The sequence below is a fragment of the Pseudomonas sp. MWU12-2020 genome, assembly GCF_023100605.1.
Lineage (GTDB): Bacteria > Pseudomonadota > Gammaproteobacteria > Pseudomonadales > Pseudomonadaceae > Aquipseudomonas > Aquipseudomonas fluorescens_H.
The window spans coordinates 112,960-169,915 of the sequence record NZ_JALMEX010000012.1 but is presented as its reverse complement, the minus strand read 5'-3'; the positions used below and the strand labels follow the sequence as shown (position 1 = coordinate 169,915).

Annotated in this window: 53 protein-coding genes (1 of these 53 cut by a window edge); 34 read left to right on the top strand and 19 right to left on the bottom strand. The window is 60.3% G+C overall.

The window, feature by feature from the left end:
• The 3 genes from M0814_RS23730 to M0814_RS23720 all read left to right on the top strand — a co-directional run.
• A protein-coding gene (locus tag M0814_RS23730) for an Rnf-Nqr domain containing protein (RefSeq protein WP_003227705.1) crosses the window boundary here: on the top strand, positions 1–178 show its 3' end. The gene continues 404 nt to the left of window position 1, outside the view; 178 of the gene's 582 nt are visible here — the last part of the coding sequence; its start codon lies beyond the left edge, outside the window; it ends in the stop codon at positions 176–178.
• A complete protein-coding gene (nth, locus tag M0814_RS23725; RefSeq protein ID WP_103484885.1) occupies positions 175–813 on the top strand; it encodes an endonuclease III in 639 nt (212 codons plus the stop codon). Before M0814_RS23730 ends, nth begins: the two co-directional genes overlap by 4 nt.
• A gap of 107 nt (positions 814–920) precedes the next feature.
• A complete protein-coding gene (locus M0814_RS23720) occupies positions 921–1,100 on the top strand; it encodes a hypothetical protein (protein ID WP_103484886.1) in 180 nt (59 codons plus the stop codon).
• A gap of 86 nt (positions 1,101–1,186) precedes the next feature.
• On the opposite strand, the gene M0814_RS23715 is transcribed toward M0814_RS23720, so the two are convergent.
• Positions 1,187–1,813 (bottom strand): response regulator transcription factor, encoded by a 627-nt coding sequence (locus tag M0814_RS23715; RefSeq protein WP_003227711.1) that lies wholly within the window; start codon positions 1,811–1,813, stop codon positions 1,187–1,189.
• 504 nt (positions 1,814–2,317) lie between these two features.
• On the opposite strand from M0814_RS23715, the gene M0814_RS23710 reads away from it, so the two are divergent.
• Complete coding sequence (locus M0814_RS23710) at positions 2,318–2,971, top strand: hypothetical protein (protein ID WP_103484887.1); 654 nt, start codon at positions 2,318–2,320, stop codon at positions 2,969–2,971.
• A 151-nt stretch (positions 2,972–3,122) separates the two neighbouring features.
• Here the strand turns inward: M0814_RS23710 and M0814_RS23705 are convergent, their stop codons facing one another.
• Complete coding sequence (locus M0814_RS23705) at positions 3,123–4,340, bottom strand: argininosuccinate synthase (protein ID WP_003227714.1); 1,218 nt, start codon at positions 4,338–4,340, stop codon at positions 3,123–3,125.
• 129 nt (positions 4,341–4,469) lie between these two features.
• Entirely contained in the window at positions 4,470–5,378 is a 909-nt protein-coding gene (locus tag M0814_RS23700; RefSeq protein WP_003227717.1) for an OmpA family protein, read from the bottom strand.
• Positions 5,379–5,538: 160 nt separating this feature from the next.
• On the opposite strand from M0814_RS23700, the gene pyrC reads away from it, so the two are divergent.
• Together pyrC and rnt are read left to right on the top strand one after the other, a co-directional pair.
• Positions 5,539–6,585 carry a dihydroorotase gene (gene pyrC / locus M0814_RS23695; protein ID WP_103484888.1) on the top strand — a complete coding sequence of 349 codons (1,047 nt, stop codon included), beginning with the start codon at positions 5,539–5,541 and terminating at the stop codon, positions 6,583–6,585.
• Positions 6,582–7,259 carry a ribonuclease T gene (gene rnt, locus M0814_RS23690; protein WP_003227721.1) on the top strand — a complete coding sequence of 226 codons (678 nt, stop codon included), beginning with the start codon at positions 6,582–6,584 and terminating at the stop codon, positions 7,257–7,259. Before pyrC ends, rnt begins: the two co-directional genes overlap by 4 nt.
• 74 nt (positions 7,260–7,333) lie before the next feature.
• On the opposite strand, the gene M0814_RS23685 is transcribed toward rnt, so the two are convergent.
• Entirely contained in the window at positions 7,334–7,936 is a 603-nt protein-coding gene (locus M0814_RS23685) for a peroxiredoxin (protein ID WP_003227723.1), read from the bottom strand.
• 314 nt (positions 7,937–8,250) lie between these two features.
• On the opposite strand from M0814_RS23685, the gene M0814_RS23680 reads away from it, so the two are divergent.
• Entirely contained in the window at positions 8,251–8,469 is a 219-nt protein-coding gene (locus M0814_RS23680; RefSeq protein ID WP_003227725.1) for a bacterioferritin-associated ferredoxin, read from the top strand.
• Between the two features lie 200 nt (positions 8,470–8,669).
• Positions 8,670–9,143, top strand: coding sequence for a bacterioferritin (gene bfr / locus M0814_RS23675; protein ID WP_003227727.1), 474 nt, complete (start codon positions 8,670–8,672; stop codon positions 9,141–9,143).
• A 131-nt stretch (positions 9,144–9,274) separates the two neighbouring features.
• Here the strand turns inward: bfr and grxD are convergent, their stop codons facing one another.
• The 3 genes from grxD to M0814_RS23660 all read right to left on the bottom strand — a co-directional run bounded on the left by grxD (position 9,275) and on the right by M0814_RS23660 (position 12,249).
• Positions 9,275–9,616 carry a Grx4 family monothiol glutaredoxin gene (gene grxD, locus M0814_RS23670; protein ID WP_003227729.1) on the bottom strand — a complete coding sequence of 114 codons (342 nt, stop codon included), beginning with the start codon at positions 9,614–9,616 and terminating at the stop codon, positions 9,275–9,277.
• Positions 9,617–9,713: 97 nt separating this feature from the next.
• Positions 9,714–11,819, bottom strand: coding sequence for a molybdopterin oxidoreductase family protein (locus M0814_RS23665; RefSeq protein ID WP_103484889.1), 2,106 nt, complete (start codon positions 11,817–11,819; stop codon positions 9,714–9,716).
• Positions 11,820–11,958: 139 nt separating this feature from the next.
• Entirely contained in the window at positions 11,959–12,249 is a 291-nt protein-coding gene (locus M0814_RS23660) for a hypothetical protein (RefSeq protein ID WP_003227733.1), read from the bottom strand.
• 403 nt (positions 12,250–12,652) lie between these two features.
• Here M0814_RS23660 and argF point away from each other — a divergent pair, with 403 nt between their 5' ends.
• A complete protein-coding gene (argF, locus tag M0814_RS23655; protein ID WP_045122614.1) occupies positions 12,653–13,573 on the top strand; it encodes an ornithine carbamoyltransferase in 921 nt (306 codons plus the stop codon).
• Positions 13,570–14,679 carry an ABC transporter ATP-binding protein gene (locus M0814_RS23650; protein WP_103484890.1) on the top strand — a complete coding sequence of 370 codons (1,110 nt, stop codon included), beginning with the start codon at positions 13,570–13,572 and terminating at the stop codon, positions 14,677–14,679. Before argF ends, M0814_RS23650 begins: the two co-directional genes overlap by 4 nt.
• 120 nt (positions 14,680–14,799) lie before the next feature.
• Here the strand turns inward: M0814_RS23650 and M0814_RS23645 are convergent, their stop codons facing one another.
• Positions 14,800–15,582 carry a PhzF family phenazine biosynthesis protein gene (locus tag M0814_RS23645; RefSeq protein ID WP_103486014.1) on the bottom strand — a complete coding sequence of 261 codons (783 nt, stop codon included), beginning with the start codon at positions 15,580–15,582 and terminating at the stop codon, positions 14,800–14,802.
• Between the two features lie 95 nt (positions 15,583–15,677).
• Positions 15,678–16,148 carry a Cys-tRNA(Pro) deacylase gene (gene ybaK, locus M0814_RS23640; protein ID WP_003227741.1) on the bottom strand — a complete coding sequence of 157 codons (471 nt, stop codon included), beginning with the start codon at positions 16,146–16,148 and terminating at the stop codon, positions 15,678–15,680.
• A gap of 361 nt (positions 16,149–16,509) precedes the next feature.
• On the opposite strand from ybaK, the gene M0814_RS23635 reads away from it, so the two are divergent.
• The 14 genes from M0814_RS23635 to M0814_RS23570 all read left to right on the top strand — a co-directional run bounded on the left by M0814_RS23635 (position 16,510) and on the right by M0814_RS23570 (position 31,017).
• Positions 16,510–17,361 carry an MIP/aquaporin family protein gene (locus tag M0814_RS23635; RefSeq protein ID WP_003227742.1) on the top strand — a complete coding sequence of 284 codons (852 nt, stop codon included), beginning with the start codon at positions 16,510–16,512 and terminating at the stop codon, positions 17,359–17,361.
• Between the two features lie 78 nt (positions 17,362–17,439).
• Positions 17,440–18,942, top strand: coding sequence for a glycerol kinase GlpK (glpK, locus tag M0814_RS23630; protein WP_003227744.1), 1,503 nt, complete (start codon positions 17,440–17,442; stop codon positions 18,940–18,942).
• 95 nt (positions 18,943–19,037) lie between these two features.
• On the top strand, positions 19,038–19,793 hold the full coding sequence (locus M0814_RS23625) for a DeoR/GlpR family transcriptional regulator (protein ID WP_007916700.1): 756 nt from the start codon (positions 19,038–19,040) through the stop codon (positions 19,791–19,793).
• A gap of 328 nt (positions 19,794–20,121) precedes the next feature.
• Positions 20,122–21,657 (top strand): glycerol-3-phosphate dehydrogenase, encoded by a 1,536-nt coding sequence (gene glpD, locus M0814_RS23620; RefSeq protein WP_103485800.1) that lies wholly within the window; start codon positions 20,122–20,124, stop codon positions 21,655–21,657.
• 493 nt (positions 21,658–22,150) lie between these two features.
• Entirely contained in the window at positions 22,151–23,077 is a 927-nt protein-coding gene (locus M0814_RS23615) for a glutamate/aspartate ABC transporter substrate-binding protein (RefSeq protein WP_103485802.1), read from the top strand.
• A gap of 191 nt (positions 23,078–23,268) precedes the next feature.
• Positions 23,269–24,015 carry an amino acid ABC transporter permease gene (locus M0814_RS23610; protein ID WP_003227754.1) on the top strand — a complete coding sequence of 249 codons (747 nt, stop codon included), beginning with the start codon at positions 23,269–23,271 and terminating at the stop codon, positions 24,013–24,015.
• Complete coding sequence (locus M0814_RS23605; RefSeq protein ID WP_003227756.1) at positions 24,015–24,686, top strand: ABC transporter permease subunit; 672 nt, start codon at positions 24,015–24,017, stop codon at positions 24,684–24,686. Before M0814_RS23610 ends, M0814_RS23605 begins: the two co-directional genes overlap by 1 nt.
• On the top strand, positions 24,683–25,417 hold the full coding sequence (locus tag M0814_RS23600) for an amino acid ABC transporter ATP-binding protein (RefSeq protein ID WP_003227758.1): 735 nt from the start codon (positions 24,683–24,685) through the stop codon (positions 25,415–25,417). The genes M0814_RS23605 and M0814_RS23600 overlap by 4 nt, the downstream gene beginning before the upstream one ends.
• Positions 25,418–25,635: 218 nt before the next feature.
• A complete protein-coding gene (locus tag M0814_RS23595) occupies positions 25,636–27,537 on the top strand; it encodes a sensor histidine kinase (protein ID WP_003227760.1) in 1,902 nt (633 codons plus the stop codon).
• The gene (locus M0814_RS23590; protein WP_003227762.1) at positions 27,534–28,862 is read left to right on the top strand and encodes a sigma-54 dependent transcriptional regulator; all 1,329 of its coding nucleotides are present in this window, start codon (positions 27,534–27,536) and stop codon (positions 28,860–28,862) included. Before M0814_RS23595 ends, M0814_RS23590 begins: the two co-directional genes overlap by 4 nt.
• Before the next feature lie 8 nt (positions 28,863–28,870).
• Positions 28,871–29,200 carry a GlpM family protein gene (locus M0814_RS23585; protein ID WP_177434768.1) on the top strand — a complete coding sequence of 110 codons (330 nt, stop codon included), beginning with the start codon at positions 28,871–28,873 and terminating at the stop codon, positions 29,198–29,200.
• Between the two features lie 110 nt (positions 29,201–29,310).
• Positions 29,311–30,231 carry an arginase gene (locus M0814_RS23580; RefSeq protein WP_103486467.1) on the top strand — a complete coding sequence of 307 codons (921 nt, stop codon included), beginning with the start codon at positions 29,311–29,313 and terminating at the stop codon, positions 30,229–30,231.
• Positions 30,228–30,602 (top strand): hypothetical protein, encoded by a 375-nt coding sequence (locus M0814_RS23575; RefSeq protein WP_003227768.1) that lies wholly within the window; start codon positions 30,228–30,230, stop codon positions 30,600–30,602. The genes M0814_RS23580 and M0814_RS23575 overlap by 4 nt, the downstream gene beginning before the upstream one ends.
• A gap of 31 nt (positions 30,603–30,633) precedes the next feature.
• A complete protein-coding gene (locus M0814_RS23570; protein WP_103486466.1) occupies positions 30,634–31,017 on the top strand; it encodes an EamA family transporter in 384 nt (127 codons plus the stop codon).
• Positions 31,018–31,120: 103 nt separating this feature from the next.
• On the opposite strand, the gene M0814_RS23565 is transcribed toward M0814_RS23570, so the two are convergent.
• Positions 31,121–31,993 (bottom strand): fatty acid desaturase, encoded by an 873-nt coding sequence (locus tag M0814_RS23565; protein ID WP_103486465.1) that lies wholly within the window; start codon positions 31,991–31,993, stop codon positions 31,121–31,123.
• A 72-nt stretch (positions 31,994–32,065) separates the two neighbouring features.
• Positions 32,066–32,827: a MipA/OmpV family protein gene (locus M0814_RS23560; protein WP_103486464.1), complete on the bottom strand. Its 762-nt coding sequence runs from the start codon at positions 32,825–32,827 to the stop codon at positions 32,066–32,068.
• Positions 32,828–33,057: 230 nt separating this feature from the next.
• Here M0814_RS23560 and M0814_RS23555 point away from each other — a divergent pair, with 230 nt between their 5' ends.
• From M0814_RS23555 to M0814_RS23530, 6 genes are all read left to right on the top strand, one after another.
• Positions 33,058–33,768, top strand: a complete 711-nt coding sequence (locus tag M0814_RS23555; protein ID WP_003227777.1) for an HAD-IB family phosphatase — start codon at positions 33,058–33,060, stop codon at positions 33,766–33,768.
• Positions 33,761–35,155: an aminotransferase class III-fold pyridoxal phosphate-dependent enzyme gene (locus M0814_RS23550; protein ID WP_003227779.1), complete on the top strand. Its 1,395-nt coding sequence runs from the start codon at positions 33,761–33,763 to the stop codon at positions 35,153–35,155. The genes M0814_RS23555 and M0814_RS23550 overlap by 8 nt, the downstream gene beginning before the upstream one ends.
• Entirely contained in the window at positions 35,152–36,027 is an 876-nt protein-coding gene (locus tag M0814_RS23545) for an alpha/beta fold hydrolase (RefSeq protein ID WP_003227781.1), read from the top strand. Before M0814_RS23550 ends, M0814_RS23545 begins: the two co-directional genes overlap by 4 nt.
• Before the next feature lie 66 nt (positions 36,028–36,093).
• Complete coding sequence (locus M0814_RS23540) at positions 36,094–37,221, top strand: GNAT family N-acetyltransferase (protein ID WP_103486463.1); 1,128 nt, start codon at positions 36,094–36,096, stop codon at positions 37,219–37,221.
• Positions 37,218–38,990: an ATP-binding protein gene (locus M0814_RS23535; protein WP_003227784.1), complete on the top strand. Its 1,773-nt coding sequence runs from the start codon at positions 37,218–37,220 to the stop codon at positions 38,988–38,990. Before M0814_RS23540 ends, M0814_RS23535 begins: the two co-directional genes overlap by 4 nt.
• Positions 38,980–40,371: a sigma-54 dependent transcriptional regulator gene (locus M0814_RS23530; protein ID WP_103486462.1), complete on the top strand. Its 1,392-nt coding sequence runs from the start codon at positions 38,980–38,982 to the stop codon at positions 40,369–40,371. The genes M0814_RS23535 and M0814_RS23530 overlap by 11 nt, the downstream gene beginning before the upstream one ends.
• A 10-nt stretch (positions 40,372–40,381) precedes the next feature.
• On the opposite strand, the gene M0814_RS23525 is transcribed toward M0814_RS23530, so the two are convergent.
• Both M0814_RS23525 and M0814_RS23520 read right to left on the bottom strand, forming a co-directional pair.
• Positions 40,382–41,047, bottom strand: coding sequence for a DsbA family oxidoreductase (locus tag M0814_RS23525; protein WP_103486461.1), 666 nt, complete (start codon positions 41,045–41,047; stop codon positions 40,382–40,384).
• A 235-nt stretch (positions 41,048–41,282) separates the two neighbouring features.
• Positions 41,283–42,302, bottom strand: coding sequence for an alpha/beta hydrolase (locus M0814_RS23520; protein WP_103486460.1), 1,020 nt, complete (start codon positions 42,300–42,302; stop codon positions 41,283–41,285).
• Between the two features lie 351 nt (positions 42,303–42,653).
• Here M0814_RS23520 and M0814_RS23515 point away from each other — a divergent pair, with 351 nt between their 5' ends.
• A complete protein-coding gene (locus M0814_RS23515) occupies positions 42,654–47,819 on the top strand; it encodes a DUF6543 domain-containing protein (protein ID WP_103486459.1) in 5,166 nt (1,721 codons plus the stop codon).
• 121 nt (positions 47,820–47,940) lie between these two features.
• Entirely contained in the window at positions 47,941–48,858 is a 918-nt protein-coding gene (metR, locus tag M0814_RS23510) for a transcriptional regulator MetR (protein ID WP_045122615.1), read from the top strand.
• A 650-nt stretch (positions 48,859–49,508) separates the two neighbouring features.
• Here the strand turns inward: metR and M0814_RS23505 are convergent.
• From M0814_RS23505 to M0814_RS23490, 4 genes are all read right to left on the bottom strand, one after another.
• Positions 49,509–50,006: a GNAT family N-acetyltransferase gene (locus M0814_RS23505; RefSeq protein ID WP_103484891.1), complete on the bottom strand. Its 498-nt coding sequence runs from the start codon at positions 50,004–50,006 to the stop codon at positions 49,509–49,511.
• Positions 50,007–50,008: 2 nt separating this feature from the next.
• Entirely contained in the window at positions 50,009–50,647 is a 639-nt protein-coding gene (locus tag M0814_RS23500) for a LysE family translocator (RefSeq protein WP_003227795.1), read from the bottom strand.
• A 24-nt stretch (positions 50,648–50,671) separates the two neighbouring features.
• Complete coding sequence (locus M0814_RS23495) at positions 50,672–51,100, bottom strand: NUDIX domain-containing protein (RefSeq protein WP_103484892.1); 429 nt, start codon at positions 51,098–51,100, stop codon at positions 50,672–50,674.
• Positions 51,101–51,360: 260 nt separating this feature from the next.
• Positions 51,361–52,182: a carbon-nitrogen hydrolase family protein gene (locus M0814_RS23490; RefSeq protein ID WP_103484893.1), complete on the bottom strand. Its 822-nt coding sequence runs from the start codon at positions 52,180–52,182 to the stop codon at positions 51,361–51,363.
• 124 nt (positions 52,183–52,306) lie between these two features.
• Between M0814_RS23490 and M0814_RS23485 the strand changes: the two genes are divergently transcribed.
• Both M0814_RS23485 and M0814_RS23480 read left to right on the top strand, forming a co-directional pair.
• Positions 52,307–53,107, top strand: a complete 801-nt coding sequence (locus M0814_RS23485) for a LuxR C-terminal-related transcriptional regulator (protein WP_003227802.1) — start codon at positions 52,307–52,309, stop codon at positions 53,105–53,107.
• A gap of 241 nt (positions 53,108–53,348) precedes the next feature.
• Entirely contained in the window at positions 53,349–54,968 is a 1,620-nt protein-coding gene (locus M0814_RS23480; RefSeq protein ID WP_103484894.1) for an FMN-binding glutamate synthase family protein, read from the top strand.
• 20 nt (positions 54,969–54,988) lie between these two features.
• Here M0814_RS23480 and M0814_RS23475 read toward each other — a convergent pair whose 3' ends face one another.
• On the bottom strand, positions 54,989–56,548 hold the full coding sequence (locus M0814_RS23475) for a glycosyltransferase family 39 protein (protein ID WP_103484895.1): 1,560 nt from the start codon (positions 56,546–56,548) through the stop codon (positions 54,989–54,991).
• Entirely contained in the window at positions 56,545–56,907 is a 363-nt protein-coding gene (locus M0814_RS23470) for a GtrA family protein (protein ID WP_103484896.1), read from the bottom strand. The genes M0814_RS23475 and M0814_RS23470 overlap by 4 nt, the downstream gene beginning before the upstream one ends.
• Positions 56,908–56,956: the final 49 nt, after the last annotated feature.

The window sequence follows — 56,956 nt, the reverse complement described above, 5'->3', positions numbered from 1 at the left end:
TCAGGGGCACATCGGCCGCGTTCTGTCCGAGCATTGGCAAGGACTGGTTCTGTTCAGCGACGGGCTGCACCTGCTCACCCTGGTTCCCGGCGCCTTCATCCTGCTCGGACTCCTGATCGCTGCCCGCCAGGCCTGGACCCGCTCGAACGCTCTCTCCAAGGAAACACATCATCCATGAATGCCGCAAAACGTCTGGAAATCTTCCGCAGACTTCATGAAGACAACCCCGAGCCGAAGACCGAGCTGGCCTATTCCTCGCCGTTCGAGTTGTTGATTGCGGTAATCCTCTCGGCGCAATCTACCGACGTTGGCGTCAACAAGGCCACGGCCAAACTGTTTCCGGTGGCCAATACCCCTGCGGCGATCCACGCGCTGGGCGTCGAAGGGCTGTCCGAATACATCAAGACCATCGGCCTCTATAACAGCAAAGCGAAAAACGTTATCGAGACCTGTCGCATGCTGGTCGAACGGCACAATGGCGAAGTCCCGCAGACGCGCGAAGAACTGGAAGCGCTGCCCGGCGTTGGCCGCAAAACGGCCAACGTAGTGCTCAATACCGCTTTTCGTCAGTTGACCATGGCGGTCGACACGCACATTTTTCGCGTGAGCAACCGCACCGGCATTGCCCCGGGCAAAAATGTGGTCGAGGTGGAAAAGAAGTTGATGAAGTTTGTGCCGAAAGATTACCTGCTCGACTCTCACCACTGGCTGATTCTGCATGGTCGCTATGTGTGTCTGGCGCGCAAGCCACGCTGTGGCAGCTGCCGGATCGAAGATTTGTGCGAGTACAAACACAAAACCTCGGACGATTGACTGGCTATTGGAATAATTGATTCGTCGATTGAAAAAATCTTTTTTACCCGCAGCAGGAATATCGATATAAGGAGCGCCAAAGGCAGTCTTAGCCTGGAGTTCACCTTATGACTGACACCAAAGAACAACTGGATGTAGATGACGATTTCACAGCCGTGGAAACCGACGACGCCGAACCTGTCGTCGAGGTCGCCAAGACCAATCTGAGCAAACGTCGCACCATCGATAACCTGCTTGAGGAGCGCCGACTGCAAAAGCAATTGGCCGATTACGATTTTGATCTCTGATACTTGAAAGCCTCCCGAACCGGAGGCTTTTTACTTTCCGGGAATCCGACACCGAGCGGTCCATGATCCGTCAGCAAACAGGACCATCAGACCAGCCCGTTGCGTTGCGCCAGCTCAATCAGGTCCACCAGCGACCGAGCATTGAGCTTCAATAACAAACGGGTCTTGTAAGTGCTGACCGTTTTGTTGCTGAGAAACATGCCGTCGGCGATTTCCTTGTTGGTCTTGCCCCGCGCCAATTGCTGCAACACCATCATTTCCCGCCCGGAAAGGCGGTCTACCATATCGGCCTCACTGGCATTACCGAGGCTGGTTCGCACGGTATGCAGGGCCTGGTTTGGAAAATAGCTGTATCCGGACAGTACGGCCTTGATCGCACTGAGCAACTCTGTCAGATCCTGCTGTTTACAGACATACCCCGCCGCCCCCGACTGCATGCAGCGCATCGAAAAATGCCCGGGTGCCTGAGAGGTCAACACCAGAACTTTCAATGGCATCGGTGTCGAGTTCAGACGGGCAATAACTTCCAGACCATCGAGCTTCGGTATTCCAATATCCAGAATAACGATATCCGGCATTTGTTCACGCGCAAGTTGCAATGCATCCACACCATTATCTGTTTCGGCAATAACTTCGTAGCCATGACGTTCCATCAGCATACGCACAGCAAGACGAATGACGGGGTGATCATCCACGATCAGCACTTTATTCATGGGCAAGTCCAGTTTCGCTGTTCGAATTTTTAGAACCCGCACAATAGCCTAGTCACTTCCGACATGGCACAAGAGAGTTCCGTCACACTCACAGCCAAAGACATTCCCTACATCAAAAAAAGACTATTCCTACAAAAAACCGCCACTGGTGATATTGGCAAGCCCCGGCCGTTTCTCTGACCACGCCTTGGACGTGAAAAATACTACGCACTGCAACCCAAGCCGGCTCACTGATCCAGAGCCTCTCGCGCAAGAAGAGACTGCAAGAATTGCTGTTGTCGAATGACAGCGCACTGCTGAGGCCGGACAGCCTCAGGCTGACAATCGATTGTAAAAACAACAGCAAGAACGCCACCACACACTTTAAACAATCAACGTCTGAAACAAGATACTTCTACCCAACGAATTTTATTTAATATAAAAAAGAGCATCAGACGCAAAACTTCACCCACATGAAATCATTCAATAAACACATTGGAAAAACACACTTAATGAGCAAACACCATGATAAAAATCAGAAAAAAAATCACCAACCCCATGACGGTAATTGCAATATTTGCATTTATTTCCGAATCGTCGGCGGCCATCTCCCTGCCTTTTCTTGATAACGATGAAAGAGAAGTCTATATCTGGTTCCTGATCAGCTTCCCGTTTTACTTGCTGTTGCTGTTTTTTTTAACGCTGAACTTCAACTACCGTTCATTGTATGCGCCGTCGGACTTCGACAAGGACGACAGTTTTCTAAAAGTCTTTGATGAGTTGAAGCAGACAGAGAATATCCCCTGTTCGTCCCCGGCACGCGGAGCACCAGGCGGTCAGGAGTGGACGCTGCCTGAACGCGGCGTTGACGTATCCTGCCCGGAGCGAGCGTGGATTGAGCACACCATCCAACTGCCCAAATCCATGGGCACGTTGCGCGCCATCGATGTACGTCCGCTGAACAGCACACAGGCGTTCAATGCACTGGCCGAACATTTTCCTCAGCTTGGCAAGCAATCGGCCAAGGCAGTGGTATTTTTGACCGACTCAGCGTCTGACGCTCTGCTCAAGCAAATTACCCTCAGCCTTGTCAAACAAGCGAAAAAAAACGGAGGCGCCAAACTTTTCGTTGCTTATAACGTGAGCACGCAAAGTACTACGGTGCTGAGGGGGGAATGAGACGCAGAGTAGATGCCTGAAGTGGACATTCAAGAAAATGCTGGAATTGACCTTAACAACACATGTTGCGGGTTAACGTCAGACAACCACAAAAAAAAATGGCGGCTTTGTCACTGGGACAAGCCGCCACTTCTTTACAGGCCCACGACGCTTAGAACAGCTTGCGGCCTTTGTTGGCAGCAATGCGCATGCGCAGCGCGTTGAGCTTGATGAAGCCCGCCGCGTCAGCCTGGTTGTAAGCGCCGCCGTCTTCTTCGAAGGTCGCGATATTAGCGTCGAACAGCGAATCGTCGGACTTGCGACCGGTCACGATCACGTTGCCTTTGTACAGCTTCAGGCGAACCACGCCGTTCACGTTGACTTGGGAAGCGTCGATCATCTGTTGCAGCATCAGACGCTCCGGGCTCCACCAGTAGCCGGTGTAGATCAGGCTGGCGTATTTCGGCATCAGCTCGTCTTTGAGGTGAGCGACTTCGCGGTCCAGGGTGATCGATTCGATGGCGCGGTGAGCGCGCAGCATGATGGTGCCGCCCGGGGTTTCGTAGCAGCCACGGGACTTCATGCCCACGTAACGGTTTTCAACGATGTCCAGACGACCGATACCGTGAGCACCGCCGATCTTGTTCAGCGTTGCCAGTACGGTGGCCGGAGTCATTTCGACGCCGTCCAGGGCAACGATGTCGCCGTTGCGGTAGGTCAGTTCCAGGTATTGCGGGGTGTCAGGCGCGTTCTCCGGGGAGACGGTCCAGCGCCACATGTCTTCTTCGTGCTCGGTCCAGGTGTCTTCCAGCACGCCGCCTTCATAGGAGATGTGCAGCAGGTTGGCGTCCATCGAGTACGGAGATTTCTTCTTGCCGTGACGCTCGATCGGAATCGCGTGCTTCTCGGCGTAGTCCATCAGCTTCTCGCGGGACAGCAGGTCCCACTCACGCCATGGAGCAATGACTTTCACGCCTGGCTTGAGCGCGTAGGCACCCAGTTCGAAACGCACCTGGTCGTTGCCCTTGCCGGTAGCGCCATGGGAAATGGCGTCGGCGCCGGTTTCGTTGGCGATTTCGATCAGACGTTTGGCGATCAGCGGACGTGCGATGGAGGTACCCAGCAGGTACTCGCCTTCGTAAACGGTGTTGGCGCGGAACATCGGGAACACGAAGTCACGCACGAATTCTTCGCGCAGGTCGTCGATGTAGATTTCTTTGACGCCCATGGCCTGAGCCTTGGCGCGAGCCGGCTCGACCTCTTCGCCCTGACCCAGGTCAGCAGTGAAGGTCACCACTTCACAGTTATAAGTATCCTGCAGCCACTTGAGGATCACCGAAGTGTCCAGGCCGCCGGAATACGCCAGAACGACCTTGTTTACGTCCGCCATGCCATCACTCCACGGGGTTCTACGGAAAGCCGAGGAGTCTACCGCTCAAATACGATAATTTACAGAGGCGCGACAGCTTAAGACGACAAAGCGACAGAATCTGTCGAGAGCGCGACGATGACCGGCGAGTCAGGAAGTCGCCGCGGCGTTGGCAGGCGCGCTGGCTTGTGGCGCTGGTGCGGTGGTCGGTGCTACCCGTGCCAGCTTCACGCTGACCCGGCGGTTCTTCGCCCGGTTGGTGGCATTGGTGTTCGGCACCAAAGGATATTGCTCACCATGGAAACGCACGGTGATCTGCGATTCGGCGATGCCGTTGGCCTTGAAGAAATCGACCACCGCCAGCGCGCGACGGCGCGACAGCTCTCGGTTGGTAAGACGGTTGCCGCTGTTGTCCGAGTGGCCGTCGAGTTCGATGTGATTGACCGACGGATCGGCCTTCATGTACTCGAGCATCACTTGCAGCTTGGCCCGAGCGGCGGCGTCCAGGTCGGTACCTTCCCCCGGGAAACCGATCTGCGATTGTTTGATCTGGTCGAAATTCTGCGGCAGCAATTTCGCCACACACGTCTGGTAATCGTTGAAGGCCTTGCTGAACTTGACCGGCAGCAGGCGCACTTCCGAAACCCGGCCATCGCCGGACGCACGTCGCACCACCGGGCTGCGACCGTCCAGCAAACCGCTGATCAGCCCGCCGGCCTGGGATTGCGAACTGTTGAACAGCACGTTGCCAGTGCCGATCCTGACGCTGCCCAGGTAGATGTCGTTGCGCCCCGGTTGCCATGGCGCGGCCGCCGCAAGCAACGTCGCTGAACCGCCGCCGAGCATGGCGTTATAGGCATTGAGGCGGAATATCGCCTGTTCGCCTGCCTTGCGCACGAACTGGCCCGAGCCGAAATCGGTGATCGGCTGGGTCAGGCGGCACTCGAACTTGTCGCCCTCGACCGTCCACTCAATGTTCTCCAGACGAGTCTGGTAGGTGAGCGCCATCGCGGGGAGGCTGGCAAACACACTGAGCAAGGCTAAATATCGCTGGCGCACGGGAGGCTCCATTGGCTTCTGTAACACAAAGACCGATTCACACTATGTTTACGGCATACCTACGGGATATCGGAAGGTTCCGGCAAAACTTGATAGCGAGTGCCTGCAAGAGTCTTTTCCGGTAGCATTCCCCTCAGTTTGACCCGCCTGGAATCCCCTCATGTCCGACCGCCTGACCCTGCTGCGTCCCGACGACTGGCACATTCATCTTCGCGATGGTGCCGTGTTGACCAATACCGTTGCCGATGTTGCGCGCACCTTTGGCCGCGCCATCATCATGCCAAACCTGGTACCACCGGTGCGCAACGCCGCTGAAGCCGACGGCTATCGCCAGCGGATTCTCGCTGCCCGCCCGGCCGGCAGTCGTTTCGAACCGCTGATGGTGCTGTACCTCACCGACCGCACCCAGCCCGAAGAAATTCGTCAGGCCAAGGCCAGCGGTTTCGTGCACGCTGCCAAATTGTACCCGGCCGGCGCCACTACCAACTCCGATTCCGGGGTGACCAGCATCGACAAGATCTTCCCGGCGCTGGAAGCCATGGCCGAAGTCGGCATGCCGCTGCTGATCCACGGCGAAGTCACCCGTGGCGATGTCGACGTCTTCGATCGCGAAAAGATTTTCATCGATGAGCACATGCGCCGTGTCGTCGAGCGTTTCCCGACGCTCAAAGTGGTGTTCGAACACATCACCACCGGCGACGCCGTGCAGTTCGTCAACGAGGCTTCGGCCAACGTCGGCGCGACCATCACCGCGCATCACCTGCTGTACAACCGCAACCACATGTTGGTGGGCGGGATTCGGCCGCACTTCTATTGCCTGCCGATCCTCAAGCGTAATACCCATCAGGAAGCCCTGCTCGATGCCGCCACCAGCGGCAGCGCGAAGTTCTTCCTCGGTACCGACTCGGCGCCGCACGCCCAGCACGCCAAGGAAGCCGCCTGCGGCTGCGCCGGCTGCTACACCGCATACGCCGCCATCGAGCTGTATGCCGAAGCTTTCGAACAGCGCAACGCGCTGGACAAGCTTGAAGCGTTCGCCAGCCTCAACGGCCCACGCTTCTACGGTCTGCCGGCCAACACCGATCGCATCACCCTGGTTCGCGAAGAATGGACCGCCCCGACCAGCCTGCCGTTTGGCGAGCTGACCGTTATCCCGCTGCGCGCCGGTGAAAAGCTGCGCTGGCGCCTGCTGGAGGAACACGCGTGAGTGAAGACCATTTCGACGACGAACTGGACGGTCAAGGTGGCGGCGGCGGTTCCCGTCACCCAATGGCAGCACGTTTTCGCGGTTACCTGCCGGTTGTCGTCGACGTAGAGACCGGTGGCTTCAATTCGGCCACCGACGCTCTGCTGGAGATTGCCGCGACCACCATCGCCATGGATGAAAAGGGTTTCGTCTACCCGGATCACACCTACTTCTTCCGCGTCGAGCCGTTCGAAGGCGCCAACATCGAAGCGGCGGCGCTGGAGTTCACCGGGATCAAGCTCGATCACCCGCTGCGCATGGCGGTCAGCGAAGAAACTGCGCTGACCGACATCTTCCGTGGCGTGCGCAAGGCGCTGAAGGCCAATGGCTGCAAGCGCGCGATTCTGGTCGGCCATAACAGCAGCTTCGACCTTGGCTTCCTGAATGCTGCGGTTGCGCGTCTGGACATGAAGCGCAACCCGTTTCACCCGTTCTCCAGCTTCGATACCGCGACGCTGGCCGGTCTGGCTTACGGTCAAACCGTACTGGCCAAGGCCTGTCAGGCAGCCGACATCGACTTCGACGGCCGTGAAGCGCATTCGGCGCGTTACGACACCGAGAAGACCGCCGAGCTGTTCTGCGGCATCGTCAACCGCTGGAAACAGATGGGCGGCTGGGAAGACTTCGACGACTGATCCTCGTCGGACAAATCCCGCACATGAAAAAACCGGCCACGTGGGCCGGTTTTTTTGTACCTCGACGTTGTGCCTTACAGGGCAGCAGCGTTCTCGGTCAGGTAAGCCGCAACGCCTTCTGGCGAAGCGTTCATGCCTTTGTCGCCTTTTTTCCAGTTGGCAGGGCAGACTTCGCCGTGCTCTTCGTGGAATTGCAGAGCGTCGACCAGACGGATCAGCTCTTCCATGTTACGGCCCAGCGGCAGGTCGTTGATGATCTGCGAGCGGACAACGCCCTTGTCGTCGATCAGGAACGCGCCACGGAAAGCCACGCCGCCTTCGGACTCAACGTCGTAGGCCTTGGCGATGTCGTGCTTCATGTCGGCAGCCATGGTGTATTTCACCTGGCCGATGCCGCCATTGTTGACCGGGGTGTTGCGCCAGGCGTTGTGGGTGAAGTGCGAGTCGATCGACACAGCGATCACTTCTACGTTGCGTGCCTTGAAGTCAGCCATGCGGTTGTCCAGAGCGATCAGCTCGGACGGGCAGACGAAGGTGAAGTCCAGTGGGTAGAAGAACACCAGGCCGTATTTGCCTTTGATGGCCGAGGACAGGGTGAAGCTGTCAACGATCTCGCCATTGCCGAGTACGGCCGGTACGGTGAAATCAGGGGCTTGTTTGCCTACGAGTACGCTCATGGATATCTCCTGGTGAATAACTTTGAAGTTCAGGGTCCGGGCCAGCCTGCCACCCTCAGGCGACAGCCCTGTGACACGAACCCTCTTCGCAAGGGCCGACCATCATACACTGCGTTTTTCGCCTGTCCTTAACGGTTTTTTGCCCAAAGCGGATAACCGGGCCGCATTTTCGCGGCCAGGCAAATCGCCATTAAGCACCGTTCGTCAGTCATCGCTGATTCGTTCATAAAGCGTTCAGAAAGCACTTTGACAATCATTCTCGTTAACATTAAGATCCATCGCAATTGAGTCACAACCAGCGACGGTTCTCACTTATGTATGTTTGTCTCTGCACTGGCGTCACCGACGGACAGATCCGCGAAGCGATCTATGAAGGTTGCTGCAGCTATAAAGAAGTCCGCCAGGCCACCGGCGTCGCCAGCCAATGCGGCAAATGTGCCTGCCTGGCCAAGGAAGTGGTCCGCGAAACCCTGACCAAACTGCAAACCGCCCAGGCCGCGATCCCGTATCCGGTAGAATTTACAGCGGCGTAATTACCCCAATTTCGAAGAACCGGACTTATGTCCGGTTTTTTTATGCCCGTAAATCAACTGCTTAGGCGCTAGACGCGGAACACAAACATTCTTATTCAGATTTAATTTCATTTATTATTCAATAACTTAGGTTTGACACTTATAAGTACCAAGCTCAAACTCCGCCTTATATACAGCTATTACAGGGCAGGACTCCCATCATGAAAGGCGACATTACAGTCATCCAGCATCTCAACAAGATCCTTGCCAATGAACTGGTCGCGATCAATCAGTACTTCCTGCATGCGCGCATGTATGAAGATTGGGGCCTGAACAAGCTGGGCAAGCACGAGTACCACGAATCCATCGATGAGATGAAACACGCGGACAAGCTGATCAAGCGCATCCTGTTCCTTGAAGGCCTGCCGAACGTGCAGGATCTGGGCAAGCTGCACATTGGCGAGCACACCCAGGAAATGCTCGAGTGCGACCTGCGCATCGAGAAGACCGGCCACGCCGATCTGAAAGCCGCCATCGCCCATTGCGAATCGGTTGGCGACTTCGGCAGCCGTGAACTGCTCGAAGACATTCTCGAGTCCGAAGAAGAACACATCGACTGGCTGGAAACCCAACTGGGCCTGATCGATAAAGTCGGTCTTGAGAACTATCTGCAATCGCAGATGGGCGAAGAGTAAGTTAGCGCCCGCTGAACTCGCGACACTAAAAAGCCCCGCCCTCTTTCGAGGTGCGGGGCTTTTTATTGGCAAATCCCGGATCAGATGCAGATCCCTGTGGGAGCGAGCAAGCCCGCTCCCACAAAGCCGGATCAGGCTTCGGACTTGGCCGCAGCAGCCTTGGCCGATGCTTCCTTGACCAGAGTCTGCAGCTCACCGTTGGCGAACATTTCAGCCATGATGTCGCTGCCGCCGACCAGTTCACCGCCAACCCACAGTTGCGGGAAAGTCGGCCAGTTGGCGTACTTTGGCAGGTTGGCGCGGATTTCCGGGTTCTGCAGGATGTCGACGTAGGCGAACTTCTCGCCACAGCCCATCACGGCCTGCGCAGCTTTCGCGGAGAAGCCACACTGCGGGGCATTCGGCGAGCCTTTCATGTAAAGCAGAATGGTGTTGTTGGCAATCTGCTCTTTAATCGTTTCGATGATATCCATGGAGCACCTCGGCTGAACTTTCCGACTCATGGGTCGGCACGGTGGCGCATTGTAACGGAATCCCGAGCGCCCTGCTCGGTCTCCCCGACAGACATGCTCAAGCCGCCACCACCGTCACCGGCACGCCGTTGAGCGCCGCGTTGCCCGACAGCTCGTCGAGCTGGCATTCATCGGTCAGGTCGTTGGCGCTCGACCCCGGCTGACCGCTGGCAATCGCCATCTGCACCCCCGGACGCGCGTGACCCCAGCCATGCGGCAGGCTGACCACGCCTTTCATCATATCCAGGCTGCCGAGCACTTCCACTTCGATCTGCCCGACCCGCGAACTGACGCGCACCAACTGCCCGTCGTCGAGCCCGCGACTGGCCAGATCATCCGGGTGCATCAGCAGTTGATGTCGCGGCTTACCCTTCACCAGACGATGGTAATTGTGCATCCACGAGTTATTGCTGCGCACATGGCGCCGGCCGATCATCAGCAGCTCATCCGCCGCCGGCGCCTGCAAGGCGGCAAAGCGTGCGAGATCGGCGAGGATCTCCGGTGGCGCAGCCTGCACCCGTTGATTCGGGGTTTTCAGGCGGGCCGCCAGATTCGGCTTGAGCGCGCCCAGATCGACGCCGTGCGGATGATCGAACAGCGTCGCCAGCGACAGTTTGTGCGCCGAAGCATCGCCATACAGCCCCATGCGCAGGCCCATATCGATCATCTTCGCCGGCGGCATCGTCGGTTTCAGTTCCTTGCCAGTCTTCTCGGCAAACGCCTTGGCCAGGCCGACAAAGATCTCCCAGTCGTGCAAAGCGCCCTCAGGCTTGGCGAGAATCGCCCGATTGAAGCGAGTGACGTTGCGCACCGCGAACAGGTTGAACGTGGTGTCGTAGTGATCGTTCTCCAGCGCCGAAGTCGACGGCAGGATCAGGTCGGCATAACGCGTGGTTTCGTTGATGTACAGGTCGATGCTGAGCATGAACTCCAGACCATCGAGCGCCTGCTCCAGTTGCCGGCCGTTCGGTGTCGACAACACCGGATTGCCGGCCACGGTGATCAGTGCGCGAATCTGCCCTTCGCCTTCGGTGAGCATTTCTTCGGCCAGCGCCGACACCGGCAACTCGCCGCCGTACTCAGGCCGCCCGGACACCCGGCTCTGCCACTTGTTGAAATGCCCACCCGAGGTCGACGCCACCAGATCCACCGCCGGCTCGGTGCACAGCGCGCCGCCGACCCGGTCGAGGTTGCCGGTGACCAGATTGATCAACTGCACCACCCAGTGGCACAAGGTGCCGAACGCCTGAGTCGAAACGCCCATGCGCCCGTAGCACACCGCGCTCGGCGCCGCGGCGAAATCCCGCGCCAGTTGGCGGATCTGCTCGGCCGGCACCGCACACAGCGGGCTCATGGCTTCGGCAGTGAACGTTGCGATGGCTGCACGCACTTCATCGAGACCATCGACGGGCAAGTGACTGTCGCGTGTCAGGCCTTCCTCGAACAAGGTATTGAGCACGCCGAACAGCAACGCCGCGTCGCCACCGGGACGCACGAACAAGTGCTGATCGGCGATGGCCGCCGTTTCGCTGCGCCGGGGATCGACCACCACCACTTTGCCACCGCGCGCCTGAATCGCCTTCAGGCGTTTCTCGACATCGGGCACGGTCATGATGCTGCCGTTGGATGCCAGCGGATTACCGCCGAGGATCAGCATGAAATCGGTGTGATCGATGTCCGGGATCGGCAGCAGCAAGCCGTGGCCGTACATCAGGTAACTGCTCAGGTGATGCGGCAACTGGTCGACCGAGGTCGCGGAGAAGCGATTGCGCGTTTTCAGCAGGCCGAGAAAGTAGTTGCTGTGGGTCATCAGCCCGTAGTTGTGCACGCTCGGATTGCCTTGATAGACCGCCACTGCGTTTTGGCCGTGACGCTCCTGAATCGCCGCCAGACGCTCGGCCACCAGCGCAAAGGCCTCGTCCCACTCGATCGGCAGCCATTCGCTGCCGACCCGGCGCATCGGCTGACGCAGGCGATCCGGATCGTTCTGGATGTCTTGCAGGGCCACAGCCTTGGGACAGATGTGCCCACGGCTGAAGGTGTCGAGGGCATCGCCCTTGATCGAGGTGATCGCGACGTTGCCATCGGTTTCGGTGGTCTCGATGGTCAGGCCGCAAATGGCTTCGCACAGGTGGCAGGCACGGTGATGGAGAGTCTTGGTCATGGCCCCAGTCTCTGTCTTGTTCTGGGCAGGCAACGGGCGTGCCTGCGGGAACAAAACTATGGCCCGTGTGCGGGAGCGACGCCAGCGACGTTCGTCTTGTGAATCGACGGCTATCAGGCGAGCCGATAGCTCGTCAGGCTCAGTTGGACGGCAACTGCGGCGGCGCCTGCAACTGGATTTCCTGAATGGTTTCGATCTGCTCGTGGGCGACGTGCACGCCGGTGAGTTCGCCGATCAGTCGCCAGTGCTCGTCGAGCCCTGCGCTGATAGTCGCCATGCGATCGATCATCTGGCGACTGGCAGCCTTGACCACATCATCTTCGCTGCGCAGCAGTTCGAAGGACATTGACGTCACCGAGGCGGTGAGATGGGTCAGTGAGCGAGCCGTGTGGCCCAGCAATTCCATTAACAATTGTTCTTTCGATTCCATGCGGAGGCTTCCTGCGTCGCTCGAAAGGTAGTTATAACCCAGCACTTTGCATTAGCAAATGTTTCAACCGGCCATCCGACCAAGCGAAGCCATGGCCGGGCAGTCACAAACCGACCCGACCTGCCCCATCCCCGCCACAGCGGATTGCCAAGCCCCGCGGCGCCAGTGTACAAATGAGTCCGTTACACGCCTCAACCCGGCTTCTACTGCGCGACTGCAACACTCTGTCGCCGCTGCAAATTCCGCAAAAACCGTAGCCTATTGGCGTAACGCGACATTTAGTGTCAATATCGCGCCTTCCCCTATTTCGTCGCCCCGTGCGGCTTACGCCGCAGGTCTCGCCCGTTGTTCCGTTAAACAAGGCTTTGAGCATCTGCGGTTTGTAGCAAAAAGGTAGTCAATGATGAGCGCAAGGCACTTTCTCTCCCTGATGGATTGCACGCCCGAAGAGCTGGTCAGCGTGATCCGTCGAGGCGTTGAGCTCAAGGACCTGCGTAACCGCGGCGTACTGTTCGAGCCTCTGAAAAACCGCGTCCTGGGGATGATCTTCGAGAAGTCCTCGACCCGTACCCGGATCTCCTTCGAGGCCGGCATGATCCAGCTCGGTGGCCAGGCAATCTTCCTGTCGCCGCGCGACACCCAGTTGGGCCGTGGCGAGCCGATCGGCGACTGCGCCATCGTCATGTCGAGCATGCTCGATGCGGTGATGATCCGTACCTTTGCCCACAGCACCCTGACCGAATTCGCTGCCAACTCGCGCGTGCCGGTGATCAACGGTCTGTCCGATGACCTGCACCCGTGCCAGTTGCTGGCCGACATGCAGACCTTCCTTGAGCACCGCGGCTCGATCCAGGGCAAGACCGTGGCCTGGATCGGCGACGGCAACAACATGTGCAACAGCTATATAGAAGCGGCGATCCAGTTCGACTTCCAGTTGCGCATCGCCTGCCCGGAAGGCTACGAGCCAAATCCTGAGTTCGTCGCCCGCGCCGGCGATCGTGTGACCATCGTCCGCGATCCGCAGGACGCCGTGCGCGGTGCGCATCTGGTGAGCACCGACGTCTGGACTTCGATGGGTCAGGAAGAGGAAACTGCCAAGCGCCTGAAGCTGTTCGCACCGTTCCAGGTGACCCGCGCCCTGCTCGATCTGGCGGCCGAAGATGTGCTGTTCATGCACTGCCTGCCAGCGCACCGCGGTGAAGAAATCAGCCTCGACCTGCTTGATGACCCGCGCTCCGTCGCCTGGGATCAGGCAGAAAACCGTCTCCACGCACAGAAGGCCCTGCTCGAGTTCCTCGTCGAACCGGCATATCACCACGCATGAGCCATGAATTACTGCTGAACCTGCGCAACCTCGCTTGCGGCTATCAAGATCAACGCGTGGTGCAGAACCTCAATCTGCACCTCAACGCCGGTGACATCGGTTGCCTGCTCGGCTCGTCCGGCTGCGGCAAGACCACCACCCTGCGCGCGATTGCCGGTTTTGAACCGGTGCACGAAGGTGAAATCACCCTGGGAGGTGAAACCATCTCCAGCGCCGGTTTCACTCTGGCACCAGAAAAACGCCGGATCGGCATGGTGTTTCAGGATTACGCGCTGTTCCCGCACCTGAGCGTCGCGGACAACATCGCCTTCGGTATCCGCAAGCACCCGAACAAGGAGCGCGTAACCGAAGAGCTGCTGGAACTGGTCAACCTGAAGAACCTCGGCAAGCGCTTCCCCCACGAGTTATCGGGCGGCCAGCAACAGCGTGTCGCCCTCGCCCGGGCACTGGCGCCGGAGCCGCAATTGCTGCTGCTCGACGAGCCATTCTCCAACCTCGATGGCGAACTGCGGCGCAAGCTCAGCCACGAAGTGCGTGACATCCTCAAGGCCCGTGGCACCAGTGCGATTCTGGTGACCCACGACCAGGAAGAAGCCTTCGCCGTCAGCGATCACGTTGGCGTGTTCAAGGAAGGTCGCCTGGAGCAGTGGGACACGCCCTACAACCTCTACCACGAGCCAGCGACGCCGTTTGTCGCCAGCTTCATCGGTCAGGGTTATTTCATTCGCGGCCAGCTCGGCAGCCCGGAGTCGGTGCAGACCGAACTCGGCGAACTGCGCGGCAACCGGGCCTACACCTGGCCGGTGGGCGGTGCGGTGGATGTGTTGCTGCGTCCGGATGACATTGTTTATGCGCCGGACAGTGGGTTGAAAGCGCGGATCATCGGCAAGACGTTCCTTGGCGCCTCGACCCTATATCGCCTGCAACTGCCGACCGGTGCGCAACTGGAGTCGATCTTCCCGAGTCATGCCGACCATCAGGTCGGTGCGGATGTGGGGATTCGGGTCGCCGCCGAACACCTCGTCCTGTTCCAGGCCAGCGGCAGCACCGCGGCACAAATCCCGGCTGTGGAAAACGGCGTCCGCCGCTACAGCGCTGCACTCTGATCCGCCCCGGATCAGAACTGTGGGAGCGGGCTTGCTCGCGAATGCGCTGTGTCAGTAAACGAAGAGGTCGTCTGACACAGCGCATTCGCGAGCAAGCCCGCTCCCACAATTGGTTTTGGGTCAGCCCAAAATCAGCGTACCGCTGGCCACCAGCGTCGCATTCCCGCCAATTTTCACTCGCTCACCTTCCAGCCGACAGAACAACTCCCCGCCCCGCGCCGAGCGCTGGCACGCGGTCAAACTGGATTTGCCCAGACGTTTCGACCAGTACGGAATCAAGCTGCAATGCGTCGAGCCAGTGACCGGATCTTCATTGATACCAATCGCCGGAGCGAAATAACGCGAGACGAAATCGTGCTGATTGCCGCGCGCCGTCACGATCGCACCGAGCCACGGCAGTTTCGCCAGCGCGACCATGTCCGGCTTGCAGTCGAGCACCGCCTGCTCCGACTCGAGCACCACGAACAACTCGTTGGAACCGAGCACATCCACTGCCTCGACGCCCAGCGCACGCTCGACATCCAGCGTCACGCCAATCTCTGACGGCACAATTGAAGGGAAGTCCAGCCACAGGCGATCGCCTTCACGACTGACACTCAACGGCCCGGACTTGCAGATGAAGTCCAGCCGCTCGGTGGTTTCCTTGTAGACCTCGAACAACACATAGGCGCTGGCCAGCGTCGCATGCCCGCACAATGGCACCTCGGTGGTCGGGGTGAACCAGCGGATATGCCACGCCGCGCCTTCGCGCACCACAAACGCGGTTTCCGCCAGATTGTGCTCGGCGGCGATCTTCTGCATCAGCTCATCCGCAAGCCATGCATCGAGCCGATAAACCATCGCCGGATTGCCACTGAACGGCCGATCGCTGAACGCGTCGACTTGATAAAACTCAAGCTGCATAACCTTCTCCCTAAGTCCGTGGGCAGAGCATGCAACGCGGGCCGGATCAGCGCCAGTGACAGAACCGACCAATTTTCTGCATACAGCGATGAGCGTTACGCACGGCCGATATCGGCAAATTTGGCCTGGGTGTGCTCAGCCAGCACCGCCGGCGCCAGTTCGACTTCGAGGCCGCGTCGGCCGGCGCTGACATAAATAGTCGCAAAGCCCTGAGCCGAGTTATCAATGAAGGTACGCAGGCGTTTTTTCTGCCCCAGCGGACTGATACCACCCAACAGGTAACCGGTGGAACGCTGCGCGGCGGCGGGATCAGCCATTTCGACTTTTTTCACCCCTGCAGCATGCGCCAGGCCCTTGAGGTCAAGGCTTCCGACGACCGGCACCACCGCCACCAACAATTCACCTTTTTCACTGGCGGCCAGCAGCGTCTTGAACACCTGAGCCGGCTCGAGCGCCAGCTTCTCTGCGGCCTCCAGCCCATAGGACGCAGCCTTGGGATCATGTTCGTAACTGTGCACGCGATGTTCGGCACGAACTTTTTTCAACAAGTCCAACGCAGGGGTCATGGCAGCTCCAGGCTCGGCATCAACAGAAAATCCTGCGCCGGATTCTAGGCCATCACCTCGCAAAAGGCTCTAGCGCAAGCCCCGTTTTTCGGGCTTTACAGGCGAATCACCGGGCTATCGCCGCAGTCACCCGCAGGATCATTCAACAGGTTGATAGTTTAATTGTGACCGATGGTTCACTTTCGACCTTTGACAGGTTTGTTTCTTGTCTATATTTTTTCGAATCTGAATAATGTAAGAATTATCATCACCGCAGCACCCAGCAGTAAACCGGGAACAGGATGGGGATCCTGCCTCGGCGAAAATCGCGCCTTGCCCTGACGGCAAATGCGCCAGACAACAACAAAAATCGAGGTTTTCAATGACAACTGCTATTCAGCAACCATCGCTTTCCGGCCAATGCCTGGCCGAGTTTCTGGGGACTGCACTTCTGATCTTTTTCGGCACCGGCTGTGTCGCTGCGCTCAAAGTCGCGGGCGCCAGCTTCGGCCTGTGGGAAATCAGCATCATCTGGGGCGTCGGTGTGAGCATGGCGATCTACTTGACCGCCGGAGTTTCCGGCGCGCACCTGAACCCCGCCGTGAGCATTGCCCTGAGCATTTTCGCCGACTTCGAAAAGCGCAAACTGCCGTTTTACATCCTGTCGCAGATTGCCGGCGCGTTCTGCGGCGCGCTGCTGGTTTACACGCTGTACAGCAACCTGTTCTTCGATTACGAACAAACTCACCAAATGGTTCGTGGTTCGGCTGCCAGCCTTGAGTTGGCGTCGGTATTCTCCACTTTCCCCAATCCTGTGCTGTCGACTGCCCAGGCATTCCTGGTCGAGATGATCATCACCGCGATCCTGATGGGCGTGATCATGGCCCTGACCGATGACAATAACGGTCTGCCGAAAGGCCCGATGGCACCGCTGCTGATCGGTTTGCTGATCGCTGTGATCGGCAGTTCGATGGGCCCGCTGACTGGTTTCGCGATGAACCCGGCCCGTGACTTCGGTCCGAAACTGATGACTTTCTTTGCCGGCTGGGGTGAAATTTCCTTCACTGGCGGCCGCGATATTCCGTACTTCCTGATTCCGATTTTTGCACCGATTGTCGGTGCCTGCCTCGGCGCTGCCGGGTATCGCGGGCTCATCGCCCGTCACCTGACCGGCGCCACACCTGCTACAAAGGATGCAGAACCGGCCATTGACGGCAAACCAAGAACTTCTTGAAACAGTCGGCGCGGGTTCCTGCCCAATTCGAGCCCGCGCCCCGGCCCACTCTCCCTTATTTCGTCCAAGGCAATCGACATGACCGACATTCAGAATAAGAACTACATCATTGCCCTCGATCAGGGTACGACCAGCTCCCGCGCGATCATTTTCGACCGCGATGCGAACGTGGTCTGCACCGCCCAACGCGAATTCGCCCAGCATTACCCGCAAGCTGGATGGGTTGAACACGACCCGATGGAAATCTTCGCCACCCAGAGCGCGGTGATGGTTGAAGCGCTGGCCCAGGCCGGTCTGCATCACGATCAGGTGGCCGCCATCGGTATCACCAACCAGCGTGAAACCACCGTAGTCTGGGACAAGACCACTGGCCGTCCGGTGTACAACGCGATCGTCTGGCAGTGCCGCCGCAGCACCGAGATCTGCCAGCAGCTCAAGCGCGATGGCCACGAAGAATACATTCGCGACAACACCGGCCTGGTCACCGACCCGTACTTCTCCGGCACCAAGCTGAAGTGGATCCTCGACAACGTCGAAGGCAGCCGCGAGCGTGCGCGCAACGGCGAATTGCTGTTCGGCACCATCGATAGCTGGCTGATCTGGAAATTCACTGGTGGCAAGGTGCACGTCACCGACTACACCAACGCCTCGCGCACCATGCTCTTCAACATCCATTCGCTGGAGTGGGATTCGAAGATGCTGGAAATCCTCGACATCCCGCGCGAGATGCTCCCGGAAGTGAAAGCTTCTTCGGAAATCTACGGTCGCACCAAGAGCGGCATCGCCATCGGCGGTATCGCCGGTGACCAGCAAGCCGCACTGTTCGGCCAGATGTGCGTCGAGCCGGGCCAGGCAAAAAACACCTACGGCACCGGCTGCTTCCTGCTGATGAACACCGGCGACAAAGCGGTGAAATCGCAGCACGGCATGCTCACCACCATCGCTTGCGGCCCACGCGGCGAAGTGGCTTACGCACTAGAAGGCGCGGTGTTCAACGGTGGCTCGACCGTGCAGTGGCTGCGCGATGAACTGAAGATCGTCAACGACGCTCACGACACCGAATACTTCGCCAATAAAGTGAAGGACAGCAACGGCGTGTACCTGGTACCGGCCTTCACCGGTCTGGGCGCTCCGTACTGGGACCCGTATGCCCGTGGCGCACTGTTCGGCCTGACGCGCGGCGTGCGCGTGGATCACATCATCCGCGCAGCGCTGGAATCGATCGCCTACCAGACCCGCGACGTGCTCGACGCCATGCAACAGGACTCCGGCGAACGCCTCAAGGCCCTGCGTGTGGACGGCGGTGCGGTCGCGAACAACTTCCTCATGCAGTTCCAGGCCGACATCCTCGGCACCCAGGTCGAGCGCCCGCAAATGCGCGAAACCACCGCGCTGGGCGCAGCCTATCTGGCCGGTCTGGCGTGCGGTTTCTGGGGCAGCCTGGACGAACTGCGCGGCAAGGCTGTCATCGAGCGTGAGTTCGAGCCGAGCCTGGATGAAGTCGAGAAAGAGAAACTGTACAAAGGCTGGAAAAAAGCCGTCAGCCGCACCCGTGACTGGGCGCGTGAAGACGCTGAATAAGCCAACCTTCAGAGACTGATAGGCAACTAACTGGTCGGGAGGAGATTCCTGCGGCATCATGGGCAAATTTTGCACGGCAGCCCAAAGGAAGCCCCATGAATCTGCCTCCCCGTCAGCAGCAAATCCTCGAGCTGGTCCGCGAACGCGGCTATGTGAGCATCGAGGAAATGGCTACGCTGTTCGTTGTTACCCCGCAAACCATCCGCCGCGATATCAATCAGCTCGCGGAAGCCAATCTGTTGCGTCGCTACCATGGCGGCGCGGCCTATGATTCCAGCGTCGAAAACACCGCCTATGCGATGCGCGCCGACCAGATGCGCGACGAAAAACAACGCATTGGCGAAGCCATCGCCGCGCAGATCCCCGATCACGCCTCGCTGTTCATCAACATCGGCACCACCACCGAATCGATTGCCCGCGCCCTGCTCAATCACAACCATCTGAAGATCATCACCAACAACCTGCACGTCGCCTCGATGCTCAGTGCCAAGGATGATTTCGATGTGCTGCTGACCGGCGGCAACGTGCGCCGTGACGGCGGTGTGGTGGGTCAGGCGAGCGTGGATTTCATCAACCAGTTCAAGGTCGATTTTGCGCTGGTGGGCATCAGCGGTATCGACGAAGACGGCAGCCTGCTCGACTTCGACTATCAGGAAGTGCGCGTCTCCCAGGCGATCATCGCCAATGCGCGGCAGGTGATTCTGGCGGCGGACTCCAGCAAGTTCGGGCGCAATGCAATGATTCGCCTCGGCCCGATCAGCCTGATCGACTGCCTGGTGACCGATCAGCAGCCGGTGCCGGCACTGGCGCAACTGCTGAGCCAGCACAAGATTCGTCTGGAAGTCGTTTAAATCCTACTTGGCGCAGCTCCCCTGTGGCGAGGGAGCTTGCTCCCGCTGGGCTGCGAAGCGGCCCCAAAACCATCCAGCCCAACTCATCCAGCCACGCCTTGCGCACCGGATTTACGACGGCTGCGCCGCCGAGCGGGAGCAAGCTCCCTCGCCACAAAAGTGCTTCAGCAAGTCTAAATGTTCGAAAATTTTCTTTTAACCGCCCTTCGATGAGTTTTTTCAATCGAACGTGACTGGCTGTGCGCGTCTTTATGGGCTACCATTTTCGCAAATGAACATTTATGTTCGATTTCCAAGACAGAAAATCAAAAGAGCCCGAGGCCAGCCGATGTCCACCTCTACCTTGCGTACGCCCCCTATCGCCGAGATCTACGATGTTGCCGTTATTGGCGGCGGGATCAATGGCGTGGGGATCGCAGCGGATGCCGCCGGTCGCGGTCTCTCGGTGTTCCTTTGCGAAAAGGATGACCTGGCCAGCCACACCTCGTCGGCCAGCAGCAAGCTGATCCACGGTGGCCTGCGCTACCTCGAACATTACGAATTCCGTCTGGTGCGTGAAGCGCTGGCCGAGCGCGAAGTGCTGCTGGCCAAGGCGCCGCACATCGTCAAGCCGATGCGCTTCGTGCTACCGCACCGTCCGCACCTGCGTCCGGCCTGGATGATTCGCGCCGGCCTGTTCCTCTATGACAACCTCGGCAAGCGCGAAAAGCTGCCAGGTTCGAAGAGCCTGAAATTCGGCGCCGACAGCGCGCTGAAAAGCGAAATCACCAAGGGCTTCGAATATTCCGATTGCTGGGTCGATGACGCCCGCCTCGTCGTTCTCAACGCCATGGCCGCCCGGGAAAAAGGTGCCCACGTACACACCCAGACCCGTTGCGTCAGCGCCCGCCGCGCCAAGGGCCTGTGGCACCTGAATCTGGAACGCGCCGACGGCAGCCTGTTTTCGATCACTGCCAAAGCACTGGTGAATGCGGCCGGCCCGTGGGTCGCCAAGTTCATCCGTGACGACCTGAAGATGGAATCGCCGTACGGCATCCGCCTGATTCAGGGCAGCCACATCATCGTGCCGAAACTGTACGAAGGCGATCACGCGCACATCCTGCAAAACGAAGATCAGCGCATCGTCTTCACCATTCCGTACCTGAACCACTTCACCCTGATCGGCACCACCGACCGCGAATACACCGGCGATCCGGCGAAAGTGGCAATCACCGACGGCGAAACCGATTACCTGCTGAAAGTGGTCAACGCTCACTTCAAGAAGCAGATCAGCCGCGACGACATTCAGCACAGCTACTCGGGCGTGCGTCCGCTGTGCAACGACGAATCCGACAACCCGTCCGCCGTGACCCGCGATTACACCCTGGCGCTGTCTGGCGGCGGCGAAGAAGCGCCGCTGTTGTCGGTGTTTGGCGGCAAGCTGACCACCTACCGCAAACTCGCCGAGTCGGCGATGGCTCAGTTGATGCCGTACTTCACCCAGATGCGTCCGAGCTGGACTGCGACCGCGACCCTGCCCGGTGGCGAAGACATGACCACCCCGCAGGCCTTGAGCGCGCAGATCCGCGACAAGTTCGACTTCGTCCCGACCGAGATCGCCCGCCGCTGGGCCACCACCTACGGCAGCCGCACCTGGCGCATGCTCGAAGGCGTCGAGTCGCTGAATGACATGGGCGAACACCTCGGCGGCGGTCTCTACACCCGCGAGGTCGATTACCTGTGCAGCGAAGAATGGGCCACCACCGCGCACGACATCCTGTGGCGCCGCAGCAAGCTGGGCCTGTTCACCACCCCGGCCGAGCAAGAGAAACTGGCGGCGTACCTGGGCAAGGTCGAGCAGAACCGCAAGATTGAAGCGGCGTGATTTGAACATCGCTTAAACGAAAGCCCCTGAATTGAGAGATTCAGGGGCTTTTTGCTGCGTGACTTACTTTGCCTGCCACTAACCCTGTGGCGAGGGGATTTATCCCCGATGGACTGCGAAGCGGTCCTCGCCTTTGCGCTGAAAGAAGGCCGCTTCGCGACCTATCGGGGATAAATCCCCTCGCCACAAGGGAATGTGGGCTCGAACGATCATCAATATGAGGGCAGCGATTAAAAGATCGTTCGGTTTTCCGAACGCGACCTCCCGGTCGATTCGGATAACCGGATCAGTTTCAGCCAAAAACACCGACACAAAACTTTAATCACCTTAAAAATCAATCAATTAGCTGCCATAGACTGCTCTGGCACGACTCATGCTCTACACTCTCTCGACGAATGCCTGCCGTGCCAACACTTCAGGAGCCGTCAGGCATTCGAAGCACAAAAGGGCCGACGAACTGGCTCCATAAAAAAAACAATTCGAGGAAAATTTGATGCGCATCGTTCCCCATATCCTGGGTGCAGCCATTGCTGCCGCTCTGATCAGCACACCAGTTTTCGCCGCCGAACTCACCGGCACCCTGAAGAAAATCAACGATTCCGGCACCATCACGCTCGCTCACCGCGACAGCTCCATCCCGTTTTCCTACATCGCGGATGCTTCCGGAAAACCCGTGGGCTACTCCCACGACATTCAAGTGGCCATCGTTGAAGCCCTGAAAAAAGACCTGAACAAGCCAGACCTGCAGGTCAAGTACAACCTGGTGACCTCGCAAACCCGTATCCCGCTGATCCAGAACGGCACCGCGGATATCGAGTGCGGCTCCACCACCAACAACGCCGAACGCGCCCAGCAAGTCGACTTCACCGTCAACATCTTCGAAATCGGCACCCGTCTGCTGGTCAAGAAAGACAAGGATGGCAAGCCGTCCTACGCTGACTTTGCCGACCTGAAAGGCAAAAACGTCGTGACCACCGCCGGCACCACGTCCGAGCGCATCATCAAAGCGATGAACGCCGACAAGCAGATGGGCATGAACATCATCTCCGCCAAAGACCACGGCGAATCCTTCAACATGCTGGAAAGCGGCCGCGCCGTTGCCTTCATGATGGACGACGCGCTGCTGGCCGGTGAAGAAGCCAAAGCCAAGAAGCCGACTGACTGGGTCATCACCGGTACTCCACAGTCCTTCGAAGCCTACGCGTGCATGGTTCGCAAGGACGACCCGGCCTTCAAGAAGGCTGTCGATGACGCCATCGTCGCCCTGTACAAGTCCGGCGAGATCAACAAGATCTACAGCAAGTGGTTCGAGAGCCCGATCCCACCGAAAGGCCTGAACCTGAACTTCCCGATGAGCGACAAGGTGAAAGAGCTGATCGCCAATCCAAGCGATAAGCCTGCGCCTGACGTAAAAATCTGATTCCTGACTAACCTGTCGTCTGAGGGAGCAACCTCCCTCAGACGTCTGTTACTACCTGCTGGCTTTACAGTGGAACACTCGACCTGGCGGTTTTCGAGCCGATCGCGTGTGCCCGGCGTTCAACGTCGGACGGGAAAGGATCTTCCCCAAGCGGGTGCTTGTACATCGATCGATTTCGAGGGGAGACCCTAATGAATTACAACTGGGACTGGGGCGTGTTCTTCAAGTCCACCGGCGTTGGCAGCGAGACTTATCTCGACTGGTTCATCTCCGGACTGGGCTGGACCATCGCCATCGCCGTCGTGGCATGGATTATCGCCTTGCTGCTGGGCTCCGTTCTTGGGGTCATGCGCACCGTACCGAGCCGCCTCGTATCGGGTATCGCGACCTGCTACGTCGAACTGTTTCGCAACGTGCCGCTGCTGGTTCAGCTGTTCATCTGGTACTTCCTGGTACCCGACCTGCTGCCGCAGAACCTGCAGGACTGGTACAAACAGGATCTGAACCCGACCACCTCGGCCTACCTGAGCGTCGTCGTGTGCCTGGGCCTGTTCACCGCCGCCCGGGTCTGCGAGCAAGTGCGCACCGGCATCCAGGCGCTGCCACGCGGCCAGGAATCCGCCGCCCGCGCCATGGGTTTCAAGCTGCCGCAGATCTACTGGAACGTGCTGCTGCCCCAGGCCTACCGCATCATCATTCCGCCGCTGACCTCGGAATTCCTCAACGTCTTCAAGAACTCCTCCGTGGCGTCCTTGATCGGCCTGATGGAACTGCTGGCGCAAACCAAGCAGACCGCCGAATTCTCGGCCAACCTGTTTGAAGCCTTCACCCTGGCCACGCTGATCTACTTCACCCTGAACATGAGCCTGATGTTGCTGATGCGCCTGGTCGAGAAGAAAGTCGCAGTGCCCGGCCTGATCTCCGTGGGGGGTAAATAATGGACTTCGATTTCAGCGGCATCATCCCCGCGATCCCGGGCCTGTGGAACGGCATGGTCATGACCTTGCAGTTGATGGTCATGGGCGTGGTCGGCGGCATCGTGCTGGGGACCATCCTCGCGCTGATGCGCCTGTCGTCCAGCAAACTGCTGTCGCGCGTCGCCGGCGCCTACGTGAACTACTTCCGCTCGATCCCGCTGCTGCTGGTGATCACCTGGTTCTACCTGGCGGTGCCGTTCGTGCTGCGCTGGATCACCGGCGAAGACACCCCGATCGGCGCGTTCACCTCCTGCGTCGTGGCTTTCATGATGTTCGAAGCCGCGTACTTCTGTGAGATCGTCCGGGCCGGCGTGCAGTCGATCCCCAAAGGCCAGATGGCCGCGGCCCAGGCGATGGGCATGACCTATGGCCAGACCATGCGTCTGATCATCCTGCCCCAGGCGTTCCGCAAGATGACCCCGTTGCTGCTGCAACAGTCGATCATCCTGTTCCAGGACACCTCGCTGGTCTACACCGTGGGCCTGGTGGACTTCCTCAACTCCGCCCGCTCCAGCGGCGACATCATCGGTCGTTCCAACGAGTTCCTGATCTTTGCCGGTGTCGTCTACTTCATCATCAGCTTTTCCGCCTCGCTGCTGGTCAAGCGTCTGCAAAAAAGGTTTGCCGTATGATCTCCATCAAGAACATCAACAAGTGGTATGGCGACTTCCAGGTGCTGACTGATTGCAGCACCGAGGTCAAGAAAGGCGAAGTGATCGTGGTCTGCGGCCCGTCGGGCTCGGGCAAGTCGACCCTGATCAAGTGCGTCAACGCGCTGGAGCCGTTCCAGAAAGGCGACATCGTCGTCGACGGCACCTCGATTGCCGACTCCAAGACCAACCTGCCGAAACTGCGTTCGCGCGTCGGTATGGTGTTCCAGCACTTCGAGCTGTTCCCGCACCTGACCATCACCGAGAACCTGACCATCGCGCAGATCAAGGTGCTGGGCCGCAGCAAGGAAGAGGCGACCAAGAAAGGTCTGCAACTGCTTGATCGCGTCGGTCTGTCGGCGCACGCCCACAAGCACCCGGGGCAACTGTCCGGCGGCCAGCAACAGCGTGTGGCGATTGCCCGCGCGCTGGCGATGGACCCGATCGTCATGCTGTTCGACGAACCGACCTCGGCGCTCGACCCGGAAATGGTCAACGAAGTGCTCGACGTGATGGTGCAACTGGCGCAGGAAGGCATGACCATGATGTGCGTGACCCACGAGATGGGCTTCGCGCGCAAAGTGGCTGACCGCGTGATCTTCATGGACGCCGGCAAGATCATCGAAGACTGCCCGAAAGAGGAATTCTTCGGCGACATCAGCGCCCGCTCCGAACGCGCGCAGCATTTCCTCGAGAAAATCCTGCAGCACTAAGAGCAATACCGATTTGCCCTTGTGGCGAGGGAGCTTGCTCCCGCTGGGTCGCGCAGCGGCCCCAAAACCTGCCAATGCGATCTGTCTGAAACACCGCATTGAATGGATTTACGACTGCTTCGCAGCCGAGCGGGAGCAAGCTCCCTCGCCACAGGTTCCAGGCTCGACCAAACCAGTGCGTCGTCCGCGGCAGCGCTGGTTGACCCAAGGCAACTGTGATGAAATGCGACCCCAATCTCTATCGCGCAGCGCCGCCATCACTTGCCGTGAAGCCCCGTCTGATTCGCCATCTGTTCCTGCCGCCGCTGATCATCATCCTGATGATCGGACTGGGTTACATCGGCTTCTGGACCAGTGAACATTTCGGCATCCGCAGCCTCAGCGAAAACGGCCAGCGTCAGCTCGAACTGCACGCGCGTACCGTCGAAAGCGAGATCAGCAAATACACCTACCTGCCCAGCCTGCTGGAACTGGAAACCAGTGTCCCGCAACTGCTGGCCGACCCGACCCCGGAACACCGGCAGACGGTCAATGCTTACCTTGAAGGCCTGAACCGGCGCAGCCGCAGTCGAGCCATCTACGTCATGGACACCACCGGCCGCGTGATGGCCACCAGCAACTGGCGCGACGTCGACAGTTACCTCGGTGAAGACCTGTCCTTCCGCGCCTATTTCCAGAAAGCCGTGCGCGGCGAGCCCGGACGTTTCTACGGGATCGGCAGCACCAGCGGCGAGCCCGGTTACTACCTCGCGCATGGCCTGGAAGAACACGGCAAGATCATCGGCGTCGCCGTGGTCAAGGTGCGCCTCGAAGCCCTGGAAGAGCGTTGGCAGCGCGCCCGCCTGGAAGCCTTCGTCAGCGATGAGAACGGCATCATCATTCTTTCCAGTGATCCGGCGCGACGCCTCAAGTCCGTAGTACCGCTGAGTGATGAAACCAAAGAAAAACTCGCTCGCAGCCTGCAGTACTACTGGTTCCCGCTCAACGAACTGCAACCGCTGGCCCGCGAAACCCTGGCCGAAGGTGTAGAGAAACTGACCTTCCCGGCCAACAGCGAACTGAGCGCCGATGACGACAGCATCAGCTATCTGGCGCAGACCCGGCCGCTGAGCGACACACCGTGGAATTTCACCCTGCTCACGCCATTGCAGGACTTGCGCCGTGAAGCGATCAACCAAGGCATTCTGGTGGCCGTGGCCTTCGCCCTGGTGGCGTTCCTGCTGATCGCCTGGAACGAACGGCGCAAGGTCATCGCCACCCGCCTCGCCGCCCGCGAAGCCTTGCAGGAAGCCAACAATCAACTGGAGCGTCGGATTACCGAACGCACCGGCGATCTGCGCGCCAGCAACGAACGGCTGAAGAGCCAGATCCGCGAACGGCGCCAGGCTGAAGAAACCCTGCGCCGCGCTCAGGACGAACTGGTGCAGGCCGGCAAACTCGCGGCCATCGGCCAGATGTCGACCAGCATCGCCCACGAACTGAACCAGCCGCTGGCGGCGATGCGCACTCTGTCCGGCAACACCATTCGCTTTCTGGAACGCGGCCAGCTCGACGTCGCCAGCACCAACCTGAAGACCATCAACGACCTGATCGACCGCATGGGCCGGATCACCGCCAGCCTGCGCTCGTTCGCCCGGCGCGGCGACAACGAAGGCCAGGCCAGTCTCGGCAAAGCCGTGGACGCCGCCCTGCAACTGCTCGGCGCGCGGGTCGAGAGCATGGCGCTGCAACTGCACCGGCAGTTCAGCGACGTGCAGGTGCAGATCGACCAGACCCGCCTCGAACAGATTCTGGTCAACCTGATCGGCAACGCCCTCGACGCCATGCAGGCGCAACCCGCGCCGCAGCTGTGGCTGGAAGGCGAAGAGTTCAACGGCAAATATCGCCTGCGGGTGCGCGACAACGGCCACGGGGTCGACGCCGAAGCGCGCAAGCATCTGTTCGAGCCGTTCTTCACCACCAAACCCGGCGAACAGGGGCTGGGCCTCGGCCTGACCCTTTCCGCCAGCCTCGCTGCCGCCACCGGCGGGCATCTGGGTGTCGAACACCCGGCCAGCGGTGGCACCACCTTCGTCCTCAGTTTACCGTTGGTAAGCCCTACTCCTGCCGAGCCAATATGAACCACGACCTTAGTGTGCTGATCGTCGAAGACGACCCCCATGTGCTGCTCGGTTGCCAGCAGGCGCTGACCCTGGAAGACATTCCCTGCATTGGCGTCGGCAGTGCCGAAGAAGCGCTGGAGCGGGTCGGCGACAACTTTGCCGGGATCGTCATCAGCGACATTCGCCTGCCCGGTATCGATGGCCTGGAACTGCTGACCCGCCTCAAGGCGCGCGACCGCAGTCTGCCGGTGGTGCTGATCACCGGTCATGGCGATATCTCCATGGCAGTCGGCGCGATGCAGAAAGGCGCTTACGATTTCATGGAGAAACCGTTCTCGCCGGAACGTCTGGTGGATGTCGCCCGCCGCGCACTGGAGCAACGCAGTCTGGCCCGCGAAGTCTCCTCGCTGCGTCGGCAACTGGCCGAACGCGACTCCCTCGAAGGCCGGATCATCGGGCGCTCGCCAGCCATGCAGAACCTGCGCGAGCTGATCGCCAACGTCGCCGACACTTCGGCCAACGTATTGATCGAAGGCGAGACCGGCACCGGCAAGGAACTGGTCGCCCGTTGCCTGCACGACTTCAGTCGTCGGCATGCCAAGCAGTTCGTCGCGCTGAACTGCGGCGGCCTGCCGGAAAACCTCTTCGAAAGCGAGATCTTCGGCCACGAGGCCAACGCCTTTACCGGTGCCGGCAAACGGCGCATCGGCAAGATCGAACACGCCGACGGCGGCACGCTGTTCCTCGATGAAGTGGAAAGCATGCCCCTGCCGTTGCAGATCAAATTGCTGCGCGTGTTGCAGGAACGCACCCTCGAACGCCTCGGTTCGAACCAGAGCGTGGCGGTGGATTGCCGGGTGATTGCCGCGACCAAATCCGACCTCGACGAAGCGAGCAAGGCCGGCGAGTTTCGCAGCGACTTGTACTACCGCCTCAACGTGGTGACGCTGGAACTGCCGCCGCTGCGCGAACGCCGTGAAGACATCCTGCAACTGTTCGAACACTTCACCCAGCAGTCGGCGCTGCGTTTCGACCGCGCGTTGCCGGAGCTGGACAACCAGACCCTGTCGAACCTGATGAGCCACGATTGGCCGGGCAACGTGCGCGAACTGCGCAACGTTGCCGAGCGCTTTGCCCTCGGCCTGCCGGCGTTCAAGAAGTCCGGCGCCAGCAGCGGCGGTCAAGGTCTGGCGTTCGCCGAAGCGGTGGAAGCCTTCGAGCGCAACCTGCTCAACGATGCCTTGCAACGCAGCGGCGGCAACCTGACCCAGGCCAGTCTGGAACTGGGCATGGCCAAGACCACGCTGTTCGATAAAGTGAAAAAGTACGGGTTGAGCCACTGATGGATCTGATACTCAAAGCGGCACTTGGCGCGGCAGTGGTGGTGATTCTCGCCGCGCTGTCGAAGACCCGAAACTATTACATCGCCGGACTGGTGCCGCTGTTTCCGACCTTCGCGCTGATCGCCCATTACATCGTCGGCAACAGCCGTTCGATCGACGATCTGAAGGCGACCATCGTGTTCGGCATGTGGTCGATCATTCCGTACTTCATCTATCTGGCGACCCTGTACGTGATGGTTGACCGCATGCGCCTGGAGGCGTCGCTCGCCGTGGCCGTTGTCGCGTGGTTGATCGCCGCCACCGTGCTGGTCTCGGTGTGGGTGCGCCTGCACGCCTGAGGCAATGGCTGGCCCGTCCCTTGCATTTACCCGCAAAAGCCCTGCCCGGCTGGTGCTCATGCTCGATGAGGCCGGTGTCTGGCAGGGTCTGCCAAGGGTAAATAGCGACCTTGAATATTTTAGATCTCGACCACAGCCTGACCGCTCAGGCGCCGATTGCGCGACTGCTCGACAGTGGCCGCGCCAGACGCCTGGACCTGCTCGACCTCGGCCCGAAACTCCGGCTCTGGTCCAGCGAGCGCACCTGGCGACGCTTCGCCGAACGCTTGCAGCAGCGGCCGCGGCACACCGGCCCGGCGCCGGAAATCTTCTTCGTCGGCTCCGGTGACTATCACCACCTGACTCCGGCGTTTCTTACCGATCTGCCAAGCCCCGTCAGCCTGATCCATTTCGACAATCACCCCGACTGGGTGCGGTTTGCGCCGCGTCGGCATTGCGGTTCCTGGGTCAATCAGGCGCTGAAACTGCCGAACATTCGCCGCATCGTGACCCTCGGCCCGTGCAGCGATGATCTGCAAAATCCACAACTGAAGGGCGGCAACCTCGCGGCCTTAAAACGTGGGGTTCTGCAGCTGTTTCCGTGGCAGCACGCGCCCTCCAAAGTCTGGGGGCGGATCGGAGACGGCGCCGGGCATGAACAACAGGAAAACATGCTGCACTGGCACAACCTGTCGCAAGTGGACTGGACCCTGTTCCTCGACAAAATGATCGCCAGCCTGCCGACCGATGCGGTGTGGATCACCATCGACAAGGACGTGCTTGCCAGCGAAGACGCCGCCACCAACTGGGATCAGGGCGGCATGCGCCTGAGCCATATGCTTCAGGCCCTGCGCGCGCTGGCGGCGAGCAAGCGGATCATCGGCATCGACATCTGCGGCGAATACGCCCGTCCGGCCTTCAGCAACGTATTCAAACGCTGGGAGGCGAAGACCGATCAGCCGCCGGCCGAGCGCTGGAGCGAGGCCGATATCCTGCGCAACTCCACCACCAATCAAGCCTTGATCGACCTGTTCGAGGAACTGTTTCCATGACTTTCACCGTGATCGTGCTGGTGGCCCTGTCCATTGTTCTGGATGTGATCGGCCAGCTGTGTTTCAAACTGGGCCTCGATCGATTACCTGAGCTTGAGGGTGGTTTTCGGCTGCAGGTGTTCTGGGGCCAGGTGTTCAACGCGCCGCTGCTGTGGGCCGGGATCGGCGCTTATGCAATCGAGTTTTTCGTCTGGCTCGGCGCCCTGTCGCGGGCGCCGTTGAGTCTGTTGTTTCCGGCAGCCGCGCTGGCCTATTGCGGCGTGGTGCTGGCGGGCAAACTGGTGCTCGGTGAAACCGTCAGTCGGCGGCGCTGGCTGGGCACGCTGGTGATTACGGCGGGCGTGATGCTCGTGTGTGCCGGCCATGTCTGACGCTCACCTGGAACTGCAAAGGAACGACGCAATGCATTGGCTACACGGGCGCGTGGGCACCATCGTGCTCTGGGCGCTGTTGATCATTCTGGAAAGTGGCGGGCAGATCGCGAGCAAGGTCGGTGGCGATCAGTTGGGCCAGATGGACTTCAGCCTGCAATGGCTGCAAGGCATCGTCATGACGCCCGGGGTGTGGGTCGCGGTTGGCTGCTACATCGGCGCGTTTTTTGTCTGGATGCTGATTCTGCGACGCAGCAGTCTGTCGCTGGCGTTTCCCCTGAGTTCGCTGGTATTTGTCGGCGTGCTGCTGGGGTCTTGGCTGGGGCTGGGTGAGCAGATCAGTCTGCTGCACTGGCTCGGTGTGGCGGTGATCATGGGCGGGATAGCCTTGCTCGCCGAGGGCGAAGAGCACTGAAATGCTCCGTGTAGGAGCTGCCGCAGGCTCGGGCCGCGATCGGACGATCTTTGCTTTTCAAGATCAAAAGATCGCAGCCTGCGGCAGCTCCTGCACAAAGCAGTCAGGCGTCAGGCTTTTGGTGGTTCAGCAGGAAGCCCAAACCGTGCGCCAGCGGAATATCCTTCACCCCCGCCTCCTGCTGTTGCCGGGCGATCTGCCGGTGATAGGCCTTGACCTGAGTCCAGTGCATTTTCGGCCGGTAGTGGTGCTCGGCGTGATAGCCGTTGTTCATCCACAACAGGTTGTACAGCGGGCTGTAGGCACTCACGCCCCAGGCAATCGGCAAGTCCGGGTTGCCGCCAAAATGCTCGTAGTAACCGTTGAGCGATGACAGCGCCTGGCCCAGATACCAGAACGGCAACAACACCAGCACCGCCTGCCAGTCATACACCGCGAGCAGCAGATAAAACGCCACCGTCACATAGATCTCGACCTGGACCCAACGCGCATCCTTCGGGCGTTTGCGGCGCATTTCGTTGTAGATCGGCTTGGGGTCGTCGCGGAAAAAACTCAGGAAGGTGTAGGCCCAGGGATTCTCCGGCTGACCGTTCTTGCCGCGCAGATAGATCGACAGCGGATCAATGGTCTTGCCGTCCGGCCCCGGCCGGTCCGAATTACCCCGGTGATGGCGATTGTGGATATCGCGATAGAGGGTTTGCGAAAAACCGATGGTCACCGACAACAGCAGATCGAACGCCCGGTTCAGCCACGCCGGGGTGAAGTAGGCGTTGTGAATCTGGTTGTGGGAAATGCTGTTGATGCTCCACGACAGGCTGATCGCATAGCCCAGCGCCAGCGGCACAAAGGCCCACCAGGACAGGTCGTGGAAGGACGCAACCAACCACAGGACGAAAGCGAAATGGGCCAGGCCCAGAGCGATGGGGATCAAATCCCACAACGAATGAGCCAGCAGACGATAAGCAGGGCGAGCCATGAAGAACATCCTGAAGGAATGGATTCGACAGGGCTGCCTGCAAACCGCAGACCAATTCGCCCGCGCGCCTGATCAGTCGAACTTGTAGGCGATGGCCGCCTGCACTTCGCCCTGATTGGTATCACCCACTGCTTTGACGATGCTGCTGTCCGCCGCCGAGCGGGTCAGGTGTATCCAGCTCGCGCTGGTGACCAGCGACCAATGCTGCGCCAGAGGAAACTCGAAGCTTTGGGTCAGCGCCACGTTCTGCAAACCGCCGCCGGCGTTATACGCGCGGATACCCGAGGCCTGCGCCTCGCTGTCGCTGACACCGAAGAAGGTCTGCGTGCCCTGCGCATCGGCGAAATGCGCGGTCAGGTTGCTGCTGCCGATCACCCCGCCGCCCAGTGGATAACCGATTTCACCGCCCACTTTTCCAAACACGCCGCCCTGCCCGCTGCCACCGCCGACGGCCTGGCCGACGAAGGCGAACACGCGCCAGAAATCGGCCGGGGCGTATTGCACGAAGCCGCCAGCCTCGGCCATGTCGGGCACATCACGCAAGCCGCGCAACTCGCCGTTGGCGGTGCGCCCGGAGAGGTAATTGATGTACGGCCCGGCGCTGAAGCCGTTGCTTTTCAAGGCGCTCCAGGTCAGGCCGTCGTCGGTGCCGAGGCTGACATCGCCCCAGTCCAGATCGAGATACGGTATCGGCCGGGTTTCGTAACGGCTGCCGGTGGGATCATGAGGTTGGTAACTCAGTCCCAGGCCGGCTTCGCCGGTGATGCCATCCGCCAGCGCAGCCCCGGAAAAGCAGGCCAGTGCGGTCATTAACGCCAGTGTATTCCTCTGCATGAGGCCATTCCTTTTCTGAACTTGCGCGCATCAATCCCCGGATAGAGCCCTCGGCGCAAGCACTCATGTTGTTTGTAGCAAGCTACAAAAATTGTAGCTCCACTTCACGAAAACCGTGCGTAGGCCCCGCCATTACGGGGTTTTGCAGATTTGGCACAGTCCCTGCTCCCACCCTTGCCAGGCGCAGACCGCGCACCCTGACAACTGCCTCGACCCAACAGGTACTGCAGATGATTGACTGGCATATCGTGTGTGATTTCGACGGGACGATCACCCGTACCGACGTAATCGACAGCATCCTTGAGCGCTTCGCCGACCCGAGCTGGGAAGCCATCGAAAACGAATGGCTGGAGGGCAAGATCGGTTCCCGTGAATGCCTCAGCCGTCAGTTGGCGCTGATCAAGGCCACGCCTGCGCAACTGCTCGAATTCTTCGACAGCATTGACATCGACCCGGACTTCCCCGACTTCGTCGACCACGTGATTGGCCTCGGCGCTTCGCTGGAAGTGGTCAGCGACGGCATCGAACAAGGCATCGCGCGGATTCTGGCGCGTAACTACGTGACGCTGCTGCCGATCCTCGCCAACCGCCTGCGCCAGATCGATCACGACAAATGGCGCATCGACTTTCCCTACGCCAGTGACGCCTGCCGCGCGGCCTCCGGCAACTGCAAATGCAAATCCACCCCCAGCAGCAAACGCGTGCTGGTGATCGGTGACGGCCAGTCCGACATGTGCGTGGCGTCCACCGCCGATTTCGTCTTCGCCAAGGACCGCCTGGCCGAGCACTGCGAGCGCAACGGCATCGCCTACGCGCGCTTCGACAGCTTCGCCGAACTGCCGCAACTGCTGGCCCGCCTGCCGCTGGCCCCGGCCGCCAACGCCGTCAATTTCAGCACCGAATCCACTTCTGAAGCACAGGAAACCCTGCACCATGTCTGATATCCGCATTGCGACAGCCGAAGACAAAGTCCTTCTGGAAAAAGAAGCCAAATACTGCTCCTACGGCGACACCGTTCACTACATCGAACCGCCGCGCATCTTCAGCCGCTGCGAAGGCTCCTACGTCTGGGACACCGAAGATCAGGCCTACCTTGACCTGCAAATGTGGTACTCGGCGGTCAACTTCGGTTACGCCAACCCGCGGCTGAACAATGCGCTCAAGCAACAGATCGACACCCTGCCGCAGATTGCCAGTCAATACCTGCACAAAGGCAAGATCGAGCTCTCGGAAATGATCGCGGTCGATGCCAAGAACAAGTTCGGCCTCGACGGTCGGGTGCACTTCAACGTCGGCGGTTCGCAGTCGATCGAGGACTCGCTGAAGGTCGTGCGTAACGCCACCAACGGCAAGAGCCTGATGTTCGCCTTCGAGGGCGGTTACCACGGGCGCACCCTCGGTGCTTCGTCGATCACCTCCAGCTACCGCTATCGCCGCCGCTACGGCCACTTCGGTGAGCGTGCGCAGTTCATCCCGTTCCCGTATCACTTCCGCGGCCCTAAAGGCATGACCAAGGAAGAGTACGGCAGCCACTGCGTGCAGCAATTCGCGCGGTTGTTCGAGACCGAATACAACGGCGTCTGGGACCCGAAAGTCGGCCAGAGTGAATACGCCGCGTTCTACGTCGAACCGATCCAGGGCACCGGCGGCTACGTGATCCCGCCGATGAACTTCTACAGCGAACTCAAGCACGTGCTGGATCAACACGGCATCCTGATGGTGGTCGACGAAATCCAGATGGGTTTCTACCGCACCGGCAAGCTGTGGTCGATCGAACACTTTGACGTCAAACCCGACGTGATCGTCTTCGGCAAGGCGCTGACCAACGGCCTCAATCCGCTGGGCGGTATCTGGGCCCGTGAAGAGCTGATCAACCCGAAAGTCTTCCCGCCAGGCTCGACCCACTCCACCTTCGCCTCCAACCCGCTGGGCACTGCGGTGGGTCTGGAAATGTTCAAGATGACCAGCGAAGTCGATTACGGCGCGATGGTCATGGCCAAGGGCAAATACTTCCTCGAAGGCCTGCAGGATCTGAAAAAACGCTACCCGATCATTGGCGATGTCGACGGTCTGGGCCTGGCGCTGCGTTGCGAGATCTGCACCGAGGACGGCTTCACCCCGGACAAGGCCACTCTGGATTACATGGTCGAAGAAGGCATGAAGGGCGACATCGAAATCGACGGTCGTCGCCTCGGTCTGATCCTCGACGTGGGCGGCTACTACAAGAACGTCATCACCCTGGCACCGTCGCTGGAAATCAGCTATCCGGAAATCGATCTGGGCCTGGCCCTGCTCGACCGCCTGCTGCATCGGGCGATGAAACGATGATCGACGCAGAGATCGATATGGGCGAAGGCAACGCCGGTTTCGTTCTCGGCGACGGGGAGGTCGCGGTGCTGTTGATCCACGGCCTCACCGGCACCCCGACGGAGTTGCGTCGGGTGGCCGTGGGCCTGGCGAAAGCCGGGCACACGGTCTATGTGCCGACCCTGGCCGGGCACTGCGGCGGCAATGCCGACCTGCAAGCCACCGGCTGGCGCGACTGGTACGAAAGCGCACGCAACACCTTCGTCGGTGTACGCCGCAAACACCACAAGGTGTATGTCGGTGGTTTGTCGATGGGCGCGGTGTTGTCGATGTACCTGGCCGCCGAACACCCGGGACAGATCGAGGGTTTGCTGCTGTATTCGACCACCCTGCGCTACGACGGCTGGAGCATCAACAAACTGGCGTTCCTCACCCCGTTGCTGATGAAAATCCCGTTCGGCGTGCACCTGTGCAGTTTCGAAGAAAAGCCGCCCTACGGCATCAAGAACGAGCGCCTGCGGGCCATCGTCGAACGCCAGATGAAAGAAGGTCAGAGCAGTCAGGCCGGGTTGCTGACCATGGAAGGCGTCACGGTGCGCGAACTGCACCGGCTCAACGCCGTGGTGAAAAAACGCATGCCGTCGATCACCACGCCGGCGCTGGTGCTGCACTCCATCGAGGACGACATCACCAGCCGCTGGAATGCCGATTACGTCGAACGCAAGCTCGGCGGACCGGTGACCAAAGTGTTGCTCGACGACTGCTATCACATGATCACGGTCGACCTGCAGTACCGCCGTGTCGTGGAGTTGAGCATCGACTTCATACAGCGACGCTTCATGCAGCAGATCAGCAGCCCAGTTGCGCCGCTGGAGTACCGGCAACTGGCTTGAGCAGTTGCCGGCAGACATCCTGCGACACAGGCCGAACACCACGACTCGCCGACATAAGGAAACGACGTGATCACCGCTCAAGCCTTCTCAACGATCGAAGCGATCGACCGCTGCGCCTGGAATGACTGCTTCGTCGATGAGCTGGAGGACTGGGATTACTATCGCGCCGTTGAACGCGCCGGCATTGACGGCTTTCACTGGCGCTACCTGACGCTGCACGAGGACGGCCGCCTGATCGCGGCCACCGTGGCGTTCATCACGGCCTACTCACTCGATACCACGCTGCAGGGCGCGGGCAAACGCGTCAGTCAATGGCTGCGCCGACATTTGCCCCGGCTGTTCGACATCCGTCTGTACGCCCTCGGCTCGCCGGTGGCCGAGCAATGCCATGTCGGCACGGCTTCGCACATTGCGCCGACGCACCGCCCGTCACTGCTCCGTCAGTTGCTGGAGCTGGCAAGACAGGATGCCGAACACGCCGGGATCGGCCTGTTCGCGGTGAAGGATGCCTCGCACCGCGATCCACAGTGGCTGGAGGTCTGTCAGCAGGCCGGCCTGCAAAGCATGCCCGGGTTGCCCGGTGCCGAACTGCCGATCAGCTTCGCCTCGGTGGACGCTTATCTGGGTAGCCTGGGGAAATCCACGCGCAAGGATCTGCGCCGAATCTTGCGCAACCAGGGGCCGCGTACGGAATGGCGACGCTCGGTGCACGACTTGCTGCCGCGCATGATGGAACTCTACGAAGCCACCCTCGCCCGCAGCGATCTGGCCTTCGAATGCCTGCCTGCGGCGTACTTTCGCGAAGTCCTCAATCACCTCGATAATCGATCGGCGTGCGTACTCTATTGGGTCGGCGACGAACTGGTGGCGTTCAATCTGGTATTGCTCGACGAGCAGCGGTTGGTCGACAAGTTTTTTGCCCAGGATCTGGCCCGCACGCGGCAGTACAATCTTTACACCCGTAGCTGGCTGGAAAATGTCGACTACTGTATTGAGCACAAACTGGCGATCTATGTGTGCGGGCAGGCCGGCTATGCCAGTAAGCTGCGTCTGGGCTGCTCGTTTGTCGGTAACACCGTGTTCTTCCGCCATCGCAATCCGCTGTTCGACCAACTGTTGCGTCTGGTGAAAATATTCGTCCGCCCGGATCGCTCCGATCCGGCCCTGGCAGCTGCAATAAGCGAAATCCAATGATCAATGACCGACGCGCCACGCCCCGACCTTTCGCCCTTTCCGGCTGGAGCCTGCAACGCAAACTGGTGTTGGCCTTCTGGCTGGTCAGCGTGATTCCGACCATGATTGCTGCGGAACTGGCGGCCACCACGCTGTCGCAGATCTTCGACAGCAACGTGCGCATCTGGCTGCAGGAATCGTCGAAGATCGTCGAAGATGAAATTAGTGAAATCCTGCGCGACAACGCCCGCGCCGCTCAGCTGTTTCTGCGTTACACGCGCCCTCCCACCGATCGTCAATCGGCCAAGCACAACAAGCTGACCGCCGACGTCGCCGACTCCATGGGCATCGACGTCGTGGCCCTGGTACGCAACAGCGATCACAAAGTGGTGTACAGCACCGCCGCCGACGACATCGTCAGCCAGATCAGCACCGCCCCGAAAGCGGTACTGCAAACCCTGCAGGTGGGCGGTGTGGCCACCGGCACGGTGATTTCGACGTTCGAGACCGAACAGAGCGGCATCGAATACAAATTGATCATCGGCACTTATCTGGACGACAGCTTCCTCACCAGTGTTGCCGACGTGCATTCGCTTGATCTGCGCCTTTACCTGGCCAAGGGCGACGACTTCTCGGAGATCTTCTCGACCCAGCGCTTTGAGGATCACCCTTTGCAAGTGCCGAAAGGAATTGAACAGAACCTGCGCGAAAGCAAGCGGCCGTTCGAGCAATTCACCAACCGCTACAGCGGCATCTACCGGCCGATCTTCAACGAAAACGGCCAGCTGCAAGGGGTGATTTTCAGTGGTCTGCTGCGCCACACCAGCCTGGTCGGTCTGGTCAATCAGAGCAACCTGTTCATCCTGATTTTCCTGCTCAGTTCGGCGGCGTCGCTGGCGGTTGGCTGGCTGGTCTCGCAACGTCTGACCAAGCCGTTGCGCGGTCTGGCCAGAGGCGTACAAGCGGTGATTGCCGGCGACTATCATCAGCGCCTGAGCGTGAATGGCGGCGACGAACTGGCAGAACTGAGCAGCACGTTCAACCACATGAGCGAACGTCTGGAGGAGTTGCAGCATCTGGAGTCGCAACTGCGCCGCCGTGATCGCCTGCACGCGCTGGGCGAAGTCGCCATGGGGCTGGCCCATGAAATCCGCAATCCGCTGGGCATCATCAAAACCGCCACGCAACTGCTGCACCGCCGTGCCGACCTGCCGGAAACTGACAGGCGACATCTGGAATACGTGGTCAAGGAAGTCAGCCGGATCAACGATTTGATCACCGAGTTTCTCGACTTCGCCAAACCCAGCGCGCCGATCCGCGCCACCCAGTCAGCCCGCGCCCTGGTCGACGAACTGGCCGGATTTTGCGAGCCGGAACTGGCCAGCCACAACATTGATCTGCACATCGACGATCAGGCGCCGGGGGCGACGATCTATGCCGATGCCAAGCAACTCAAACAGGCCGGCCTGAACCTGATCGTCAACGCCATCGACGCGATGCCTGATGGCGGCCGACTGACCCTGAGCATCGCCAGCGACGCCAAATACACCATCGTCAGCGTGGCGGACACCGGTCAGGGGATCGAAGCCGACATGCTGGAGCGCATCTTCACCCCGTTCGTCACCACCAAGGCCTCGGGCACCGGGCTGGGCCTGGCCAAAGTGTTTTCGGTCATGGAAAACCATAACGGGCGCGTAGAATGTGTCAGCGAAAAAGATGCCGGCGCGACCTTCAGCCTGTACATTCCGGCCAATGGCGAGGACTTCGACGAGAGCGACGATGACGCATAACATTCTGGTGGTGGACGACGAACCGAAACTCTGCGATCTGCTGGCCTCGGCCCTCGGGCAGAACGGCATCAGCGTGTTCACCGCCGGCAATGGCCTGCACGCACTCAAGGTGCTGGAAAGCGAAGACATCGACCTGCTGATCAGCGACTGGCGCATGCCCGGCATGGACGGTCCGCATTTGCTGGCAGAGGTGAAGAATCGCTATCCACAGTTGCCGGTCATCGTCATGACCGCCTACAGCACGGTGAAAAATGCGGTGGAATCAATGCGCAATGGCGCATTTGATTACATCGCCAAACCGTTCGACATCGACGAACTGGACATCACCGTCAGCAAGGCCCTGCAATTTCGCGACATCCTCAAAGACAACCAGCGCATGCGCGCCGAGCTCGACGAACATCGGCAGATCGACAGCCTGATCGGTGACAGCCCGAGTTTTCGCAACGTGCTGCAAGCCGTGGACTCGGTACGCGAAAGCGCCGCCACCGTGCTGCTCAGCGGCGAAAGCGGCACCGGCAAGGAGATGGTCGCCCGGGCCATCCATAAACATGGTAACCGCGCCGACAAACCGTTCGTTGCGGTGAACTGTGCGGCCATCCCCGAGGGGCTGCTGGAAAGCGAAATGTTCGGCCACCGCAAAGGCGCGTTCACCGGCGCCGTGGCCGATCGCATCGGGCGCTTTCAGCAGGCCGACAAAGGCACATTGTTTCTTGATGAAATCGGTGAAATGCCGCTGGCGCTGCAGGCCAAGATCCTCCGCGCCCTGCAGGAGCGGGTGATCGAACCGGTGGGCGATACCAAGGAACGCAAGGTCGATGTGCGGGTGATCGCCGCCACCAACAAAGACCTGTTGCAAGCGGTGGCCAACAAGGAGTTTCGCGAAGATCTCTACTACCGCCTCAACGTGTTTCCAATCCCGCTGCCGGCGCTGCGCGATCGGGTCGAGGACATCGCACCGTTGGCCCGACATTTTGCCCACACCCTGGGCGCCGCGGCCGGCAAACGCATCAGCGGTTTCAGCGCGCAAGCCTTGCAGGCGATGACCCGCTATTCATGGCCAGGCAACATCCGCGAGCTGCAGAACTGCGTGGAGCGCGCGACCATCGTCGCCTCCGCCAACATCATCGAGGAACAGGATCTGCCGGCCTATCTGTTCGCCGCGCAAGCCTCGGACAGCAGCGGCCCGCTAAGCGAAATCAACGGCGTGCCGGCGGATCTGGACGCAGCACTCGCCGAAGTCGAGAAGGCCTACATTCTTGCGGCCCTGCAACAGAGCAACGGCGTGCAGGCCGCCGCCGCGCAGTTGATCGGCATCTCCGAGCGCAGCTTCTGGTATCGCCTGAAGAAACTCGGGATCCACGTCGACAAGATCGTGCGTTAAGAGCGCTGGCTCAATTGACCGTGCCGCCTTTGGTTTCACTCATGATCTGCCGAATCGCCCCGACAAACGTGTCCACCGGTTGCCCGCCCGTCACCGCATACTGACCGTTGAACACCACGGTCGGCACCGAACTCACGCCGCGTTGCAGCCACAACTGCTCTTCTGCACGCACCTCATCGGCAAACTCGTCGGAGGCCAGAATCGCTTGCGCACGTTGCCGATCCAGGCCCACGCTTTCGGCTATCTGCGCCAGTTGCGCGTGATCGGACGGATTACCGCCATCAGTGAAATACGCCTTGAACAGCGCCTCTTTCAACTTCAACTGCAAACCTTCAAGACCCGCCCAATGCAGCAGCCGATGAGCATCGAAGGTGTTGTAGATGCGGCTGTTGCCATCGGTGCGAAAGGCAAATCCGACCTCGGCGCCACGGGCACGAATCGCCTCGCGGTTCTTCTGTGACTGTTCCGGGGTCGAGCCGTATTTCTCGCCGATGTGCTCGGTGATGTTCTGCCCGTCCGGGCCCATCTTCGGGTTCAGTTCGAACGGCTGGAAATGAATCTCGGCCTGCACTTCATCGCGCAGAACCTCCAGGGCTTGCAGCAGGCTATTGAGGCCGACGACGCACCACGGGCAGGAAACGTCGCTGACAAAATCGATTTTCAAAGCTGAACTCATCACACACCTCGCGGGCGGAAATCGTGCGGGAAAGTTTGCACGATACACCTGCCTGCTCTTGCGATGACAGTGATGGCCCCTTCGCGAGCAAGCCCGCTCCCACATTCGGAATACAGTTCCCCTTGTGAGAGCGGGCCCCTTCGAGCAAGCCCGACCCCACATTTGGAATACGGTTGCCCTTGTGGGAGCGGGCTTGCTCGCGAAGAGGCCCGAATCAACACCGCCAAAACCTCGCCTACAGCAGATTACCGCTTGCCACCGGCTCGATCTGCGCCCAGTGCGACGTGTCCTCACGGTGCTCTTGCAAATACGGCAACACCGCCGCCAGCAACGGCGCCTTGAACGCCTCTTGAAAACGATGGGCCAGCCCCGGAATCAGCTTAAGCTGACTGCCACGGATATGCGCCGCCAGATGCACGCCGTGCATCACCGGCAACAACGGATCGGCCGTGCCGTGTACCACCAGGGTCGGCACCCGCAATTGATTGAGCAACGTCACCCGGCTCGGCTCGGCAAGGATCGCCATGATCTGCCGCTTCACGCCTTCAGGGTTGAACGCCCGGTCGTAGGCCACTGCAGCCTGATGCAGCAACGCCTGCCGATCATCAGTGACTGACGGGCTGCCGAGCGCCGCCAGCAGATCGGCCTGCTGCTCCAGCGCCACTTCGCGATTCGGTGCGCCACGCCGCGCCAGCAGTTGCACCAGCGCCGCACTCGGCGCCGGCAATCCTTCGGCGCCAGAACTGGTCATGATCAGCGTCAGACTCTCCACCCGCTGCGGCGCCATCGCCGCCAGGTGCTGGGCGATCATCCCGCCCATGCTCGCGCCCAGTACGTGAAACTGGTCGACGTGCAGCGCGTCCATCAAGCCCAGCGCATCGTCGGCCATGTCGGTCAGCGAGTAAGGCGCCGACACCGGCAATCCGAGCTTGTAGCGCAGCACTTCAAAGGTCAGGTTGGCCTCGGCGGGCGCTTGACGCCAGGTCGACAGACCGACGTCGCGATTGTCATAGCGGATCACCCGAAAACCCTGCTGACACAGCGCAACCACCACTTCGTCGGGCCAGTGGATCAACTGACCGCCAAGGCCCATGACCAGCAACAGCGCCGGATCCGAGGCACGGCCGATGCTCTGGTACGCCAGGCTCACCTGTGCCAGATCGACCCGTTGGGTCGGTACGTTGACGTCGCAACGCGAAGCCGCCATCGACGGCAGGCCGAACAACAGCGCGGCCAACAAAAGAAATAAACGCATGAAGAAACACCGAAACGCAGAACCCCAGTAGAGCGCGAGTCTGATGAAGTTTGTTCAAGCGCGCTGCCACAGTTGCGTGACAGTTTGATGAAGTTTGCCGAGTGGTCATGCGCCACGAGTCGTGACGTTCGTCGCGCCTGTCATTTCTGTCGGTGGTACGCAGCAGGACGTCGGTCAAACCTGTTCACCTTGACCGCATGAGGGCGTGGCTGAATGCCTGACCGGGACACCCTCTGAAACGAATGCCCGCGCCAGCGATAAATATGTACCGCAAGGCCCTGTCACAGCTCGCCTCTAATGGGCATGACCAGCGGAATCACCCGCTGGTCATGCCTTTTGGAGCCCCGGCGCATGTTCGATGCCCTTTCCCCTGTAACGGTCGACTTCGGCCTTGATCCGCCACTGCGGCCAACCCCTGACCAAAACCTCTGTCTTCTGGCGACGACGCGCTTGAACGCCTGTCACCAGCAATGGCTCGACCTCATGGCGCAGCGTCACGGGTTGCCCGACAGCGGCTGGTGGAGCGCTCGTGCGCGCGGTACTGCGCTGTCGCGGCGCGATCATGCCGCGAGCCTGTACCGCCGGCATTTCGAAGCGGCCTGTGAGCTGGCGATTGCCGAAGGCCGGCTCAGCCGTTCACAACAACCCCGGCTGGCGCAGTTGCTGACGCCATCGAACAAAATCGCGGCGGATCTGCGGGTCGCGCAACCGGTAGTCAACCGTGTCGGTGGCAACCGTGTGCGCCTGCACGGTGCCCTGATGATCCGTCTCGAGGACGCGGTGTATCTGCTTTATATACCTGCCCAGGCGCAACCGCTGCTCCGCTTCGAAGATCAGGCCGGGCTTGAGCACTGGCTGATTGAGCAGTACCCGGATCCGGTGCTTGGCACTTCGCTGGACTTTATCGAATTCGGCCACGAACCGTTCACCCGCGGGCTTGAGCCGCTGATGGCCGGCCCGGCAAGCAGCGTCGATAGCTGGATCGAGGTGGGCAGGCTTTTCCCCGCGGCGCCAGCCCTGCCCGATAGCTCCGGGCAAAATGCCGACGAGGTTGCACCGTTCGGCTTGCTGGTCGCCGACATTCCTCTGGACCTGCAGCGGCAGGCACTGGCTGTTGAACACCTGGCGCTCGATCGTCTGTTTGGCGAATCCGATCTGCACGCCCCTCAGCGTCAGCAACTGGCCGGTGCTTTCGATGCCTTTGGCCAGGCCCGGCAAGCCAGCCACGCTGCGGCGTCGGCGCTGCTCGACAGCCGGGATCCGCTGACGATGCTCGAACTGCGCCGCCACGCGAACGTCCATTACACCGCCCTGCTGCAGGCCCGGATCGCGGGGCTGCGCGCCGAAGTCGAATGGCAACGGGCACTGGAACAACTGACGGCGCAGGAGCATCGGCGGCTCATCACACTGCTGGACGCCCCGGGGCACAACCTGCCGGCATCCGAAGGGGTGATCGCGCGCGTGTCGTTGTCGGCGACAGACCAGGGCCTCACCCGGGTCGAAGACCTGCCCGGCGTACTGATCATCTCGGCGCCTTCGGCGCTGGCGCCGGACTCCACAGACAGTCTGCTGCTTTACTGGCCCGGGCAGTGTGGTGGACTGCAACGTTTCACCTCGCGTCAGGCGCTGGAGCAAAACCTGTTCAAGCGCTCGCCGTACGACCGCGAACTGGCCCTGCACCTGACGCCACTGTCCGGCGATGCCCTGACCTGGTCCCTGGATCAGCAGCTCTATCAGTGCGAACAACAGGCCGCGACCATCATCCGCGATCACCCGCTGCCCACGCATGCCGAGACGCGCAAAGCCGCGATGGAACAGCTGAGTGAACAGCATCTGTCACGCTTGACCGTAGCGCTGGCGCAAGCCCGCGCACGGGCGTTTGCCGAGCGTCAGGAGCAAGACCAGAGCGCTGCGCTGGCCGGCAACCTGCCCATGTGGTTCAACACACTCGACGACGACAGCCGTACACGGCTCAAGGCGCTGATCAATCGCTATCTCGCAGCAATGCGACACGCTCATGCGCTGCTCGAACGAGAACTACCACCGCGTCAGACCTTCGCCGATAAACGCATCGATGCGCGCTTGCGCCACGACTTTGCACTGGTAAAAAGCGTGCGTGTGAGCCTTGATCTGCCCGACTCCACCTCCTGGCAAAAATCCCTGATCGAGGGCGCCGCGCCCGGCACTCCACAACGCAGTGTCCTCACCGCCAGCGCCGGGCGCAGTGATCTCAGCCTGGAACAACTGGCCCAGAACAACATCGACCAGGACATGTGGTGGCGACTGTCGTTCATGCAAGTCAAGGTCAGTGCCGAGGACGAAGGTGATCGGCAGCGTGTCGAGGCGGGCATCAACCCGGTCTACCTGCGTCAGCTGGTGACGCAACTGGATCTGGCCGGACGCTACGAAATCCTGATTCGCCAGGCGTTTTTCGGCACGCCGACAGAATCCGCGTTCACCCAGGCCTGGCGCCGCGAATGCCTGAGCGAACCGTGGCGCCTGATGCTCGAACTGCAGGGTGAATTCGCCTTGCTGCAGCAGCACATCGACAGCGCCGGCCATGCCGTGCTGAAAATCGCCATCGACGCGACAACGGCTCAAGCCTATGCCGTCGACGGCAAGCGCATCGCGTTGCTGCCGGTACACCTGACGGTCGGCGGCACGGACACCGCGCATCAGGGACCGAGCACACTCGCCGGGGTCACCTTCATCGTCGAGCAGGTCAGTGGCCTGACCCTGCTGTACCTGCCCGACAGCAGCGACGCGATCTTCCTGCGGCAGTACGCAACACTCGAGCAGGCGCGTCTGGATCTGTTCCGGCGCTGCGTTGACCGCAACATGGTCAACTACCTGGCCGGGCGTGCCCTGAGCGGCGATTTCGCCAGCCATGTCAGCCGGATCAATCAAGCACAACTGCGCAACTTCGATGCCCTGATCGGCGTCGGCATGGCCTGGCCGGCGACCACTTCGCTGGCCAGTCATCTGCTGAACGTACACATGGGCCGCTTGCTGGAAGCTCATCGCGACAGTTCGCGCTCCAACGATGCGTTGTATCTGGAACATTGCGCACTGAAGTCCGGTGCCCTGTTCAACTATCTGAAAATGGCCATCGGCATGCTGCCGTTCGTGGGCACAGCGGTGGCGCTGTATGACGCCTGGCACAGCGCCAACCTCGCCGTGGCGGCGTTCTTGCGCGGTGAACTCGGCCACGGTCTGGCGGAAGTGGAAGCGGTTCTGTTGTCATTGATCGACGCCGCTATGGACGTGCTGCCGGGCACAGTCAGCGCGCCCGCCGCCGCACGCCTGGCAACCCGGCAGCGGCAACAGGCGACACTGGGCAGGTCCGCCGCACTGCGCACGTCCTGGCAATGGTCCCGACATTCGCTCGACCGTTTCAAGGGCTACGAATACGAACACGACATTTCCCTGGCCGGCCTGAGCCCGGCGACCGAGGGCGTTTACCGCAATGTCTACCGCCATGCCGAGGGCGATTTCATCCTGCGGCTGGGCCGCGTCTATCGCGTCCAGCTCAGCGAACAGCCACGCGGCTGGCGTTTGTACGGGACGTGGATGCGCGGCTACAAACAGCCGATCGCCCTCGACGAATTCGGCCAGTGGAACACCCACTACGCGGTATACGGCACGGTGATGGACGGTGGCGGCGCAGGCGGTGGCGCGGTGCTCGGGCATCTGGCCGATGGCCTCCAACCGCTCTGGCCCGAGGCCATCCGCCGCTGGCTGCCAGAGTGGTGGACCAATCGCCAATTGCGCCGGCAATTGACCCTGAACAACACCATCGACGCCTACGCCCGCCGCCTGCAGAACCAGACACGCACCACCAATCAGTTGCTGGAAAACTACCAGAGACTCGACTTTGCCCAGCGCAAGCCGCTGCTGGCAGAGGTCGACACGGCCTGCGTCAATGACATCGACAAAGCCATCGAGTTGTTCCAGAGCTCGGACGAACTGCTGCACCTGAGCCGCGGCAACAAAGTCCAACAGCTCAAGGAATTGAAGAGCCGCAGTGCCCTGGTGGTGGTGGACCGCGCAGTACAACGCGCGACCGTGGCCCGCGATCGCTTGCTCGAATTCCTGAACCGGGTCGATGCGCTGGTCGCCGAATCCGACGCCACGCCTTACAACCAGACGGCAGCGCACGTGCAACTGCTGGCCCGACGCAAATGGGTGCGCAAGGCTTTTCTCGAGGAGTTCGATCAACTGCACTCGATCATCGAACAGGCCAACCTGTGGAACAGGCGCATCACCAACAATACCCAGAGGGCGAAGATGGCCGCCGACATCACGGCCCTCAACCGCAATTTCGGCGATCGCAATCATCACTACCTCAGAACCGCCCACCTGCTGGAGATCATCACCCGCTACGAAGCGGTCGACGATCTGTACTGGATGTACTTTCACACACAGATGAAGGACGCCCGGATAAAAGTCGGACGCGCACTGCTGACCCAGCATCATCTGCCCGAGACCAATGCCAGCGTGGCCCAGCGCAACCGGATCATCGAGGATTCCCTGGAAATTTATGCCGGTTTCCGCCGTCAGTTGAAGGCCTGGACACTGGGCTATCCGCAGCATCTGGAGCTGGAGCAGATCGCACCGTTTCTCGACAGTCTGAGCAAGGTCGAAGAGCACGCGCGGCATGCGCTCAAACAGCCGCCGCCGATCAGACGCCGAGAGCCTGGGGCCAGGCAACTGTTCGAAACCGAGGACAACCAGTTGCTGATCGGCACCGAGACCCTTGATGAAAGTACCCGCCAGGTACGCTTCATCGTGGCCGGCGATGGCTTCCATGAAACCTGGCTGCGGCGCCCGAGCGGCAAGTATCACTTGCAGGCGCGCCACACCGCGACCACGCCGTCCCTGCCTAGCGATGTCAGCCCCTTGCTGGCCGAAGCCCGGCAGCGACTCGCCGCTGTCACCGCCTACCAGGACAAGGTGAATGGCTACGCCCGTCAGGACATGTTGCCGGTGGACCTGGAACACATGCTCGTCAGCGAAGCGACGGAACTGAGCTCCCGGGCGCAGGCGATCGAGCGGCTGTCGCCGACCGACCCACTGGTCGCGCAATTGCACGCCACCGCGCAGGCGTTGCAACGGGCCGGGCGCACGTTGCGCATCGACCAGTCATTGCGCAGCAAGACCCCCACTGAAGGCTATCTGGACTATCTGCTGCAACAGCAAGTGGTGGATATCCGCAAGGAAGGTGAACTGCGGGCCCTGGGCAGGCGCGCTGACAGGAGCAAGGATTTCCTCCAGGAGTACGAAGTGCGCGACCTGACCAGCCATCCGCCGCGCACGCTGTGGTATGCGCACTTTCACTACACCTCGGACAGGGCGCCGTTCGGGGATTTCGCCAAAGCTCATCTGAAATTGCCTGAACAACGCAATCTCGGCCTGCAATGGCAACAGGCCCAAGGTGCTGGCGGCGCACAGGTCGAGGCGATCTGGCGTGGGGATATCGGTAAACCGCTGGGCAACCAGCACTTCGCTCACCTCTAAAGCAAAAAACAGCGGGGCACGGGATGTGCTCCGCTGTACTTCAAGCAGTCGACAGCCCCGCCAACATGAGACAAACTCACCGCATCAGCCTCAATCACAAATTTTGTTCATGGAGCCTGCGGTGCTTGAAATCCGTCATCTGAAAACCCTGCATGCCCTGCGCGAGGCCGACAGCCTGGTGGATGCCGCCGACCGCCTGCACCTGACGCAGTCGGCGCTTTCGCACCAGTTCAAGGAACTGGAGGAGCGCATGGGCATGCCGCTGTTCGTACGCAAGACCAAACCGGTGCGCTTCACCAGCGCCGGCCTGCGTCTGCTGCAACTGGCTGACGCGACCCTGCCGCTGCTGCGTGCCGCCGAACGCGACATCAGCCGACTGGCCGGTGGCACCGCCGGGCGCCTGCACATGGCGATCGAATGCCACAGCTGTTTTCAGTGGCTGATGCCGACCATCGACCAGTTCCGCGACGCCTGGCCGGAAGTCGAACTCGACCTCGCCTCGGGCTTCGCCTTCGCCCCGCTGCCGGCGCTGGCCCGGGGTGATCTGGACCTGGTGGTGACCTCCGATCCGCTGGACATCATCGGCATCACCTACGTGCCGTTGTTCACCTACGAAGCGATGCTCGCGGTCGCCAACCAGCATCCACTGGCAAGCAAACCGTACATCGTTCCCGAAGACCTGCTGAGCGAAACCCTGATCACCTACCCGGTGGAACGCGATCGGCTGGACATCTTCACCCGCTTCCTCGAACCGGCCGACATCGAACCAGCGCAAGTGCGCACCTCGGAACTGTCGGTGATGATGATGCAACTGGTCGCCAGCGGCCGTGGCGTCTGCGGCATGCCGCACTGGGCGCTGCACGAATACAGCTCGCGCGGCTACGTGAAGGCCAAGCGCCTGGGCGAGAAAGGTCTGTTTGCAACGCTGTACGCGGCGATCCGTGCGGACATGCTCGATGCACCGTACATGCGCGATTTCCTGCTGACCGCCAAGGACACTTCGTTCTCGACACTGGATGGCGTCAGCGCGGTGCGCTGACACACATCCCCCTGTGGGAGCGGGCTTGCTCGCGAAAGCAATCTGTCAGTTGACGAGTTCTGCACTGAACCACCGCATTCGCGAGCAAGCCCGCTCCCACAGGGAATCGCGTGATTTCAAGAGATGGTGACGGTCGGTGAAGCACAGGCTCGACAACATTGATCCCCCTGCCTGAAACACGCATCCCACTGTGGGAGCGGGCTTGCTCGCGAAAGCAATCTGTCAGTTGACGGGTGCTGCACTGACCCACCGCATTCGCGAGCAAGCCCGCTCCCACAGGGGAACTGTGTGATTTCAAGAGGTGGTGACGGTCGGTGAAGCACATGCTCGACAACATTGATCCCCTTGCCTGAAACACGCATCCCACTGTGGGAGCGGGCTTGCTCGCGAAAGCAATCTGTCAGTTGACGGGTGCTGTACTGACCCACCGCATTCGCGAGCAAGCCCGCTCCCACAGGGGAACTGTGTGATTTCAAGAGGTGGTGATGGGCGGTGAAGCGCATGCTCGACAACATTGATCCCCTTACCTGAAACACGCATCCCACTGTGGGAGCGGGCTTGCTCGCGAAAGCAATCTGTCAGTCGACGGGTGCTGCACTGAACCACCGCATTCGCGAGCAAGCCCGCTCCCACAGGGGGACAGTGTGGTGTCAGAGCTGGCGCCACATGTGGATCTTGTCGAAGTAGTCTTCACCCACGCGCACCGCCAGCGGCTCCAGTCCGAACTGGATGAAGCCGCAACGCTGGTACAGCTTGAACGCCGCATCGTTGCCGGCGGTGACGGTCAGCTGGATCAGTTTCAGTTCCGGATGGGTGTGTGCTTCGGCGATGGCGGCCTGGACCAAATCCTGGCCCAGGCCGTGCTGGCGAAAATCGGCTGAGACGTACATGCCGAACAAGGTCGACTTATGGCGGGCCTTTTCTCGCGGCTCGAAAGCCAGGCCGACGATGCCGGCCAATGTGCCCGCTTCGAACGCACCGAGCACCACGTCGAGTTTGCTGGTCAGCCGCGCTTCCCACCAGCTCAACGGCATCACCGCACGCTCGCGCACGCTGGAGGTGAACGCCTGCGGATGGCGGTCGTAGGCTTCAAGCATCAACTCGCGATAAGCCAGGGCATGACTGGCGTCCAGCCGTTCGATCCACATGCTCACGCCGTCCTGCGTTGTTCAAGCATCAGGCGCACCGCCAGACCGGCGAGTACAAAACCCATGAAATAACGCTGCAGCGCCAGCCATGTCGGGTTGCGCACAAACCACGAGGCGATACCCGCCGCGAACAGCGCGATCAGCAAATTGACGCAGAAACTGACGCTGATCTGGGTCAGGCCGAGGATGATGCTCTGGGTGAACACCGAACCGTGTTCCGGGCTGATGAATTGCGGAAACACTGAAAGATAGAACACCGCGATTTTCGGGTTCAGTGCGCTAGTGAGAAAGCCCATGGTGATCAGTTTGCGCGACGAGTCCGGCGGCAATGGCTGCGCTTCGAACGGCGAGCGTGCACCGGGTTTCACCGCTTGCCAGGCCAGCCACAACAAGTACAACGCGCCGGCCCATTTCAGCACTTCATAGGCCATCGGCACCGCGAGAAACACCGCCGTCAAACCGGCGGCAGCCGCGAACAGGTGCACGAAAAACCCCGCCACCACGCCAAGCAACGAAGTGACCCCGGCCTTGCGCCCCTGACAGATCGAACGCGAGATCAGGTAAATCATGTTCGGCCCCGGCGTCAGTACCATCAACAGCGCGGCGGCAGCGAAGATCAGCAGGTCTGGTAGCGGGATCATGGTAGGCGTCCTGTGCGTGAATGATCAGGCAATCGCGGTGAGCGAGTGGCGATAAAACGGCAGGATCAGATCCCGTGTCAATGGCGCCAGAACGACAGCAGGATCAGCGGCCGGATCGACCCAGATCATTTCCTCGATTTCGGCAGCGGGCGTCACGTCGGCATCGATCGTCAGCTGAAAAATCTCCGCGTGAACAACAAACCCCGGCTCGTTGGCAGCAGGCGCCGAGAACTGCCCGAGAAATGTCGCCTGCGCCGGATCAATCGCCAGCCCCAGCTCTTCTTCCAGCTCGCGGGCCAGCGCGTGCACCGGCAACTCATGGGCTTCGATCTTCCCGCCCGGCTGCATGAACGCCGTGGTGCCGCGCTTGCGCACCAGCAGGGTCTGACCGTCGGGGTTGAGCAACAGGGCGGCAGCGATGCGAATGATTTTTTCGTTGGGAAACGTCGACATGAAGAGCAGGCCCCTGGCGCAAAAGCCACAAGCATCACATGCCCGGCGCCGGACGCAAAGTCTCTGTGGTAGCGGGCACGGTTGCACTGATTTTTTGGGGGTCAGGCAGGGGTGTTGTCCATGAGGCCGCCTTCGCGAGCAAGCCCGCTCCCACAGGACGTGCGCGATCACTGTGAGAGTGTATTCCCACAGGGGAACGCGGTCACTGTGGGAGCGGGCTTGCTCGCGAAGGCGTCAGCTCGCTCGACACGGAATCCGGATCAGCGCAAAGGAATCAGCAACTCGCGCAGTCCCGAAGCGTGCTCCAGCACTTCCCCCGGCAGCTTCAGCCGCTGATCCTGCAGATAGCGATAATCCTTGCGCGCAACCTCCAGTTGACTAAAATCCAGCTCGACGCTGAACTGCCCTTCTTCACGACCGGCCTCGAACAGCAGCGTCCCCAGCGGATCGACCAGCGCACTGCCGCCGGCAAACATCAAGCCGTCGTCCCCGGCCTCGACGCGGTTGACCATCAGCGCAAACGCCTGATTTTCCTGAGCGCGGGCGGTGATTGCGGTGCGGTGGGTCGGGCCGTACGGGTCCATGTTGCCGTTGGTCACGATCAGCAAATCGGCGCCCAGCTGTGCCAGTGCACGGGCGGATTCGGGGAATTCGATGTCGTAGCAGATCAGCAGTCCGACGCGCACGCCGTTCCACTCGCAGGTGGAATAGCGGTCGCCCGCCTCGAACACGCCGCGATCCGAGGCCCACAAATGGGTCTTGCGGTATTTCAGGGCAATGCCTTCCGGGGTGATCAGCAGCGTGGTGTTGTAGAAGCGCCCGTTGTCATTCTCGGCCAGGCCGATCACCACGGCGATGCTGCGCTCACGGGCGGCGGCCAGCACGGCGCTGACGGTCGGGCCGTCCACCGGCTCGGCGATTTGCGCTACGGTTTCGGCCGTCGGGAAGCCCATCAGGTGGGTTTCCGGGAACACGATCAATTGCGTATCGGCCGCGCACGCCGCAATCGCCGCGAGGGCGCGTTCGAGGTTGTACGCGGTGCCAGTGTCACGGCCCGCCAGTTGGGCGAGTTCGACTTTCATGAAGATTCCTTGTTGTGGACAGCGGGCGCCGAAAGATTGCCCGGTGGCTGACTGTGGGCCAGTATGCGCAGCTGCGACCGGCCGGGGAATCACGCGGCCGGGGTAACCCGACAGGGGTAGATCCATGACCGTTTCACTTGATGACATCACCTGGCACCGCGCCGTCGGGCAACTGATCGAGGCGCTGGACAAGCCGAATTTCTGGGCGCAACTGGTGCGTCTGCTCGACCAGTACGTGGCGTTCGATAGCTGGGTGGTGCTGCTGTTCAGCGCCGATCAACACCCACAGGTCTTCGCCGAATGCCCCGGCGAGGACGGCAGTCCCGACCCGTTGTTTCAGGACTATCTGCGCGGGTTGTACCGGCTCGACCCGTTCTACATTGCCTGCCGCGAGCAGTCGCGCACTGGCATGTACCGCTTGTCGGAGGTGGCGCCGGAGCATTTCGAGCTGACCGAGTATTACCAGCGATACTTTCGTCTGAATGTGGTCGCCGACGAAATCCAGTTCAATTGTCAGCTCGAAGGCGAGCGCACGCTGTGCCTGTCGCTGGGCAGTGAAAAACGTTTCACTGGCGAACAGATTGCTTTGCTGTCTTTGATCCAGCCTTGGGTACTGGGCCTTTTGCGCCAGCGCCTGCCGTACGAAATCAATGAAACCGTGGCCCTCGCTGCCGCGCCGGCGCAGGTCGACTGGCGGGTGCAACTGGAAGCATCGGTGCAACGACTCAAGGGCACGCAACTGACCGCCCGGGAACTGGATGTCGGGCGTTTGATGCTCAGCGGTTGCTCCAGTAAAGAAATCGCCCGTAAGCTGGAAATCTCCGTAGAAACCGTGAAAGTCCATAAGAAACACATGTACAGCAAGCTGGGGATCAAATCCCAGTCGGAGCTGTTTTCGATTTTTCTCCAGGCGCAGAACGCCTGATAACGCGTGGAAATGCTTTCCTGTGTCAATAGATTCTCTGTGGTGAGGGGATTCATCCCCGATGGGCTGCGCAGCAGCCCCAAGTCTATGCATGCGGTCTTTCAGTGAAACCGCAGTGAATGGTTTTGGGGCGGCTTCGCCACCCATCGGGGATAAATCCCCTCACCACAATAAATCTCTTCAACAGGCCCGCCTGCTGCCACAGGTTTGCAAACCATTGAGTCCGAACCAAGGAAACCGTATGAGCCTGTCACTCCTGAGCCGCTACGCCTTCTTTGCCGTCTGCGTGATTTTCACCCTCGCCAGCCTGCCCTTTCTCGAACACGACTGGCTGTGGCCGATCACCGCCGTCACCGGTGTGCTGAGCCTGCTCGGTGTGTTCGACCTGCTGCAGAGCCCGCACGCGGTGCGCCGCAACTACCCGATCCTGGGCAACATCCGCTATCTGGTCGAAGGCATCCGCCCGGAAATTCGTCAGTACCTGCTGGAATCCGACAGCGACGCCCTGCCCTTCTCCCGCGCCCAGCGCTCGCTGGTGTATTCGCGGGCGAAAAATGAAAGCGCCGACAAACCCTTCGGCACGCTGATCGACGTCTATCAATCAGGCTTCGAATTCATCGGCCACTCGATGCGCCCGGCACCGTTGAGCGACCCCAACAGTTTCCGCGTCACCGTCGGCGGCCCGCAGTGCACCCAGCCCTACTCGGCCTCGGTGTTCAACATCTCGGCGATGAGCTTCGGCTCGCTCAGCGCCAACGCGATCCGCGCGTTGAACCAGGGCGCCAAACTCGGCAACTTCGCCCACGACACTGGCGAAGGCAGCATCAGCCCGTATCACCGCGAACACGGCGGCGACCTGACTTGGGAACTGGGCAGCGGCTACTTCGGCTGCCGCACCAGCGATGGCCGATTCGACCCGGAGCGCTTTGCCACCCAGGCGCAGAATCCGCAGGTGCGGATGATCGAAATCAAGATGAGCCAAGGCGCCAAACCCGGCCACGGCGGGATTCTGCCCAAACACAAGGTTACCCAGGAAATCGCCGACACCCGTGGTATCCAGATGGGCGAAGACTGCATCTCGCCGTCACGCCACAGCGCGTTTTCCACGCCGATCGAAATGATGCATTTCATCCAGCAACTGCGTGAACTGTCCGGCGGCAAACCGGTGGGCTTCAAGTTCTGTCTCGGACATCCGTGGGAGTTCATGGGCATCGCCAAGGCCATGCTGGAAACCGGCATTCTTCCGGACTTCATCGTGGTCGACGGCAAGGAAGGCGGGACCGGTGCCGCACCGGTCGAATTCACCGACCACATCGGCGTGCCGATGCGCGAAGGCCTGCTGTTCGTGCACAACACCCTGGTCGGCCTGAACCTGCGCGACAAGATCAAACTCGGCGCCAGCGGCAAGATCGTCAGCGCCTTCGACATCGCCAGCGTCCTGGCCATCGGCGCCGACTGGGCCAACTCCGCGCGCGGTTTCATGTTCGCCATCGGCTGCATCCAGTCGCAAAGCTGCCACACCAACAAATGCCCGACCGGCGTCGCCACGCAAGACGCCCTGCGCCAACGCGCCCTGGTCGTCCCGGACAAGGCCCAGCGCGTCTACAACTTCCACCGCAACACGCTCAAGGCGCTGGCAGAAATGCTCGCCGCCGCCGGCCTCGAGCATCCGTCGCAACTGTCGGCCAAACACCTGGTGCGACGCATGTCGGCAACCGAGATCAAACTGTTTTCGCAGTTGCATGTGTTTCTGAAACCGGGGGAATTGCTCACGGGTGAAGTGAATGGCGAGTTCTATTCGCGGATGTGGCAGATGGCGCGGGCGGACAGTTTTGAGCCGAGCGAGGTGGTGGCTGCATAAGCGCAACTGGAGTGCTGGCTTCAGTTGAGGTCGGCACTCCGGTCGCAGGCAAACGAATACAACGAAACGTTCCCCTCCTGCAACGATTGCAAAGGTCTCCTCCCTTTTGCAAAGCGCGGTGGTTCATTCGGCAAAATCGTATCGGTAATCCACCAGATTGTTCGGCCTGCACAATCAAGCACCGTCACACCATCGATATAGGCATTCATTACTGGATCATTGAGCAGGCCAAACACACCTTGACGGGTGAGCTGCAAGAATCCATCAATTGATGTGCGGATCTCGAACTTTGGATCAATACCTGTGGTGTTGTAATAAGCGAAGCTCGGATACCAGAAAGCACTGGCGATCACGATCTTGTCTCCTGGATGCGCCAGCCGATTCAACTGAGTCACCAATGAGCTGAAGCTTGTGTCCTTGCGTGCGCCTGTCCCGTTTAATCCATCGGTTTGTCGGTACACCATCGTCAGACCGTGAACTTGCATAATGACCAATAACAGCAACGTAGCGCTCGCCAGAATGATTCGACGCCGTCCCCAGATATCCAGCGCCGCCGCAGAAATCAGCGCGAGGGCCGGCGCGCAGAACACCAGGTATCGGGGTACAAAAAAAGGAAGCGCCAAGGCAACCAGATACAGTGCGAGCAGCGGAACAAAGAAGTAACTGACCAGCAAAACACTGAAGTGACGTTTGCCGGGGTTGCTGATGATGATTGTTCCGGCAAACACCAACATCAGCCCACACGGCAACAGTTGCCACGTCAGAGGTATTGAAGCAGCCTCCCCGAGAACGGTGAACTGCCAGACAATCGTCAAGGCTCCCTGCAACGTCACAGGTTTTATCCAGTCGAAGCTGCCCGTGCCACCCAGCTGCTGGATGAAATGGGGAATCCAGGGCAAATACAGAAACACGATCGCAATATTGGCAACTAACCATGAATGCGCTGAAATCGCCGCGCCGTCGCGAGTGGCCCGGCTCTGCCACCAGAACAGCCAATGCACCAGCACACACAATCCTGCGAAGTAGTGGGTATAAAACGCGGCAGTCATCAGCAAAACGTAGATCAACGCAAAGCGTTTTTGCTCAGGCTGTCTTGCCCAACATAGCAATGCCACGGTTGCAGCCATCAGCCAGAATCCAAGCAATGTGTACATCCGTACTTCTTGACTGTAACGCACTGAAATCGGTAGTAGCGCCAGCAGTACCGCAGCAATCCAGGTAGCCCTGCGTGTCGAGATCAGACTCATCAGCTTGATGCAAAGCAGCAACGTGCCGATATCGGCCAACACACTGAATGCACGAGCCGCCAAAGGAGACTCTCCCCACACTGCCACCCAATAATGCAGCAGCACATAATAAAGCGGCGGATGCACATCCAGAGCGGTCAACGCCCAGATGCGCGCCGGCGTTTCTCGAGCCAGCAGCAGACTGTAGGCCTCGTCATTCCAGATCGCGGGGACTGTAATGGAGTAGAACCGCACGCACAGCGCAATAATCAGAACTGCCGCCAGAGCCAGCAGATCGGCCCGTACTGAAACATTCGCATCTTTTAAAAAAGGTACGGCCACCAAGGGTTTCATGTCCGTTGTCCACGAAACAGCACAAAGCGGAAAAAGCCGTAACCCAACATCAGGTTCAACGCGGTAAACACCGTGACCGTCAGCAGCCCACTCCAGTCACGCGTATCGGCAATCCTGCCGATACCAAAGCTCGCGCCCCCCATCAGACCCATAAACAGCAAATAGCCGAATACCGGGGTTTTGCTGTCGAAGGTGTAGAGCATGTTCACGTAAAACGAGAACGCCGCCGCCACGCAGAACGCAGCGAAGTTGCTGGCTGCCTGGGTCAGTCCCGCGGCGCTGCACAGGACGAAAAAAATCTGCCAGTGGATCAGGGCATCGGCAATTCCAATCACTGTCAGCGCAGGAAATCCTTTCATTACGGTTCCTTGCCATGGCTTCGTCCGGGGGACTTTCGAAGCTAGGGCA

What these genes read in the sequence shown, in the direction of transcription:
- nth (WP_103484885.1), top strand. Translation starts at nt 175, where the DNA reads ATGAATGCCGCAAAACGTCTGGAAATCTTCCGCAGACTTCATGAAGAC.
- M0814_RS23720 (WP_103484886.1), top strand. Translation starts at nt 921, where the DNA reads ATGACTGACACCAAAGAACAACTGGATGTAGATGACGATTTCACAGCC.
- M0814_RS23715 (WP_003227711.1), bottom strand. Translation starts at nt 1,813, where the DNA reads ATGAATAAAGTGCTGATCGTGGATGATCACCCCGTCATTCGTCTTGCT.
- M0814_RS23710 (WP_103484887.1), top strand. Translation starts at nt 2,318, where the DNA reads ATGATAAAAATCAGAAAAAAAATCACCAACCCCATGACGGTAATTGCA.
- M0814_RS23705 (WP_003227714.1), bottom strand. Translation starts at nt 4,340, where the DNA reads ATGGCGGACGTAAACAAGGTCGTTCTGGCGTATTCCGGCGGCCTGGAC.
- pyrC (WP_103484888.1), top strand. Translation starts at nt 5,539, where the DNA reads ATGTCCGACCGCCTGACCCTGCTGCGTCCCGACGACTGGCACATTCAT.
- M0814_RS23685 (WP_003227723.1), bottom strand. Translation starts at nt 7,936, where the DNA reads ATGAGCGTACTCGTAGGCAAACAAGCCCCTGATTTCACCGTACCGGCC.
- M0814_RS23680 (WP_003227725.1), top strand. Translation starts at nt 8,251, where the DNA reads ATGTATGTTTGTCTCTGCACTGGCGTCACCGACGGACAGATCCGCGAA.
- bfr (WP_003227727.1), top strand. Translation starts at nt 8,670, where the DNA reads ATGAAAGGCGACATTACAGTCATCCAGCATCTCAACAAGATCCTTGCC.
- grxD (WP_003227729.1), bottom strand. Translation starts at nt 9,616, where the DNA reads ATGGATATCATCGAAACGATTAAAGAGCAGATTGCCAACAACACCATT.
- M0814_RS23665 (WP_103484889.1), bottom strand. Translation starts at nt 11,819, where the DNA reads ATGACCAAGACTCTCCATCACCGTGCCTGCCACCTGTGCGAAGCCATT.
- M0814_RS23660 (WP_003227733.1), bottom strand. Translation starts at nt 12,249, where the DNA reads ATGGAATCGAAAGAACAATTGTTAATGGAATTGCTGGGCCACACGGCT.
- argF (WP_045122614.1), top strand. Translation starts at nt 12,653, where the DNA reads ATGAGCGCAAGGCACTTTCTCTCCCTGATGGATTGCACGCCCGAAGAG.
- M0814_RS23650 (WP_103484890.1), top strand. Translation starts at nt 13,570, where the DNA reads ATGAGCCATGAATTACTGCTGAACCTGCGCAACCTCGCTTGCGGCTAT.
- M0814_RS23645 (WP_103486014.1), bottom strand. Translation starts at nt 15,582, where the DNA reads ATGCAGCTTGAGTTTTATCAAGTCGACGCGTTCAGCGATCGGCCGTTC.
- ybaK (WP_003227741.1), bottom strand. Translation starts at nt 16,148, where the DNA reads ATGACCCCTGCGTTGGACTTGTTGAAAAAAGTTCGTGCCGAACATCGC.
- M0814_RS23635 (WP_003227742.1), top strand. Translation starts at nt 16,510, where the DNA reads ATGACAACTGCTATTCAGCAACCATCGCTTTCCGGCCAATGCCTGGCC.
- glpK (WP_003227744.1), top strand. Translation starts at nt 17,440, where the DNA reads ATGACCGACATTCAGAATAAGAACTACATCATTGCCCTCGATCAGGGT.
- M0814_RS23625 (WP_007916700.1), top strand. Translation starts at nt 19,038, where the DNA reads ATGAATCTGCCTCCCCGTCAGCAGCAAATCCTCGAGCTGGTCCGCGAA.
- glpD (WP_103485800.1), top strand. Translation starts at nt 20,122, where the DNA reads ATGTCCACCTCTACCTTGCGTACGCCCCCTATCGCCGAGATCTACGAT.
- M0814_RS23615 (WP_103485802.1), top strand. Translation starts at nt 22,151, where the DNA reads ATGCGCATCGTTCCCCATATCCTGGGTGCAGCCATTGCTGCCGCTCTG.
- M0814_RS23610 (WP_003227754.1), top strand. Translation starts at nt 23,269, where the DNA reads ATGAATTACAACTGGGACTGGGGCGTGTTCTTCAAGTCCACCGGCGTT.
- M0814_RS23605 (WP_003227756.1), top strand. Translation starts at nt 24,015, where the DNA reads ATGGACTTCGATTTCAGCGGCATCATCCCCGCGATCCCGGGCCTGTGG.
- M0814_RS23600 (WP_003227758.1), top strand. Translation starts at nt 24,683, where the DNA reads ATGATCTCCATCAAGAACATCAACAAGTGGTATGGCGACTTCCAGGTG.
- M0814_RS23595 (WP_003227760.1), top strand. Translation starts at nt 25,636, where the DNA reads ATGAAATGCGACCCCAATCTCTATCGCGCAGCGCCGCCATCACTTGCC.
- M0814_RS23590 (WP_003227762.1), top strand. Translation starts at nt 27,534, where the DNA reads ATGAACCACGACCTTAGTGTGCTGATCGTCGAAGACGACCCCCATGTG.
- M0814_RS23575 (WP_003227768.1), top strand. Translation starts at nt 30,228, where the DNA reads ATGACTTTCACCGTGATCGTGCTGGTGGCCCTGTCCATTGTTCTGGAT.
- M0814_RS23570 (WP_103486466.1), top strand. Translation starts at nt 30,634, where the DNA reads ATGCATTGGCTACACGGGCGCGTGGGCACCATCGTGCTCTGGGCGCTG.
- M0814_RS23565 (WP_103486465.1), bottom strand. Translation starts at nt 31,993, where the DNA reads ATGGCTCGCCCTGCTTATCGTCTGCTGGCTCATTCGTTGTGGGATTTG.
- M0814_RS23560 (WP_103486464.1), bottom strand. Translation starts at nt 32,827, where the DNA reads ATGCAGAGGAATACACTGGCGTTAATGACCGCACTGGCCTGCTTTTCC.
- M0814_RS23555 (WP_003227777.1), top strand. Translation starts at nt 33,058, where the DNA reads ATGATTGACTGGCATATCGTGTGTGATTTCGACGGGACGATCACCCGT.
- M0814_RS23550 (WP_003227779.1), top strand. Translation starts at nt 33,761, where the DNA reads ATGTCTGATATCCGCATTGCGACAGCCGAAGACAAAGTCCTTCTGGAA.
- M0814_RS23545 (WP_003227781.1), top strand. Translation starts at nt 35,152, where the DNA reads ATGATCGACGCAGAGATCGATATGGGCGAAGGCAACGCCGGTTTCGTT.
- M0814_RS23535 (WP_003227784.1), top strand. Translation starts at nt 37,218, where the DNA reads ATGATCAATGACCGACGCGCCACGCCCCGACCTTTCGCCCTTTCCGGC.
- M0814_RS23530 (WP_103486462.1), top strand. Translation starts at nt 38,980, where the DNA reads ATGACGCATAACATTCTGGTGGTGGACGACGAACCGAAACTCTGCGAT.
- M0814_RS23525 (WP_103486461.1), bottom strand. Translation starts at nt 41,047, where the DNA reads ATGAGTTCAGCTTTGAAAATCGATTTTGTCAGCGACGTTTCCTGCCCG.
- M0814_RS23520 (WP_103486460.1), bottom strand. Translation starts at nt 42,302, where the DNA reads ATGCGTTTATTTCTTTTGTTGGCCGCGCTGTTGTTCGGCCTGCCGTCG.
- M0814_RS23515 (WP_103486459.1), top strand. Translation starts at nt 42,654, where the DNA reads ATGTTCGATGCCCTTTCCCCTGTAACGGTCGACTTCGGCCTTGATCCG.
- M0814_RS23505 (WP_103484891.1), bottom strand. Translation starts at nt 50,006, where the DNA reads ATGTGGATCGAACGGCTGGACGCCAGTCATGCCCTGGCTTATCGCGAG.
- M0814_RS23500 (WP_003227795.1), bottom strand. Translation starts at nt 50,647, where the DNA reads ATGATCCCGCTACCAGACCTGCTGATCTTCGCTGCCGCCGCGCTGTTG.
- M0814_RS23495 (WP_103484892.1), bottom strand. Translation starts at nt 51,100, where the DNA reads ATGTCGACGTTTCCCAACGAAAAAATCATTCGCATCGCTGCCGCCCTG.
- M0814_RS23490 (WP_103484893.1), bottom strand. Translation starts at nt 52,182, where the DNA reads ATGAAAGTCGAACTCGCCCAACTGGCGGGCCGTGACACTGGCACCGCG.
- M0814_RS23485 (WP_003227802.1), top strand. Translation starts at nt 52,307, where the DNA reads ATGACCGTTTCACTTGATGACATCACCTGGCACCGCGCCGTCGGGCAA.
- M0814_RS23480 (WP_103484894.1), top strand. Translation starts at nt 53,349, where the DNA reads ATGAGCCTGTCACTCCTGAGCCGCTACGCCTTCTTTGCCGTCTGCGTG.
- M0814_RS23475 (WP_103484895.1), bottom strand. Translation starts at nt 56,548, where the DNA reads ATGAAACCCTTGGTGGCCGTACCTTTTTTAAAAGATGCGAATGTTTCA.
- M0814_RS23470 (WP_103484896.1), bottom strand. Translation starts at nt 56,907, where the DNA reads ATGAAAGGATTTCCTGCGCTGACAGTGATTGGAATTGCCGATGCCCTG.